The organism is Hoylesella nanceiensis DSM 19126 = JCM 15639, assembly GCF_000379965.1.
In the GTDB taxonomy this organism is placed as follows: Bacteria; Bacteroidota; Bacteroidia; order Bacteroidales; family Bacteroidaceae; genus Prevotella; species Prevotella nanceiensis.
The window spans coordinates 1-57,671 of sequence record NZ_KB904331.1 but is presented as its reverse complement, the minus strand read 5'-3'; the positions used below and the strand labels follow the sequence as shown (position 1 = coordinate 57,671).

General features: G+C 37.3%; 47 protein-coding genes (1 of these 47 running past the window's edge). 29 read left to right on the top strand and 18 right to left on the bottom strand.

The window, feature by feature from the left end; translation table 11 throughout:
* Window positions 1-2: a 2-nt sliver of a DNA-3-methyladenine glycosylase I gene (locus A3GM_RS0106295; protein ID WP_018362541.1), read on the bottom strand. The gene continues 583 nt to the left of window position 1, outside the view; only 2 of the gene's 585 nt are visible here; the start codon is cut by the window's left edge — 2 of its three bases fall inside, at window positions 1-2; its stop codon lies off the left edge, out of view.
* 407 nt (window positions 3-409) lie between these two features.
* Between A3GM_RS0106295 and A3GM_RS0106290 the strand changes: the two genes are divergently transcribed.
* The 4 genes from A3GM_RS0106290 (at window position 410) to A3GM_RS0106275 (ending at window position 6,624) form a co-directional block, all read left to right on the top strand.
* Window positions 410-973 (top strand): LemA family protein, encoded by a 564-nt coding sequence (locus A3GM_RS0106290; protein WP_025830112.1) that lies wholly within the window; start codon window positions 410-412, stop codon window positions 971-973.
* Window positions 974-978: 5 nt separating this feature from the next.
* Entirely contained in the window at window positions 979-1,974 is a 996-nt protein-coding gene (locus A3GM_RS0106285) for a M48 family metallopeptidase (RefSeq protein WP_025830111.1), read from the top strand.
* A gap of 3 nt (window positions 1,975-1,977) precedes the next feature.
* Complete coding sequence (locus A3GM_RS0106280) at window positions 1,978-2,655, top strand: GDSL-type esterase/lipase family protein (protein ID WP_025830110.1); 678 nt, start codon at window positions 1,978-1,980, stop codon at window positions 2,653-2,655.
* Window positions 2,656-2,847: 192 nt separating this feature from the next.
* On the top strand, window positions 2,848-6,624 hold the full coding sequence (locus A3GM_RS0106275) for an endo-beta-N-acetylglucosaminidase (protein WP_018362537.1): 3,777 nt from the start codon (window positions 2,848-2,850) through the stop codon (window positions 6,622-6,624).
* Window positions 6,625-6,996: 372 nt separating this feature from the next.
* Here A3GM_RS0106275 and A3GM_RS11280 read toward each other — a convergent pair whose 3' ends face one another.
* A complete protein-coding gene (locus A3GM_RS11280; RefSeq protein ID WP_018362536.1) occupies window positions 6,997-7,713 on the bottom strand; it encodes a hypothetical protein in 717 nt (238 codons plus the stop codon).
* A gap of 622 nt (window positions 7,714-8,335) precedes the next feature.
* Here A3GM_RS11280 and A3GM_RS0106260 point away from each other — a divergent pair.
* Window positions 8,336-8,938 carry a riboflavin synthase gene (locus A3GM_RS0106260; protein WP_018362534.1) on the top strand — a complete coding sequence of 201 codons (603 nt, stop codon included), beginning with the start codon at window positions 8,336-8,338 and terminating at the stop codon, window positions 8,936-8,938.
* Between the two features lie 211 nt (window positions 8,939-9,149).
* Window positions 9,150-10,331: an MFS transporter gene (locus A3GM_RS0106255; RefSeq protein ID WP_018362533.1), complete on the top strand. Its 1,182-nt coding sequence runs from the start codon at window positions 9,150-9,152 to the stop codon at window positions 10,329-10,331.
* 78 nt (window positions 10,332-10,409) lie between these two features.
* Here the strand turns inward: A3GM_RS0106255 and A3GM_RS0106250 are convergent, their stop codons facing one another.
* On the bottom strand, window positions 10,410-12,614 hold the full coding sequence (locus A3GM_RS0106250) for a S9 family peptidase (protein ID WP_018362532.1): 2,205 nt from the start codon (window positions 12,612-12,614) through the stop codon (window positions 10,410-10,412).
* A 193-nt stretch (window positions 12,615-12,807) separates the two neighbouring features.
* Here A3GM_RS0106250 and mnmL point away from each other — a divergent pair, with 193 nt between their 5' ends.
* A complete protein-coding gene (mnmL, locus tag A3GM_RS0106245; RefSeq protein WP_018362531.1) occupies window positions 12,808-13,725 on the top strand; it encodes a tRNA modification radical SAM protein MnmL/YtqA in 918 nt (305 codons plus the stop codon).
* A gap of 24 nt (window positions 13,726-13,749) precedes the next feature.
* On the opposite strand, the gene A3GM_RS0106240 is transcribed toward mnmL, so the two are convergent.
* Window positions 13,750-14,550, bottom strand: a complete 801-nt coding sequence (locus A3GM_RS0106240) for a gliding motility protein GldB-related protein (RefSeq protein WP_025830108.1) — start codon at window positions 14,548-14,550, stop codon at window positions 13,750-13,752.
* 390 nt (window positions 14,551-14,940) lie between these two features.
* On the opposite strand from A3GM_RS0106240, the gene A3GM_RS0106235 reads away from it, so the two are divergent.
* Window positions 14,941-16,404, top strand: a complete 1,464-nt coding sequence (locus A3GM_RS0106235) for an SLC13 family permease (protein WP_018362529.1) — start codon at window positions 14,941-14,943, stop codon at window positions 16,402-16,404.
* A 357-nt stretch (window positions 16,405-16,761) separates the two neighbouring features.
* Here the strand turns inward: A3GM_RS0106235 and trmD are convergent, their stop codons facing one another.
* Window positions 16,762-17,436, bottom strand: a complete 675-nt coding sequence (gene trmD, locus A3GM_RS0106230; protein ID WP_018362528.1) for a tRNA (guanosine(37)-N1)-methyltransferase TrmD — start codon at window positions 17,434-17,436, stop codon at window positions 16,762-16,764.
* A 371-nt stretch (window positions 17,437-17,807) separates the two neighbouring features.
* Between trmD and A3GM_RS0106225 the strand changes: the two genes are divergently transcribed.
* Window positions 17,808-18,545, top strand: coding sequence for a nucleoside-specific channel-forming Tsx family protein (locus A3GM_RS0106225; protein ID WP_018362527.1), 738 nt, complete (start codon window positions 17,808-17,810; stop codon window positions 18,543-18,545).
* A gap of 177 nt (window positions 18,546-18,722) precedes the next feature.
* The gene (gene ligA / locus A3GM_RS0106220; protein ID WP_018362526.1) at window positions 18,723-20,723 is read left to right on the top strand and encodes an NAD-dependent DNA ligase LigA; all 2,001 of its coding nucleotides are present in this window, start codon (window positions 18,723-18,725) and stop codon (window positions 20,721-20,723) included.
* 95 nt (window positions 20,724-20,818) lie between these two features.
* On the opposite strand, the gene coaW is transcribed toward ligA, so the two are convergent.
* Window positions 20,819-21,655 (bottom strand): type II pantothenate kinase, encoded by an 837-nt coding sequence (coaW, locus tag A3GM_RS0106215; RefSeq protein WP_018362525.1) that lies wholly within the window; start codon window positions 21,653-21,655, stop codon window positions 20,819-20,821.
* Window positions 21,656-22,295: 640 nt separating this feature from the next.
* On the opposite strand from coaW, the gene A3GM_RS0106210 reads away from it, so the two are divergent.
* The 11 genes from A3GM_RS0106210 (at window position 22,296) to A3GM_RS0106160 (ending at window position 32,063) form a co-directional block, all read left to right on the top strand.
* On the top strand, window positions 22,296-23,198 hold the full coding sequence (locus A3GM_RS0106210; RefSeq protein ID WP_018362523.1) for a glucosaminidase domain-containing protein: 903 nt from the start codon (window positions 22,296-22,298) through the stop codon (window positions 23,196-23,198).
* A 26-nt stretch (window positions 23,199-23,224) separates the two neighbouring features.
* Window positions 23,225-23,731 carry a DMP19 family protein gene (locus A3GM_RS0106205; protein WP_018362522.1) on the top strand — a complete coding sequence of 169 codons (507 nt, stop codon included), beginning with the start codon at window positions 23,225-23,227 and terminating at the stop codon, window positions 23,729-23,731.
* A 54-nt stretch (window positions 23,732-23,785) separates the two neighbouring features.
* Window positions 23,786-24,265, top strand: coding sequence for an SsrA-binding protein SmpB (gene smpB / locus A3GM_RS0106200; protein ID WP_018362521.1), 480 nt, complete (start codon window positions 23,786-23,788; stop codon window positions 24,263-24,265).
* 142 nt (window positions 24,266-24,407) lie between these two features.
* Window positions 24,408-25,268 carry a type I methionyl aminopeptidase gene (gene map / locus A3GM_RS0106195; protein WP_018362520.1) on the top strand — a complete coding sequence of 287 codons (861 nt, stop codon included), beginning with the start codon at window positions 24,408-24,410 and terminating at the stop codon, window positions 25,266-25,268.
* Window positions 25,269-25,282: 14 nt separating this feature from the next.
* Window positions 25,283-26,314 (top strand): tRNA (adenosine(37)-N6)-threonylcarbamoyltransferase complex transferase subunit TsaD, encoded by a 1,032-nt coding sequence (tsaD, locus tag A3GM_RS0106190; RefSeq protein ID WP_018362519.1) that lies wholly within the window; start codon window positions 25,283-25,285, stop codon window positions 26,312-26,314.
* Entirely contained in the window at window positions 26,314-26,829 is a 516-nt protein-coding gene (locus tag A3GM_RS0106185) for a CinA family protein (RefSeq protein ID WP_018362518.1), read from the top strand. Before tsaD ends, A3GM_RS0106185 begins: the two co-directional genes overlap by 1 nt.
* Before the next feature lie 160 nt (window positions 26,830-26,989).
* On the top strand, window positions 26,990-27,253 hold the full coding sequence (gene rpmB, locus A3GM_RS0106180; protein WP_009228801.1) for a 50S ribosomal protein L28: 264 nt from the start codon (window positions 26,990-26,992) through the stop codon (window positions 27,251-27,253).
* A 6-nt stretch (window positions 27,254-27,259) separates the two neighbouring features.
* Window positions 27,260-27,448 (top strand): 50S ribosomal protein L33, encoded by a 189-nt coding sequence (gene rpmG / locus A3GM_RS0106175; RefSeq protein ID WP_009228800.1) that lies wholly within the window; start codon window positions 27,260-27,262, stop codon window positions 27,446-27,448.
* A gap of 34 nt (window positions 27,449-27,482) precedes the next feature.
* Window positions 27,483-27,641 carry a DUF4295 domain-containing protein gene (locus A3GM_RS11400; protein ID WP_009228799.1) on the top strand — a complete coding sequence of 53 codons (159 nt, stop codon included), beginning with the start codon at window positions 27,483-27,485 and terminating at the stop codon, window positions 27,639-27,641.
* 565 nt (window positions 27,642-28,206) lie between these two features.
* Entirely contained in the window at window positions 28,207-30,798 is a 2,592-nt protein-coding gene (gyrA, locus tag A3GM_RS0106165) for a DNA gyrase subunit A (protein WP_018362517.1), read from the top strand.
* A gap of 47 nt (window positions 30,799-30,845) precedes the next feature.
* Window positions 30,846-32,063, top strand: a complete 1,218-nt coding sequence (locus A3GM_RS0106160; RefSeq protein ID WP_025830104.1) for a tetratricopeptide repeat protein — start codon at window positions 30,846-30,848, stop codon at window positions 32,061-32,063.
* A gap of 602 nt (window positions 32,064-32,665) precedes the next feature.
* On the opposite strand, the gene A3GM_RS0106155 is transcribed toward A3GM_RS0106160, so the two are convergent.
* Window positions 32,666-33,031: a DUF2023 family protein gene (locus tag A3GM_RS0106155; RefSeq protein ID WP_018362514.1), complete on the bottom strand. Its 366-nt coding sequence runs from the start codon at window positions 33,029-33,031 to the stop codon at window positions 32,666-32,668.
* A 44-nt stretch (window positions 33,032-33,075) separates the two neighbouring features.
* Window positions 33,076-33,570 (bottom strand): flavodoxin FldA, encoded by a 495-nt coding sequence (gene fldA, locus A3GM_RS0106150; RefSeq protein ID WP_018362513.1) that lies wholly within the window; start codon window positions 33,568-33,570, stop codon window positions 33,076-33,078.
* Between the two features lie 517 nt (window positions 33,571-34,087).
* On the opposite strand from fldA, the gene A3GM_RS0106145 reads away from it, so the two are divergent.
* The 8 genes from A3GM_RS0106145 (at window position 34,088) to A3GM_RS0106110 (ending at window position 46,355) form a co-directional block, all read left to right on the top strand.
* Window positions 34,088-34,669 carry an FKBP-type peptidyl-prolyl cis-trans isomerase gene (locus A3GM_RS0106145; protein ID WP_018362512.1) on the top strand — a complete coding sequence of 194 codons (582 nt, stop codon included), beginning with the start codon at window positions 34,088-34,090 and terminating at the stop codon, window positions 34,667-34,669.
* Between the two features lie 166 nt (window positions 34,670-34,835).
* The gene (gene aroC, locus A3GM_RS0106140; RefSeq protein WP_018362511.1) at window positions 34,836-35,915 is read left to right on the top strand and encodes a chorismate synthase; all 1,080 of its coding nucleotides are present in this window, start codon (window positions 34,836-34,838) and stop codon (window positions 35,913-35,915) included.
* Window positions 35,916-36,199: 284 nt separating this feature from the next.
* On the top strand, window positions 36,200-37,750 hold the full coding sequence (locus A3GM_RS0106135; protein ID WP_018362510.1) for a S8 family serine peptidase: 1,551 nt from the start codon (window positions 36,200-36,202) through the stop codon (window positions 37,748-37,750).
* A 54-nt stretch (window positions 37,751-37,804) separates the two neighbouring features.
* The gene (locus tag A3GM_RS0106130; protein WP_018362509.1) at window positions 37,805-40,090 is read left to right on the top strand and encodes a S9 family peptidase; all 2,286 of its coding nucleotides are present in this window, start codon (window positions 37,805-37,807) and stop codon (window positions 40,088-40,090) included.
* A gap of 8 nt (window positions 40,091-40,098) precedes the next feature.
* Entirely contained in the window at window positions 40,099-43,413 is a 3,315-nt protein-coding gene (locus A3GM_RS0106125; RefSeq protein ID WP_018362508.1) for a SusC/RagA family TonB-linked outer membrane protein, read from the top strand.
* A gap of 10 nt (window positions 43,414-43,423) precedes the next feature.
* Window positions 43,424-44,827, top strand: coding sequence for a RagB/SusD family nutrient uptake outer membrane protein (locus A3GM_RS0106120; RefSeq protein WP_018362507.1), 1,404 nt, complete (start codon window positions 43,424-43,426; stop codon window positions 44,825-44,827).
* 14 nt (window positions 44,828-44,841) lie between these two features.
* On the top strand, window positions 44,842-45,060 hold the full coding sequence (locus A3GM_RS0106115; protein WP_018362506.1) for a hypothetical protein: 219 nt from the start codon (window positions 44,842-44,844) through the stop codon (window positions 45,058-45,060).
* An 8-nt stretch (window positions 45,061-45,068) separates the two neighbouring features.
* Window positions 45,069-46,355: a hypothetical protein gene (locus tag A3GM_RS0106110; RefSeq protein ID WP_018362505.1), complete on the top strand. Its 1,287-nt coding sequence runs from the start codon at window positions 45,069-45,071 to the stop codon at window positions 46,353-46,355.
* 402 nt (window positions 46,356-46,757) lie between these two features.
* Here A3GM_RS0106110 and rpmA read toward each other — a convergent pair whose 3' ends face one another.
* The 10 genes from rpmA to A3GM_RS11035 form a co-directional block, all read right to left on the bottom strand.
* Complete coding sequence (rpmA, locus tag A3GM_RS0106105) at window positions 46,758-47,027, bottom strand: 50S ribosomal protein L27 (RefSeq protein ID WP_018362504.1); 270 nt, start codon at window positions 47,025-47,027, stop codon at window positions 46,758-46,760.
* Between the two features lie 19 nt (window positions 47,028-47,046).
* Entirely contained in the window at window positions 47,047-47,364 is a 318-nt protein-coding gene (gene rplU / locus A3GM_RS0106100) for a 50S ribosomal protein L21 (RefSeq protein ID WP_018362503.1), read from the bottom strand.
* A 1,062-nt stretch (window positions 47,365-48,426) separates the two neighbouring features.
* Window positions 48,427-50,961: an ATP-dependent Clp protease ATP-binding subunit gene (locus A3GM_RS0106095; RefSeq protein WP_018362500.1), complete on the bottom strand. Its 2,535-nt coding sequence runs from the start codon at window positions 50,959-50,961 to the stop codon at window positions 48,427-48,429.
* 664 nt (window positions 50,962-51,625) lie between these two features.
* Entirely contained in the window at window positions 51,626-52,411 is a 786-nt protein-coding gene (locus tag A3GM_RS0106090) for a DUF481 domain-containing protein (RefSeq protein ID WP_025830097.1), read from the bottom strand.
* A gap of 116 nt (window positions 52,412-52,527) precedes the next feature.
* On the bottom strand, window positions 52,528-52,917 hold the full coding sequence (locus A3GM_RS0106085) for a hypothetical protein (RefSeq protein WP_018362498.1): 390 nt from the start codon (window positions 52,915-52,917) through the stop codon (window positions 52,528-52,530).
* 172 nt (window positions 52,918-53,089) lie between these two features.
* Window positions 53,090-53,776 carry a tetratricopeptide repeat protein gene (locus A3GM_RS11040; protein ID WP_018362497.1) on the bottom strand — a complete coding sequence of 229 codons (687 nt, stop codon included), beginning with the start codon at window positions 53,774-53,776 and terminating at the stop codon, window positions 53,090-53,092.
* 4 nt (window positions 53,777-53,780) lie between these two features.
* The gene (locus A3GM_RS0106075) at window positions 53,781-55,052 is read right to left on the bottom strand and encodes a M64 family metallopeptidase (RefSeq protein ID WP_018362496.1); all 1,272 of its coding nucleotides are present in this window, start codon (window positions 55,050-55,052) and stop codon (window positions 53,781-53,783) included.
* A gap of 455 nt (window positions 55,053-55,507) precedes the next feature.
* A complete protein-coding gene (locus tag A3GM_RS0106070; protein ID WP_018362495.1) occupies window positions 55,508-56,506 on the bottom strand; it encodes an NADP-dependent oxidoreductase in 999 nt (332 codons plus the stop codon).
* 9 nt (window positions 56,507-56,515) lie between these two features.
* On the bottom strand, window positions 56,516-56,692 hold the full coding sequence (locus A3GM_RS11890) for an alpha/beta fold hydrolase (RefSeq protein ID WP_422723605.1): 177 nt from the start codon (window positions 56,690-56,692) through the stop codon (window positions 56,516-56,518).
* An 82-nt stretch (window positions 56,693-56,774) separates the two neighbouring features.
* The gene (locus tag A3GM_RS11035) at window positions 56,775-57,053 is read right to left on the bottom strand and encodes a winged helix-turn-helix transcriptional regulator (RefSeq protein WP_018362494.1); all 279 of its coding nucleotides are present in this window, start codon (window positions 57,051-57,053) and stop codon (window positions 56,775-56,777) included.
* Window positions 57,054-57,671: the final 618 nt, after the last annotated feature.

Sequence of the window (57,671 nt, the reverse complement as noted above, 5' to 3'; positions counted from 1 at the left end):
ATATACTTATGCTCTTCCTATTTAAAAGCTATGCAATTGGGCTGTAAACTCAATGCTATTGCACTGCAAAAGTAATGTAATTACAAGCTAAAAACATTGCTTTTGCCACTTAATTTCAAATTGTTTTCATTTCAATCGTTTCTTTGTTCTAATTGATGTTGTTATTCATTTCAATTCGTTTTCTTTATACGTACAAAAAAATAGAACTTCTCTTTTTTAACAAAAAAACAATAAAATATTATCGTATATAGCGTTAATTTCCTATTTTTGTAAAGAATGTGCGGTGACAATCGTGCGTTATTTTGCCACAAAGGGTGTCTTATAGTAAAGAATGGCATTTAATTTGCAGGGCAATAATAAAGAAACTGAGAAAAAATTAAGTAGAATATTAATCAAAAAAATAATTATTATGTCAACAACAGTAATAGTTTTAGCAGTAGTTGTAGTTATTGCAATCTATTTTATTAGTGTCTATAACAGATTAGTTGGATTAAGAAATAATCGTGAAAATGCCTTCTCGAATATTTCAGTTCAATTGAAACAGCGTTATGATATGATTCCTCAATTGGTGGCAACTGTGAAAGGTTATGCTGATCATGAAAAGGAATTGTTACAGAAAGTGACTGAAGCAAGAGCTGCAGCAATGGGTGCAAACACCATAAACGATACCATTGCAGCCGACAATCAGTTGTCAAGTGCATTGGCAGGACTAAGAGTTTCGCTCGAAGCTTATCCCGATTTGAAAGCAAATACCAATTTCAATAACTTGCAAATGGAAATTGCTGATATGGAAAACAAGCTTTCTGCAACTCGTAGATTCTTCAATTCAACCACTAAAGAGCTAAATACTGCGATCCAATCGTTCCCTGCAAACCTCATAGCAGGAATGTTTGGCTTTACCACTCAACCAATGTTTGAGATCCCAGTAGAGCAACAAGCAGCAATGGAAAAGGCTCCTGAAATTAAATTTTAGATTGAATGCAATACGTAGGAGTACAATCGCAAATAAGAAAAAACAATCGACTTACAATTCTTTTGTTATTAATGTTCCCTGTGATAATATTGGGAACGATATGGGTTTTCTTAGTTGCCGTGAACTATTTTGACGGTGGTTATTATCTAGAAGATGGAACGATGGCACACGAAGTCAATTTTGCTTCGGTCAATGCCTATTTCCTTCATATTCTACCTTATGTGCTCGGAGCGGTGGGTTTGTGGTTTGTTATAGCCTATTATGGTAATGCTTCTATGATTATGGCAGCCACAAAAGCCCAGCCTTTAAAGCGTTCTGACAATCCAAAGGTGTATAATATCGTTGAAAACCTATGCATGTCGATTGGAATGGATATGCCTCAAGTGAACATTGTGAATGATCCTCAGCTCAATGCGTTTGCTAGTGGCATTAATAAAAAGACGTATGCGGTTACATTAACCACAGGAATTATAGACCGATTGAATGATGAAGAGCTGGCAGGAGTTATTGCTCATGAGTTAACCCACATTCGAAATCACGACACAAAGCTGCTTATTACAAGTATTGTTTTCGTGGGAATTGTTTCTACAATCATGACCATGCTGCTTAGAATGCTTTATTATAGCTTTATGTCAGGTGGCAGTAGACGAAGTAAAAAAGAAGGAGGTGGCTCGGTTGTGCTCATCATTCTGATTGGAGTAGTATTGGCTGCAGTAGCTTATTTCTTTACTCTCTTGACCCGATTCGCCATTTCTCGTAAGCGAGAGTATATGGCAGATGCAGGAGGAGCAGAGATAACAGGTAACCCTTTGGCGTTAGCTTCTGCCTTAAGGAAGATATCTGGCGACCCAGGACTTGATGCAGTGAATCGCGCAGACATTGCTCAAATGTTTATAATGTATCCTGATGAGATGGAACCAGGACTACTTGGAGCAGTTGATTCGCTATTTAGTACACACCCAGATGTGAAGAAACGAATCGCTATTCTAGAACAATTCTAAAGAATGAGAAATATTTTTATAGTCTTTCTGCTTATCTGTGGAAGTCTATTTTCAATAGTAAAAGCACAAAAAGTGACATATCAGTCTACCAAACATTATCGAGAAAGGGTGGATAAGTTTGCTCAAATGCGTCCTGTTGACAGCTTAGATGTTGTGATGTTGGGCAATAGCTTAACCGAAATGGCAGGCGATTGGAATGTCCTTTTAAAAGCTAAAAGAGTGCGAAATAGAGGTATTTCGGGCGATGATGCAACGGGCATGATCAATCGTTTACAGCAAATTACACCAGGAAAGCCTAAGGCTATCTTCCTAATGGTGGGCATCAACGATTTAAGTCACGATTTAACTCCCAATCAAGTGTATGACCTTTGCGTGAAAGTGATTAGCAAAATCACCAAAGATACACCCAAAACAAAGCTTTATGTGCAGAGTCTTTTGCCCATTTATGAGGCTTCGGGGCGTTGGAAAACACTCGAAGGCAAAACCAATGACATTCCTCGTATCAACGAATTGCTAAAGACTTATTGCGAAAAGAACAATATATCGTATATCAACTTGTTTGATAAATTTGTGCGACACGGCACCAATGAGATGCGAAAAGAGCTTACTTCAGATGGCTTACACCTGAGTCCTTTCGGGTATAAGATATGGAGTTTTGAGCTAAGAAAATATTTTAAATAAGAAGAAATCAAAGAGATTTGTAGGAAATACACTGCAAATCTCTTTTTGTTTTTACCGCCTAATGTTGATATTCGTTAAATAAATGTAACTTAATTACGCAACTTTTATTTTTGATTTGTTAATATATAAAGCCCTTTTGACAAACTACTTAGAAGGAACAAGAAGAATTTTACTAATCAAACAATAATTTATATGAAAACAAAAGCCATATTAACAGCATTGGCATTGTCGTGTTCTTCATTTACAATGATGGCACAACGAACCCCAACTCATCCGTTAGATATCTCTACAATGGATTTCTATCAGTGGTTCGAAGGATTTAAATCGTGGACTCCTGGACAGCCTTTAGCAGGCGTTTCTGCTACAGATGACGAGTTTTATATATCACGAGTGAAACCCAAAAAGCGTATAGAAGATGCCGAAAACTATAAGGCTAATAGCCTCGCAGATAAGCAACGCAAGCTTTGTATGTGGGTTCCTTTAGACGATCCATCGGTGAAATGGAAAGCATTTCCACGTTATTCGCTCGAAGGAGACAATTTTAGTATGTGGTCATATCTTGACATTCATGGCAATTGGTCGGCTCCTTGGGCTCGTGTTTCTGCTGGTTTATCAGACGTTGCAGCAAAGAATGGTGTTGCAGTTGGTTGCGTATTAGGAGTGCCTGAAACAACAACTATTAGCTTTTATGATCAACCTAACTTCTTTAATAACCACTTTAAGGTTCTTTATGGCTTAACAGAAGCAGATTCAAATGGAAACTTTCTTTGGACAAGAAAGCTCATTCAATTCATGAAATATTATGGAATCAATGGCTTAGGTATTAACTCTGAGTTCTTTTCTGATTATGATACGATGACTCATCTCTTAAACTTTTTTGCTGATTGTCATGCAAAAGCAAAAGAAGAAGGATGGGAATTTCAAATCCATTGGTATGATCTTATGACTCGTTCAGGTGAGAAAAGCTTTAAAAACTCATTGAATAGCCAGAATTCTAGCATTCTTGGACCAGATAATAACAAGAAAGTTGACATGTTCTTCCTTAACTATAATTGGGGAAGTGCAGGTTTAGCAAGTTCTGTAAGGATGGCAAAACAATTGCCAAGAAACTCTTATGACATCTTTGCAGGATTTGATATTCAAAAGAATGCACTTAATAATTATAGCTGGAAGGCGCTTTCTACTCAGCCAGTTTCAATCGGTTTTTGGGGTGCACACGCACAAAGTCTGCTCCATCAGAGCGCAACTGACGAAGGAACAGAAGACATTGCAATTCAAAGAGCATATCAAAAGAAACTCGAATTGGTGTTTAGTGGAGGTAATCGCAATCCTGCTTTCACACCAGAGCTAAGTAGTGGAACCTCATTATCAAACACAGCATTAAAGAAGTTCCATGGACTTGCATCGTATTTAACAGCTAAATCAACTATAAGCGATGTGCCTTTCGTTTCTCGTTTCAATCTTGGAAACGGCTTAAAGTTCCACAATGAGGGTAAAGTTACATTCAATCACAAGTGGTACAACTTAAATACTCAAGACCTAATGCCTACTTGGCGTTGGTGGATTACAGACCAAAACGATGCAGTAGACGAAACTTCTATCTCATCATTCGTAAATACTAATCTCACATTTGATGAGGCTTACTTTGGTGGTTCATGCTTAAATGTATCGGGAAAGAGTGCTTTCTCAAGATTAAAGCTATTCAAAACGCTACTTAAAGTACAGCCTAATTACACCTTATCAATTACTTATAAGAAGACAGGCGACATCGAACCACATGCTAAATTGTTTGTGGCTTTAAAGGGAGATCTAACTCATTATAAAGAAGTTGCATTGCCTTCAAACACGGCTTCTTTATCTTCTTGGGTGATATACACCGCTACAATGGAGCAACTTGGAGTGCCTGCAGATAGCGAAGTGGCAATGATTGGATTGGTATTTAACGACACTCCAGAGAATTATAATATGTATGTAGGAGAAATTGCCCTACGAAATCCAGCGCAAACCTTTAATACTGTCACTCCAACAATTAAGGATGTAGAGATTATTAGAGGTCGTTATAATGCCTTTGACTTTAAGATTCGCTATGCAAGTGCACCCGATAACAGTGCAACAAAGGTGTATAATGACGATGTAGATACATGGTATTATGAGATTTACATGCAGCCATTGAACGAGAATCCACAACTTCTTACTGCCACAACATCATGGGCTGCTTATGTAGTTGATGCTCCTTTGAAGCCCGAAGACGAAGTAAGAAAGGTGCGTTTAGGTGTTAGAGCCATTGCACCTGACGGCAAAGCGACAACCGATATCGTTTGGACTGATTATAAAGAGATACCTTATAACCAAATGATTAGCGACATTGTGGTTGATAAAAAGGTCGTAAAACCAAACGAAAAGTTCAAGATTGTGATGGTTGATAAGAGAGCTCCTGCAGCGCAAAATATATCAATTGTTAATCCAAGAAATGGAGAAGTTATTGCGCAATCAAGTAACTCTCGAGTTTGTGAAGCGCAAATTTCTCAAGTTGGTTTGTATGACCTTTTATTGACAGATGCCAACGGAAACCAAACAACTACACGAGGAATGGTTCAGATAACACCAGAAACAACAGGCTCTGTACCTGTTATTGAAAAGGTGATGGCAGACAAAACACAAGTTAAAACCAATGAATCTGTAACCTTATCTTATGTTGGAAAAGAGGGAGAAGGCAAGGTTTCAAGAGCTTTAATTGTGAAAGACCCTGAGATGTTGTACATTCCTGGTGACATACAAGTGGGCAAAACCTATTCTTATGCATTGTGGTTTAAAGTGGAGAAGTTTGGACACGACAAGCAAGGAACTAACCTTATCAATAAAAACACAATACATGATTCATGGCCACACAATAACTGGGGAGACCTATGGGTAACTATTCGTCCTGAAATGCCAGGTCACTTAGCTAATGAGATCTCATTTAATACAATGGGATGGGAGCGACATGATAGTCCAAATGAGGCGATGATGTCTAAAGGTTATCAAGTTACTCCTGGTGTTTGGACCCATGTTGTGGTGACACACGATAGCAATAACAATCAAAAGTTATACTTTAATGGTAAAAAAGTGGCAGAAACAACTTTCACAGCAAGTAGCAGACGTGACGAATCTACAGATTATCGAATACATAAAAATCGCACAGCTCACATCTTTATTGGTGGCGGTGGCGTTTATAAAGCTGGCTTAAATGGATATGTAGACGAAGTTCAAGTGTGGGATAAAGCCCTTAGTGACGAAGAAGTTTTGCAGGCTATGCAAGGCTATTCAAAAGAAAATGTACCTCAAAATCTAAAGGGTTATTATACATTTGAAGAGAAAGATAAAGATGGTTTCTTCTACAATTGGGGCTCTGCAGGCAAAGATGAGAAAGCTATAATCGTGACTATGGAAGGTAGTGGCGGTGAAGATACCAGTAAAGCAAAATACCAAGCGCATGATTCTAATAACGATTTCTTGGGCTATCCTGGTATAGTTGGTAGCTTAGATGTAACAACTAAAGCTAATTGGAACGTAGAAGGAGCAGCCATTACACCACAAAATAAAACTGCAAATGCTACCTTCTCTCAACCAGGAACATACAAAGCAGAGCTAACATTGCAGAACCGTTGGGGAGAAGCAACCATGCAGTTAGAAGATAATATCGAAGTGTCTGGTTTGCCAAACGATGTCAATTCAATCGAGGCAGGTACACTTTTAGTTGATATTTCAAAAACTTCTACATCAAGCATCTTGCGTTTACACTTTGCACAAGCAGGCACTTATCAAGTTCAACTCATCAATAGTGCAGGCGCAATGTTGTTCCAACGCAACGTTAATGTATCTTCTGATGCCAGCGAAGCAATTGCTTTTGAAGGCGAAACAGGCGTTTATGTCCTTAGAATATTAAAAGAAGGAAAGCCTTATAAGATATTGAAACTAGTGAAGAAGTAATTTATCTAAGTATCGAGAACGCTAAATTTGAAAACAAGTTGATGATGGGGGAGAGCCTTAATGGTTCTCCCTTTTCTTATATATTTATTCTTGTTTCATCTCCTTTTAAATTCTCTTCGAGGCGAAATGTTTTGCTCTTGTTTTCTTAAAAGGTAGAGTGTTCTTTTTAATATGAAACAACAATGGATGCAAATGCTATGCAGTTAGTCCTTAAAAGCAGTGCTTTTGCAGTGTAAAAACATAGCTTTTACTCACTAATATCAATGTTATTGCAAGACAGAAAGAACGAGGGTGAGTGGTGAAGAGAAAAGAAAAAGGACTTATTTTTTACACAACAAAGGGGTAAAAGATAAGTCCTTTATTATTTCTATATTAGAATTCGTATCCTACTTTAAATCCAAGTGCACCAGTTGTGTAGCTATACTTGGTGTGCTTAACATCAATACCTTGAGACAAGTAAGCAAGACCTACATAGAAAGCAGAGCTGCCTCTTGTTGCAAATCTACATCCAACCATTGGAGAAAAATAAAGTCCATTTGCATCACCAACACTGTAACCCAGTTTTAAATCTAGGAAAGGTGCGATACTTCTTGTGGTGAAATTGAATCGAGCATTAGCAAAGAAAGGAAGTAAAATGGTTGAACCCTTGCCAGTGTAGATACTCATTCCGAGACCACCACCTAAGTAAACATAGGGATTAAACTGATAACCTATACTTCCAGTGAACTCTACTCGGTCGTGACCATAGTCGCCAACACCAAATGCAAAGCCTCCATCTACAAATGCATTAAAGCCTCCATTGCTACCAGAACGATAGCTTCTGCGTGGCGCATAATATCTTCCTGGACGACGTTGAGCAAGTGCATCGGTCTCAGTTGCAGTAGAACTGATAGGCGAAAGCTCGTTCATTTCAGTAGAATTGTTCAAATTGCTGTTTTCTGTTAGATACTCATTAGTAACCAAAGCCACGTTATAAGCATTGTTAGTTGCGTTGCTTGTGTTAAGAGCTAAATCGCCTTTGAAAGTACTTTGAGCGTTTACCGACACTGCAAATGCAATGCTTGCAGCTGTAAAGAATAGTTTTTTCATAATTGTGTGTGTATTATAGCACCCCATTTGTGGTGCTGGTTAACGATAATGCGAATAATAGAACAATGCAATAGATGGTAACTTGCATTCTCTACATACGTTTTCTTATTTATCCCAATACAACTCTTCTCTTTTAAAGAGTGTGTTTTTTCGTTGCTCATTCTCCCTAAATGGGCAATTAATGTGTTTTATAGTTACAATAATGGTGCAAATTTAAACGAAGAAAACCAATGCACCAACAGAATTGCAGTTTAATAATGTTAAGTAAAGTTGGTAAGTATAACACAGCCCCAAGATGCACTTTAACATTCAAATCTTTGTAAGTTTAAGTAAAATCTATTATCTTTGCAGGCACAAAGAACAACACATTTGGGGTTGTGTCGGTTTGATTGGGATACTCATCAAATTATTTCAGAAAACCGAGATTGTTTCTTTTGTTAATGGCGGGCCATATAAATCTCTTTTAAAAGAGGCTAAGCTGCAAAGCCGGTGGATTACAAAGACGGAGAACACTCAAATCTTTTTTAGCTCGGAGTTTCATCACATCATCGAGCAACCCCTTTCAAATAGAGGCAGGAAACATTTTCCCTGCCTTTTTATATATATCAAAAAGGAAAATAATATGTTCTCGGGAATTATTGAAGAAATGGCAACTGTCGTAGCAATAGAACACGACAAAGAGAATATTCATTTTACACTTGAATGTTCGTTCACCAACGAATTGAAGATAGACCAAAGCGTTGCGCACAACGGAGTGTGCTTAACTGTTGTTGAATTAGATGGCAACCGCTATACAGTTACAGCAATGAAAGAAACCATAATACGTAGTAATTTGGGGTTATGGAACGTTGGCGACAAGGTAAATGTAGAACGTTCGATGCAGATGAATGGTAGACTTGATGGCCATATTGTGCAAGGTCATGTGGATACTACAGCGATTTGCAGTGCGATAGAAGATGCAAATGGTTCTACTTATTTTACCTTTAGCTATGAATTTGACAAAGAACAGGCTTCGAGAGGCTATTTCACTGTAGATAAAGGATCGGTTACTGTTAATGGAGTTTCATTGACAGTGGTGTCGCCTACACGTGATTCTTTTAAAGTAGCTATCATTCCTTACACAAAAGAACATACCAACTTTTGTGCTATTGAATTAGGAAGTGTTGTGAACTTAGAATTCGATATTATCGGAAAATATATTGCTCGCATGAACAGTTTGGCATAATTTGCCATTATAACTCAGAAGTATCAAAAGATGAACTGTGCTGTTTTCTTTTGATACTTCTTTCTTTTTGAACTTGTATAGCTTTCTTTTTAGATAAAGATAAAAGGCATACAGACGACACGATATCGTGTAAACACACGAAATATAATAACAAGGATAAATAAAGAAGAATATTGTAGAAATATAATATCGAAAGAAAAAGAAACTAAAAATGAAACAAACACTGGTTCCCAATAAAGGAATTTCAACATCGTTATTATGGATTATGGCGATAATCTCGGGCGTAACAGTTGCCAATCTGTATTTTAATCAGCCCGTATTGAATATGATCAGTACCGAATTGGGTATTTCATCGCTCACCGCCAACTGGCTTCCTATCATCACACAACTGGGCTATGCCGTTGGACTTTTATTCATAATACCTCTTGGTGACTTAGTGCAAGTAAGAAAAATTCTTACCGTAAACTTCACACTTCTTGCCATATCGCTTCTTGCAACCGCATTAACAAGCAATATCTATACATTGCTTTTCACCTCATTTATAATAGGTGCAGGGTCGGTTATGCCTCATATCTTTATCCCAATGGCCTCACAATACTCAACTCCTGAGCGCAAAACGCAAAATGTGGGCATACTTCTTGGGGGCTTGTTAACAGGTATTTTGGCCTCAAGAGTGGTGAGTGGAATAATGGGAGAGCACTTTGGTTGGCGTGCAATTTATTATGTTGCAACCGTGTTAATGGCAGTTTGTCTTGTAGTTATTTTGAAAATGCTCCCTGCTTCGCCGTCTACTTTCCAAGGAAGCTATGCTTCTTTAATGAAGTCGATGTTTGGTTTGGTGAAGAATAACAAGATATTGCAAAACGTTTCTTTGCGTGCTGCTCTTTGTTTTGGCTGCTTTCAAGGAATGTGGGCTGTGCTTGTGTTTAAAATGAGTGGTGAACCTTTTTACGCAAGTAATGATACTATTGGCTTATTGGGGCTTTGTGGTATGATGGGAGCACTCACTGCAACATCTATTGGAGGTTATATTAACAAATTTGGAGTGCGTACCTTTCATCTAATAGGTTGTGGAGTGCTTATCGCTTCGTGGTTAGTGATGTATTTTTTTCAAAACTCTTATTGGGGAATGATCATTGGAATTATCTCAATTGATGGGGGAATGCAGTGTATTCAGCTAAGTAATCAAAGTAAAGCACTATCTCTTGTGCCTCAAGCAACAAACAGAGTGAATACCATTTTCATGACAACCTTCTTCTTAGGCGCCTCTTTAGGAACCTTTATAGCAGGATTTTGTTGGGATAAATGGGCATGGGAAGGTGTAGCTTTCTCGGGTATTATCATGACGTTGCTATCCGTTTTACTGACGTTCTCGATGAAAGAGAAAGTTTAAAATAAAAAGAGAATAAAGCAAGGACGCTCAATGGCAATCCAAACTTTATTCTCTTTTGTTTTATTATTGTAGTCTTCTTTATTTCAACTCATTGATAAAGAAGTTTGAAATTTGTCTAAGTAGGTGGTTACGAGTGTTTCCTCCGTAGATAGAATGGTTTCTATTGGTGTAGTAAAGCTCTTTAAAGTCTTTGTCTGCTTGCACCAATGCTTCTGAATATTCATAGGCATTTTGTACATGAACATTATCATCTGCGGTGCCATGGCATAGCAATAATGCGCCTTCTAACTGATTTACACGACTAATAGGATTATCTTTATAACCATCTGGGTTCTCTTTTGGAGTTCTCATATATCTCTCTGTGTAGATAGTGTCATAGAACTTCCAATCGGTTGGAGCTGCAACTGCAACGCCAGCTTTAAACATTTTGCGACCTTCGCTCATGCTCATTAAAGTATTAAAGCCTCCAAAACTCCATCCCCAAATGCCAATTTTGTCTTTATCTACATACGATTGTTTTCCTAACCACAATGCGGTTTCAACTTGATCTTTTGCTTCTAATTTTCCTAATTGTAAGTAAGTAGCCTTTTCAAAGGCAGCCTCTCTACCGCCAGTACCACGTCCGTCTACACAAACCACAATGATATCGTTTTGCGCAAGGTATGCATCAAAGGCTCCACCTTGACCCATTGAGCCTGCATTCCATGAGTTAATGACTTGTTGACTGCCTGGTCCGCTGTATTGAAAGAGTACAACAGGATATCGTTTTGCAGGGTTAAAGTTAAGTGGTTTCATCATCCAACCATCTAATTGAATACCTTCTGAGGTGGTAAATGTAAAGGCTTCACGTTTTGCCCAATCATAGTTTGCAATCTTATTCTTTAGCTTTTCGTTATTAATAGGGGTAGATAGCACCTTACCTTGATTGTCTCTGATAGTGAAAATAAAAGGAGTGTTATAGTTACTCCATGTATTTAAGAAGTATTTAAAGTCGCCAGAGAAGCGTGCTTGGTTCCATCCTTCTTGCTTAGTGAGCTCTTCTACCGATCCATTCTTCTTGCTAACGAATACCTTTCTGTCGTGAGGTGTGGGCAAAGCTGCTTGATAATACACTTCACCTGTTGCATCGTTGATTCCGTAAACATCAGTAATAACGGTGTTGTTATTGCCTATCTTGCGGATAAGTTGGCCATTTCGAGAGTAAAGATACAAGTTCATTGCTCCCTCTTTGTCGTTAGGAATCAATATATTGTTAGGAGTTATCAATATATTTCCAATGGCTTCTTCTTTAATATACTTAGGAGATGTTTCCTTTATAAGTAGCTGTGTTACAGTACTTCGAGGATTAACAGAATATAAACACAATTCGTCTTGATGGCGATTCATGGTGAATGCAATTACTTGGTTTGCATCGTTTGTAGCCTTTAAGCGTGGAATATAGCTGTCGGCAGATAGTGGGAGTTGCATCTTTTGGGTTCTTTTAGCCTTTATATCGAAGCTCCATAGCGACACAATTGCATTATCAAAGCCTGCTTTAGGATATTTATAAGAATCTAACCCAGGGTAGTCTGCATAAGAGTTGAATGTAGGGTGGGAACCTTTAAACATCTGAATAGAATACTCTTTCACTGCCTTTTCGTCGTATTTCACCCACACAAGCATTGAAGCATCTGCACTAAACACAAGTGCTTTGTTGTGACTGAACTCCTCTTCGTTTACCCAATCGGGGATACCATTAATGATTTCGTTTGGCTTTCCGTCTGTTGTTACAGCACTTTCTGCATTGTCATATAATAGTTTTACTAAGAAAATGTTGTTGTTTCTCACAAAAGCTACGAGGTTTCCGTCGGGTGACCATGTTGGAACTTGTTGCTTATCGCCATCTGAAAGCTTTTCTAATTTAGTAGAAGCAATGGTATATATATAATAAGTTGCTTTGAATGAGCGACGGTAGATGTGTTCTGTTTTGGTTTGAATGAGCATTCTTTTGCCATCAGGAGACATTATATAGCCGTCAAATCCATCGATTTTTTCACCTATAGTCTTTGAAATATCGAACAAAACAGCTGTTGTTTGTCCTGTTTTAAACGAGCATTGTAAAACTTGTTGGCCGTCACTACTGATGCGAGTAAATTGGTCTGTGCCTGCAATAGGATTCATTCCTTGCATCATTTCAGCTGCGAAATCACCATTCGTAATCGACTTTATAGTGATTTTATCACCTGCATTGGCAACGCTAAACATCATTGTGAATGCAGTAAGAAGGGTCCAAATCTTTCTCATTGTGTATCTTTTAGTATGTTCTTTGCCACAAAGTTAAGTAAATTTGTTTACTTTTGCAAAGGCTATTACCAATGGTTTTGCTCGCACTGTCATAGAATTCATAGGAATAATGTTATTTTCTTGGTTTATAAGTGCACATCAACCCAATGGAGAGTAATGGGCTATTTATTTTTAATAAGATTCGATTTTTCAAATGAATACATCTTTTTTATATAATGATTTTGGGTCTTGGATGAAGCAACAGTTTCCTTTTAAGGTTCAAAAAATATCCATTGATGCTGGCTTTTCTTGTCCAAATAGAGACGGAACCATTGCTCGTGGAGGCTGTACTTATTGTGATAATAGGACGTTTAATCCCTCTTATTGTCATAAAAGAGATTCTGTTACGGAACAATTAGAGGCTGGAAAACGCTTTTTTGGAAAGAAATATCCTGAAATGAAGTATCTTGCATACTTCCAAGCCTACACAAATACTTATTCTCCAACATCTAAATTGAGAGCAATGTATGAAGAAGCATTAGCCGTTAGCGATGTTGTTGGATTGGTAATAGGTACCCGTCCCGATTGTGTTTCAGATGAATTGCTCGATTATTTACAAGAGTTGAACAAGAAAACGTTTGTATTAGTGGAGTATGGAATAGAGACAACGAACAATAAAACGTTAGAAAGAATCAACCGAGGACATTCGTTTGAGTGTAGTGTTGATGCGATAAAAAGGACGAAAGAGCGTGGAATATTAACAGGAGGGCATATCATTTTAGGGCTTCCTGGTGAGGATTCACAAGAGAGTATACAACAAGCTAAGATCATATCTCAACTTCCTTTAGACATACTTAAAATACATCAGATGCAGATTATCAGAGGAACTAAGTTGGCAAAGGAATGGAATGAGGAGCCTTTTCACCTTTATTCGCTTGATGAGTATATTGAACTCATTGCGCAATATATTCAGTATTTGAGAAAAGATCTTGTGTTAGAGCGATTTGTTAGTCAATCTCCTCCCGAGTATTTAGTGGGTCCTAAGTGGGGAATAAAGAACTATGAGTTTACCAATAAGCTTGTAAACTACTTGAAAAAACACAATATTAAGCAGGGAGATTTAGCAAAATAGCAAAATAAAAGGCATTATAGAGGCTTATAATAGCGTTCTATAATGCTTATATTGTAATAACTCTTTTATTGTTATTTCTGGGTGTTTTGCCATAAAACTACCAATCAATTGAACCTCTTTGGTCGTAAACATTTCTTTATTTAATATGGTATTGGTCACCCACATCACTGCTGCTGCATGCAATCCAGTTTCAATTAGATTGTCACTTTGCTCTTTTGAGCATGGGAAAAGACTCATTAAATAGAAGTGTAGACAATCTGCTGCGATATAACTTCTATTCATTGTCTCTCTTTGTGCAGCGGTATAAAATTTCTTATACAATGGATATTCACTTCCAAGGTATTTATCTAAGGAGATACCTATAGCGTTTCTGTTTACAATTATGCTTTGATTAAAGGCGCCAATTTGTGTATATATCTCTGGAATGTCAATGCCAGGAAGAAGCTTTTGCATTCTTTTAAAGGCAGAAGACAATTCTGAATTGATATCAGAAAAGTCGCTATATTGCTCTTCTATGTCTGCAATTACATGTTGAAGAAGCGTATCTTGATAGAATTTTAATAGCTTACTATTGATTCCTACTTCATCAATATCACCCAATTCCAAAACATCTTCAATCAAAGCACGGGTTTCTTGTGGATATTCTGTTCGCATATTCTGCAATGCAGAGAAGTCTCCTGTAGTGAGATAACGGCTCTCTAGCTGGTCAAAGCGCTTGGCTTCAACCAACAAATGTTTATCTTCTTTACTGCTGTCACCTACCTTTAGGTTACAAGAAGACAAACCAATAATGCATAATAGCAAAATATAGAGAAGATTTCTCACAACGATTTGATAAAGTAATTTATAACGATACAAAATTACAAAAATGCGATTTAAAAACCAAACACTAATCTAAAAAAAAGTAAATAAAATGCTTCTTTTTTACTTTCTGTTTTAAATTACCCAAAAGAATGGGCAAAAAACGGTCAGAAATAATATTCTTTAACAGATAGATAAGGATGCGAAAATAATTCTTTTATTATTCTTTTGGCGTTTTTAATATTATCTATTATCTTTGTGTGAGCCTAAACAATAGAATAATTAAAATTGTCTTTGCATTGCTGTTCGTCGGTTATTGCAGAGCGATTAAATTAACAATATAAATAAATTAATAATCAACCTAAATTCTAATTAAATCATTTATTAGAAACAAACCTTTTAAATTCTACAAGTATGTCAAACCAAGAACAAAACGTTTTATCGGGAAGTTTCAACTTAAAGAAGTGTATTCTCTTTGCAGTTGCAGTTCTCATTACTTTAATTTTGTGGAACCTTCCACTCGATTATTATGGCATTGAAGGTCTAACTGTTATTCAACGACGTGTTATTGCCATCTTTGCTTTCGCAACAATACTATGGATTACTGAAGCAATACCGTCGTGGGCCACTTCTGTTTCGGTAATAGGTATTATGCTTTTTACGATTTCTGATAATGCATTTAAATTCATGCGAGATGGTTTTGAGAAGCAAGAACTCATCAATCATGAAGATATTATGGCTACATTTGCCGACCCAATTATTATTCTTTTCTTAGGAGGTTTCATCCTTGCAATCGCTGCAAGCAAGGCAGGTCTTGATGTATTGCTGGCCAGAACCTTATTAAAACCATTTGGAAACAAATCGGAAAATGTGCTATTAGGATTCATTTTGATTACCGGAGTCTTCTCGATGTTCCTATCAAATACAGCAACTGCGATTATGACTCTTACGTTCTTGACTCCAGTTTTCAAAGCTCTTCCACCTGAAGGCAAAGGACGTATCGCCTTAACTCTAGGTATTCCGGTTGCAGCTAACATCGGTGGAATGGGTACTCCCATTGGAACTCCTCCCAATGCAATTGCTCTTAAGTATCTAAATGACGTGAATGGCCTTAATGCAGGAATTGGTTTTGGCGACTGGTTACTATTTATGATGCCTCTAACCATCGTGCTTTTATTGATAGGTTGGTATCTTCTTAAAACCTTTTTCCCTTTTAAACAAAAGACAATTGAATTGCATATCGAAGGTAAAGTGCAACGTAACTGGCGTTCAGTTGTTGTTTCTGTAACCTTTATTTGTACTGTTTTATTGTGGCTTCTCGACAAAGTAACAGGAATTGGTGCTAATACTGTGGCAATGTTGCCTATCACTGTGTTCGCAGTTACAGGCGTAGTGACAGCAAAAGACCTACAAAACATCAACTGGAGTGTTATCTGGATGGTTGCAGGTGGATTTACTTTAGGACTTGCTTTGAATGAATCTGGATTGGCAGAGAATGTTATTCAGAACATTACTTTCGATAAATGGCATCCTGTTGTTATTCTTGTTATCTCAGGACTTGTTTGCTACACACTTTCAAACTTCATTTCAAACACAGCTACAGCAGCTCTTTTAGTGCCAATCTTAGCAGTTGTTTGTAAGGGAATGGGCAACAGTCTTAATGCTATTGGTGGTGGAGCTACCATCTTAATTGGTGTTGCAATTGCCGCTTCTGCAGCGATGTGTTTACCAATTAGTACTCCTCCTAATGCCATTGCACATTCAACTGGCTTGGTAGATCAAAAACAAATGATGAAGATTGGTGGTGCAATGGGTGCACTAACAATGATTATTGGATATGTAGTTCTTTATTTAGTGGCTAAGATGCACATCATTTAATAAAGACATTTAACGATAGATGAAGAGATATTTTGCACCTTTTGGTGTGGGTATCTCTTCATTTTTTTTGTCCTTTTTCGTAGGGAATGAAGGGTAATAACAATGTAATTACATGATAAAAGCAGTGTTATTACACGCTAATTGCATTGCTTTTATCACCCAAAAACAATGCTTTTGGAACAGCATAGCACTTTAATAAAAGAAAAATAGAATAGGAGTTGAATAGAAATAGCTTCTTATTCTCCTTTGTTTTTGAGGGAATATATCCTAAAAAGCACCTTACTTGTGTTAGTAAGACGCTTTCTTTATCTTCAAATATCGTTTGAAATATATTCAAATTCGATTTGGGTTATATCCTTATTTTAGTAAGTTAGGACGCAAACGTTGGGTTCTTTCCTGTGCTTGTTCAAGCTCCCAGGCTTTTATTTTAGCCTCATTTCCGCTTAAAAGGATTTCAGGTACCTTCCAACCTTTATAATCTGCGGGACGAGTATATATCGGAGCAGACAACAAGTTGTCTTGAAAACTATCAGAAAGAGCACTTTGTTCGTCCCCAATAACACCAGGAACAATACGAATAACCGCATCTGCAATGATGGCAGCAGGTAGCTCTCCGCCTGTAAGAACAAAGTCGCCTACAGAAATTTCCTTTGTAATAAGATGCTCTCTGATACGTTGGTCGATACCTTTATAGTGTCCACAAAGAATGATAATGTTTTCTTTCATCGACAATTCGTTTGCCATTGGCTGGTTAAATTGCTCGCCATCAGGTGTTGTAAATATCACTTCATCATAGTGTCTTTCTGCTTTTAATGCCGAAATACATCTGTCGATAGGCTCGCAAGTCATCACCATTCCAGGGAAACCACCATAAGAATAGTCGTCTACCTTTCTGTGTTTATTGGTAGAATAATCACGAAGATTGTGCAAATGAATCTCTGCCAATCCTTTTTTTTGTGCTCTTGCAAGAATCGATTCTTGTGTAAATCCTGTGAGCATTTCAGGTAAAACGGTGATAATATCTATTCTCATAATGGGCACAAAGTTACAAAATGTTTTTTATTTGCACTTAATTAATAGCCCGTCTTCTTTGCAATAAAATGCAGAAAACAATAGGTTTAGATTGCTTTTAAGGTGTCAAAAGTAAGGAAAACGATCCCTCTTTTAGCTTAAAAAGGATCAGAAAAAGAATGAAAAAGGCTCTACGAAGCTTCATATATAATAATGTATAAGTAGAAAAAACTCTGCTTGGAGTGATAATAAATGTGAAATAAGATGTGAATTGCAAATCTTGATTAAGAACAAGAATATGGCCTAATTACGAATTTAACAACATGTTATGTAATGAATTCAATAAAAATGACTACTTTTGCGCATCATTATATCTTATCAATAATTAATTTATGAAAAAATTATTACTATCTGCTGCAATGCTTATAACAAGTATTTGCGCTGGAGCACAAAACGTTCAGTTACATTATGACTTAGGTCGTGCATTGTATAAAGACATCACCGACCGCCAAACTGTTACAACAACTATAGAGATGTTCAAGTTAGATAAGTGGGGAAGTACCTTCTTGTTTACTGATATGGACTATCATCGTGATGGTGTTAAGGGTGCTTATTGGGAAATTGCACGTGAGTTTAACCTTTCAAAAAACAAGCAATGGGCTGCTCATATCGAGTATAATGGTGGTTTAGGATCAAACAAAGACCTAACATATACTGCACGTTATCAACACGCTTTCTTAGCAGGTGGAGCTTGGAATTGGGTAAGTAGCGACTTTAAAAAGAACTTCTCAATCCAATTAATGTATAAATATTACTTCAAAGGTCAAGGACTTGCTCGTCCATTTAGCGGTTTCCAATTAACAGAAGTATGGGGACTTACCTTTGCAAACAACCTTTGTACATTCAATGGTTTCTGCGATTTATGGTATGATAAGAACGTAAATGGCAAGCTAATCTTAATTTCTGAGCCACAGTTCTGGTTCAACTTGAATACATTAAAAGGTATGAAAGATGTTAACTTGAGCCTTGGTACAGAGGTAGAGATCAGCAACAACTTCGTATATAACAACAAAGGAATGAACAATAAGTTCTATGCAATTCCAACAATTGCAGCAAAATGGACTTTCTAAGATAAATATTCGAGCTTAGTTCTTCATTCTTTGAAGAATTAAAAAAGAATTACTATTTTTGTAGATTCATGAGTAGGAGGGCAGAAATGCTTGTGGTTGAAAAACTATAAGGCATTCGTTCCACTTCTATTCATGAATTTTTCTTTTAAATAAACATAGCAATAGCACAATAATAGTATGGCAACTGAACAAGAAAGAATAATAGAACTGCGTAAAGAACTGCATCAACACAACTATAATTATTATGTGTTGAACGCCCCACAAATCGACGATTTTACCTTCGATGCATTGTTACATGAGCTACAAAGCTTAGAGAATGCACATCCAGAGATGTATGATGCCAACTCACCAACGCAACGAGTGGGAAGCGATTTGCAAGAGTCTTTCGAGCAAGTGGCGCATGTTTATCCCATGCTATCACTCTCGAATACTTATAATAAGCAAGAAGTTGCAGATTTTTACAACACCGTTTCAAAGTTATTGAATGGTGAAGAGTTCGAGATTTGTTGCGAGTTGAAATACGATGGTTTGTCTATTTCGTTGCGATATGAAGACGGAAAGCTTATGAGAGCGGTCACTCGAGGTGACGGAACACGTGGAGATGATGTCACAGCGAATGTAAAAACCATTAAAACCATACCCCTAGTGTTGCAAGGAAACGATTATCCTGCAGTCTTTGAGATGCGTGGAGAGGTGCTAATGCCCTGGAAAGTGTTTGACAAACTCAATGAAGAACGTCGCCAACAAGAAGAACCTTTATTTGCAAATCCACGCAATGCAGCCTCGGGAACACTTAAAAGTTTGAACCCAGCATTAGTTGCAAAGCGTTCATTAGATGCCTACTTATATTATTTATTGGGCGAAGATATCAACATAGATGGTCACTTTGAGCGTTTAGAAGCAGCCAAACGATGGGGCTTTAAGATAGGCGAAGGAATGAGAAAAGTGTCTTCTTTAGAAGATATATATGCCTTTATCGATTATTGGGACGTTGAAAGAAAGAACCTACCAGTGGCAACTGACGGCATAGTTCTTAAGGTTAATTCGCTCAAACAGCAACAAAGTATGGGCTTTACAGCAAAGAATCCACGTTGGGCTATTGCGTATAAGTTCAAAGCAGAGCGTGAGTTAACCAAGTTAGAGAGTGTCTCTTATCAAGTAGGACGTACGGGAACGGTCACTCCAGTGGCTAATATGGAACCCGTTTTACTTGCTGGAACGGTGGTGAAACGTGCCACATTAAATAACGAAGACTTTATTAAAAGCTTTGATTTGCATATTGGTGACTATGTATACGTAGAGAAAGGTGGAGAGATTATACCTAAGATTGTGGGTGTAGAACTAAGTAAACGCACCGCAGGAATGCAACCAATAGAATTTATTAAGACATGTCCTGAGTGCGGAACTCAGCTCGTTCGATATGAAGGACAGGCTGCTTATTACTGCCCAAATGATATGGGTTGCCCTCCACAAATAAAGGGAAAGATAGAACATTTCATTGCTCGTAAGGCCATGAACATTGATAGTTTAGGGCCTGAAACAATCGATTCGTATTATAACAAAGGATTGATTAAAGACGTTGCCGACTTATATTGTCTTACAATTGATGATATCAATGAAGGCGGAGCGCATCAGAAATCGGCTAAAAAGGTGATCGATGCCATCGAAAAATCGAAGCAAGTGCCCTTTGATAGAGTGTTGTTTGCTTTGGGAATACGCTTTGTTGGAGAAACATCGGCACGCTTATTGGCTCGTAAATTCAATGATATTAATTCTTTGCGCAATGCAACTGCGGCTCAACTGCTTGAAGTTGAGGGAGTGGGAGACATCATTGCGGCAAGCGTTGTGAGTTTCTTTGCCGATGAAAAGAATATTGCTTTGATAGAACGTTTAGAGAGTTACGGACTTCAAATGGCTATGCCAGTGATAGAAGAAGGTCCTAAAGGCAATGTGTTAGAAGGTAAAACTATAGTCATTAGTGGAGTCTTTACACACCATTCTCGTGACGAATACAAAGCGATGATAGAACAATTAGGCGGCAAGAACACAGGAAGTATCAGTGCAAAGACCAGCTTTGTACTTGCAGGAGACAACATGGGACCATCTAAATTGCAGAAAGCTGAGTCGCTTGGAGTGAAGATTTTAAGCGAAGATGAATTCTTAGAGATGATAAAGTAGAATGCTTTTCATTCTGAATGAGATAGAATGAATTAGATAAAAAGAAAAGAGCTATTGGTGAATGGATTTGCCAATAGCTCTTATTTTATTGTTATTTATTTTTCAATTGCTAGTTCGGGAGCTTGTAATGCCGCACCTATTGCAGTGCAAAACTCGCTGTGTTTAGGAATGTGGAAACGCACATTGTAGAGCTTTTCCATTGAGGTGTAAACCTCTTTGCATTGAGGTAGCAATGTAAGATTGCCGATTAAGACATAATCTTTAATGCCACTGCCAAGACTTGAGAGTATAGTACTACTGCCAATGGCTTGAATTACCATCCAAGTGATGCCCAAAGCAATGTCTTCTCTACTTGCATTACTCTTTGTTTTACCGAACAATGAGGCGGTAGCACTTTTAGGTAAGCCAGGCAAAGCGTGTGGACTAATGTCGCCAATCAATACGTTTACGTTCGAAATATCACCCTCGGCAGCCAGTAAACTAATTTGTTTAATGTCGTCAGTCTTGAGCATAACCCTTGCAAGACCTTGTAAAGTCCCGCCTCCAATGCCTATACCTCCAATGTGTCTGATGCCTTCTTTGTCGCATTGAACAAGCGAAGTACCTGTTCCCATGCTTACAACTATCATGCTATCGATGTTGGTTTGATATTTAGCTCCTAATCCGTCGGCAATAAACTCCTCCGCCTTTGTGGTAGGAAGTCCGTATATTGGGTTGTCGATATATGCCGATCCAACGCCAGTGAGCATGACTCTTGCCACGTCGGTAAGCTTTATCTTGTTGTCGTGAAGATACTTTCCAAAGGCTCCGTATAATGAAGTTACAGGGTCGGTGGCCTTTATTCGTATCGGAGAAATGACCTTTCCATCTTTATTGATACCAACAATTTTGGTGGTACTAATACCAACATCTATTCCAATTATGATACTCATTGTGTGTTGATGCTATGATTATTATTTCGAATTATTTTTCTTTTAATGATTGAAAATCAGCTGTATTTGAGCCGATACGCTTGCAAAATTAATAAAAAATATGTGCCTTTATAACTTTGTTTCGATAAAAATGCATTTTGATGGTTTTATATGTGCAATTTTAAGGTTCATCTTTTTGTTTTTAATCTCAATGTAATTAGCTTGTAAAAGCATTGTTTTTAGGGTGTAAACTCAATGCTATTTAAATGTAAAAGTGATGCTTTTGAAAGCGTGAAGGCGCAAAGCCCTACGGCAAGAGGGAGTAGATAAAGAGAGCGAAGAAAGGCAATTATTGACATCTTTCACTTGATTTTTAACTCTAAACGAAAGGAAAGAAATTTTAAAACCATAGTAGCAACGCCACAATTCAAAAAATATCATTAACTTTGCACAGAATAGAAGTATTATAAATGTTCTTCTTTTGAAATGGTGTTAGAACTATCTTTTAAAGAGAAAATTATTCTCGAATAATAGAAATGAAATGATAGTGTAACGCAACGCACCAATAGATGGAGTGGAAAAGACTCTGAAACGACCCTGAAGAACAAAATAATTATAAGAGATAACGTTATCGATGAAAAGAAAAATAACGAATATTTTAATGCTCATTGCATTGATGCTTTGTCCTATCAATTTGTTAGGTCAGGCCAAATGGAATGTAACTTATCAAACATATATCGACCAATATAAGGATATTGCTATAGAAGAAATGTTGCGATACAACATTCCTGCGAGTATAACTCTTGCGCAAGGACTCTTTGAAAGTGCTGCAGGTCAGAGTCGATTAGCTCTCTATAGCAACAATCACTTTGGTATTAAATGTCACGATTGGACAGGAAGAAGTGTGCGACATGATGATGATGAGTTACAAGAATGTTTTAGAGCGTATGATAATGTGCGTCAAAGTTATGAAGACCACAGTAAGTTTTTGGTGAATAAACCACGCTATCGCAGCTTGTTTTCATTGCCCAGAACCGATTATAAAGGGTGGGCAAGAGGCTTAAAAGCTGCTGGTTATGCCACCAATCCACAATATGCTAATAAACTTATCGAGATAATTGAACTGTATAAGCTTTACCAATACGACACAGCTAACAGCTTCGATAGGTTTATGGTGAAGCGTACTACAGTGGATAAGCCTACTGTTAAGGGTGGAACTCTTCATCCGATATACGCTTATAACGATAACTATTATTTGCGAGTACGTGCTGGAGACACCTTTAAGAGTATTGCTGCAGAGGTGCATATCTCTGCTCGTAAGTTGGCAAAATATAACGAAAGAGATAAACACGACCCACTTATAGAGGGCGAAGTGATATATCTTAAGAAGAAAAAGAGCAAAGCTGAGAAGCAATTTAAAGACCGTCCACACATTGTTAAACCTGGAGAAAGTATGTATTCGATAGCTCAACAATATGGAATAAAGGTCGAAAGTCTTTATATCAAGAATCATCTCTTGCCCGATTACGATATCAAGGTAGACGATAGATTACGTGTTTATTAATATCATCACATAAAAGAAGAAAACAAATGGTGAATGTAGTTGTAAAAGAACAAAATCTTATTAGTGCAGCAAACGAAGGCATGGACGCCTTTATTGAAGTGTTTGTAGATGCAATAAAAAATGCCATAGGAGGCGAACTAACTGCTACCAATATGGCAGAATTGAATGCTTCGCAAATAACTCTCTTAGCTTATCACACTTTAAGAGAAGAGGTTATGGACGGAGGATTTATACAACTTATTCATAATGGATATGGAGGCTTTATCTTCTTAAATCCCTTTTCGGCAATGATGCGTCGTTGGGGCTTAGGCGATTTGTGCTCGCTTATCAATAAATGTCATAAGAGTTATAAAAAACATCGTGATGTTTTAGAGGCAGAATGTAGCGATGAAGAGTTTATGGCACTATTTGAAAAATATCCAGAGTTCGACGATTTTGATGATAAATTTGTAGAGCACGAAGAATATTGGACAGCTAAAATGGCAGAATATGTAGACGAACATATTGCCGAATTTGCTGTTGTCGAATCTTAGAAAAACATTGCAGCACAGCAAATAAATGCTGATGAATAAAACAAAAACTGCATTATGGCAAACGAAAAGAAAAACTCAGATAAAAAGAGTTCAATACAAATAAAAAACAGAAAAGCATCTTTCGATTATTTCTTTATCGATACCTTCACCGCTGGAATAGTGCTTACAGGTACAGAGATAAAGTCTATTCGACAAGGAAAGGCATCTTTAGTAGATACTTTCTGCTATATTCATGATGGCGAAATATGGGTGAAAGGAATGAACATTACCCCTTATTTCTATGGTTCTTTTACCAATCATGAGGCTAAAAGAGATCGAAAGCTGTTGTTAAAGAAAAGAGAAATACGCCGATTGGAAGAGGAAACGAAATCAGTGGGTGTAACAATTGTTCCTACATTGTTGTTTATTGACCAGAATGGACGTGCGAAAGTGAACATCGCTTTGGCACGAGGAAAGAAAGAATACGATAAACGTCAAACTCTAAAAGAAAAAGAAGATCGTCGTGAAATGGATAGAGCCATTAAGCGATATTAATGTTGTCGTATCTTTTCTGTCGTAAAACACGAAAAAGAACAATGCAATATAAGTATGCAAAGTGAATGATTTTACAGAAAAAATACTAACTTTGTGGTGAAATTCATCGCTGGTTATACCAGTAATATTAATAAAGAGAAACATGAAGTCTATAAAAAGAAGATGGACTCTCTTGCCGGGAAAGGATATAACCGAGCTTGACAAGAAGGTGATGTATTGGGAAAATAAAGGTAAAGAAGTTCCTACTCGTGACTTAATTAAAACTCCCGAACAGATAGAAGGTATTAAACGAGCTGGTGTTATCAATACTGGTGTGTTGGACGAAGTGGCTAAACACATCAAAGCAGGTATGAACACACTCGAAATAGATAAGATATGCTACGACTATTGCACTGCTCATGGCGCAACTCCAGCATGCTTAAACTATGAAGGATACCCCAAAAGCGTTTGTACAAGCATTAATGAAGTGGTGTGTCATGGTATTCCAAAAGAAGAAGATGTGTTGGAAGAAGGAGACATTATCAATGTCGATTTCACAACTATTCTCGATGGTTATTATGCAGATGCATCACGCATGTTTATAATAGGTAAAACAACTCCTGAAAAAGAGCAGTTGGTTAGGGTGGCAAAAGAATGCTTAGAAATAGGCGCAGAGGCTGCAAAACCATATTGTTTCGTGGGAGATATTGGTTATGCAATAGAGCAACATGCTAATAAATATAATTATGGTGTGGTGCGAGATCTATGTGGTCATGGTGTAGGTTTGAAGTTTCATGAGAAGCCAGACATTACACATTATGGCAAAAAGGGTACAGGAATGCTTCTTGTTCCTGGTATGGTGTTCACCATCGAGCCTATGATTAACATGGGAACATGGCAGGTATTCTTAGATTCAGAAGATCCATTTGGATGGGAAATTATCTCTGGCGACGAATTACCTTCAGCTCAATGGGAACATACTTTTGTGATGACTGAACATGGAGTAGAAATCCTTACCTATTAAATAATAATACTATAATGAAAGAAAAAGATATTTATATATTAGGTATAGAAAGTAGTTGTGACGACACTTCGGCTGCGGTTTTGCGTAATGATGTGCTTTTAAGTAATGTAACATCTTCGCAAGACGTTCATAAAGCCTATGGTGGTGTGGTGCCAGAGCTTGCTTCTCGTGCTCATCAACAAAACATAGTGCCTGTGGTTGATCATGCTTTAAAGAAAGCAGGAATAACAAAAGAACAGCTAAGTGCAATTGCTTTTACTCGTGGTCCTGGTTTAATGGGATCGCTTTTGGTAGGAGTTAGCTTTGCAAAAGGATTGTCGCAAGCTCTTGGAATACCTTTGATTGATGTGAATCACCTACAAGGTCACGTTATGGCTCACTTCATAAAAGAACCAGATAATGATAATGCTATTCCTCCATTGCCTTTCCTTTGCTTATTAGTAAGTGGTGGAAACTCTCAAATCGTGAAGGTAAACGCTTATAATAATATGGAGGTGTTGGGTCAAACCATAGACGATGCTGCTGGTGAAGCGATTGACAAATGCTCGAAAGTGATGGGCTTAGGCTATCCAGGAGGTCCCATTATTGACCGTTTAGCACGTCAAGGTAATCCTCATGCATATAAGTTTGCAGAGCCCAATATACCAGGATTTGATTATAGTTTCTCAGGTCTTAAAACCTCATTCTTATATAATATGCGTAAATGGATTGCAGAAAATCCAAACTTTATCGAGGAAAATAAAGAAGATATTGCAGCCAGTTTAGAATTTACCATTGTAGATATCTTGATGAAAAAGCTAAAGGCTGCAGTGAAAGAAACAGGCATTAAGCATGTGGCTGTAGCTGGTGGAGTGTCTGCCAACAATGGATTACGCAACGCATTCAAAGAACATGCAGAGAAATATGGTTGGACCATTTATATTCCTAAGTTTGGTTATACAACCGATAACGCTGCAATGATTGGAATAACAGGTTATTACAAGTATTTAGATGGTGCATTCTGCACAATAGATAAACCCGCATTTAGTAAAGTAACATTCGAATAATGGAATTAGAAAGCAAAGTTTTAAGTAAGCAGATACAAGAGTATCTTTACAATTATGATGGCACACAACGTTCTTTAGGAACTGCAGAAAGTTGTACAGGAGGTAGAGTAGCAGAGACAATTATGTCGGTTCCTGGCTCTTCTAATTATTATAAAGGAAGCGTAATTGCTTACTCAAACGAAGTAAAAGAAAATATATTAGGAGTTGATCCACAACTCATTGAAGAAAAAACAGCTGTTAGTGAAGAAGTAGCTGTTGCTATGGTGAAAGGTGCTTGCAAAGCTCTTAATGTTACATACTCTATCGTAACAACTGGTATTGCAGGTCCTGCAGGCGCTTTACCTAATGCTCCTGTAGGAACAATATGGATTGCTTACGGAACAGCTGATAAGGTTCGCACATTCAAAATCGAAGAAGATAATGGTCGAGATTTGAATATTGCAGCAGCAACTCAAAAGGCTTTACAACTTTTCCTCGACTTTCTTAAAGAGGAAATAGTGCTTGATGAAGAGTAATTTAGAGTAAATGATTGAGCGAAATACTTCTTTAAAAGAAAAAAAAACTTAATTAGGAACTTTAGAAGGTGTATTCTTTTGTATATTCGATAAATATTTGTAATTTTGCAAACTGTTTGGAATAAGTATCAAAAAACGAATACAAAATTTAAAGATAGCAATGTCTAAGATTTGTCAAATCACGGGAAAGAAAGCCCAAATAGGCTGCAACGTATCTCACTCAAAGCACCGCACAAAGCGTAGTTTTGACGTGAATCTCTTCAAGAAGAAATTCTACTATGTTGAAGAGGCATGTTGGATTAGCCTTAAGATCAGTGCAGCTGGTCTTCGTCTCATAAATAAAGTTGGTCTCGATGCAGCCTTAAGACAAGCCGTTTCAAAAGGTTATTGTGACTGGAAAGACATAAAAGTTATAGGAGAATAATCAATTATGGCAAAGAAAGCAAAAGGTAATAGAGTACAAGTGATACTCGAATGCACTGAGATTAAGAGTAGTGGATTGCCTGGAACAAGCCGTTATGTTACGACTAAGAATCGTAAGAACACTCCAGAGCGTCTCGAAATGAAGAAGTATAATCCTATTTTGAGAAGAATGACTCTTCACAAAGAGATTAAATAAGAAGTTATTCTAACTCAATTAAATATTTAGAATTATGGCAAAGAAAGCGGTCGCATCTCTCCATGAAGGTTCAACGGACGGACGCGCATATTCAAAAGTAATCAAAATGGTGAAGAGTCCTAAGACAGGTGCTTATGTTTTTGATGAAAAAATGGTAGCAAACGAAGCTGTTAAAGACTTCTTCAAAAACTAAATGATAGAACTCTTTTAATAAAAAGTAGGCTAAATTATAGTGATATATAGTTTAGTCTACTTTTTGTTGTTTGTAGCTTCTGTCTTTATTTGTATATTTGTAGCTTTGAAAGGGGAGGATTTACTTTTCAAAGCCTTTTTATTTGTGTCTAATGGCGTAGAATAATCATTTAAGCTTATTCCACCTTTCTTTGTATTAGAATCTTCTTGTATGATGTAAGTGGTAGATATAGATTTTATTTGTTTTATGGAGTGCTTATTAAATAAGGTGTATCGAAGTTCCTTTGTTGTTTTTCTTGTTTTGTTTTTAGGATAAAATGGGCAGGTTAGGAGGACTTAATAATAAGGTGTAAGAGTACCGTTTGTGTAATTATTTCAGTGATGTTATCTTTTAACGACAAAGTTTCTCTTTCCTTATTGTTTTTTAGTTGGATTTGCTTTTATATCTCGAAAAAAAATAGTAATTTAGCACCAATAAAATAAAAGCAAATCGCCTTAAATCGAAAATAAAGGGCATTGTAGGCGATTTTTCAAAAAGAAATAACTTCTAATTATACATATTAGCAATGGATGAAAATCAAACGATAGATCAAGATAGAATTATCAAGATTAATATCGAAGAAGAAATGAAATCTTCTTACATCGACTATTCGATGTCTGTGATTGTTGCTCGTGCTCTACCTGATGTGCGAGATGGTTTTAAACCCGTTCATCGTCGTATCTTATATGGTATGCGTGATATCGGTAATACCAGTAGCAATCCTTATAAAAAGTGTGCTCGTGTAGTTGGAGAGGTACTTGGTAAGTATCACCCACACGGCGATTCATCAGTGTATGGAGCCTTAGTTCGCCTCGCACAAGACTGGAATATGCGTTATACTCTAGTTGATGGACAAGGTAACTTCGGTAGTGTTGATGGTGACTCTGCAGCTGCTATGCGTTACACAGAGTGTCGTTTAGAGAAGATTGGTGAGTATGTAATGGACGACTTGGATAAAGACACTGTAGATATGGTGCCTAACTTCGATGAAACATTACTTGAACCAACTGTAATGCCTACAAAAATTCCAAACCTATTAGTTAATGGTGGAAACGGTATTGCGGTGGGTATGGCAACCAATATGCCTACACATAACTTGTCGGAGGTGATTGATGGTTGTTGTGCTTACATCGATAATGAAGAGATAAACACTGAAGAATTGATGCAATATATACAAGCTCCTGACTTCCCAACAGGTGGTTACATCTACGGTTTGCAAGGAGTTAAGGACGCATATGAAACAGGTCGTGGCCGAGTTGTTATGCGTGCGAAAGCTGAAATAGAAAGTGATGAGAACCAAGATAAGATCATTATCACTGAAATTCCTTACGGAGTTAACAAGCAACAGCTTATTGAATATATCGCAGATCTAGTTAAAGAAGGAAAACTTGAAGGTATTTCAAATGCCAATGACGAGTCTGGTCGCCAGGGAATGCGTATTGTTATTGATGTAAAACGTGATGCAAACGCTAATGTTCTTTTGAATAAACTGTTCAAAATGACAGCTCTTCAAAGTTCATTCTCTGTGAATAACATCGCCTTAGTGAAAGGTCGTCCACGCTTATTGACATTGAAAGACTGCATTAAGTACTTCGTAGAACATCGCCACGATGTAACAATTCGTCGTACAAAGTTCGAACTTAAGAAAGCAGAAGAGCGTGCACACATTCTAGAAGGAATGATTATCGCAAGTGATAACATTGACGAAGTGGTGCAAATCATAAAGGCAAGTCGCACACCAGCACTCGCTAGAACAAATCTTGAGCAACGTTTTAACCTTGATGAGCTACAATCTCAAGCAATTGTTGATATGCGCTTGTCTCAAATCACAGGTTTGAAAGTTGAAGAACTACATGCTCAATTCGACGAACTTCAACAAAGAATTGCTTATTTAACAAGCATTCTTACCGATGATAACCTTTGCAAGAAGGTGATGAAAGATGAGCTAAACGAATTGAAAGAAAAGTTCGGTGACGAGAGAAGAACAAAGATTATTCCTGCAGAACATGAGTTCAATGCAGAGGATTTCTATCCAAATGACCCAGTAGTGATAACAGTTAGTCACCTAGGTTACATCAAACGTACACCACTTTCTGAGTTCCGTGAGCAAGCAAGAGGTGGAGTTGGCTCTAAGGGAGTGCGTCATCGTGAACAAGATTTCACTGAGTTTATCTACCCAGCGACCATGCATCAGACCATGTTATTCTTCACTAAGAAGGGTCGTTGCTATTGGTTGAAGTGCTATAATATCCCTGAAGGCACCAAAGACTCAAAGGGTAGAGCTATTCAAAACCTATTAAATATCGAGCCAGATGATGGTTTGAATGCAATACTTCGATTGAGAGGACTTGATGATGAAGAGTTTGTTAACTCACACAATGTGGTATTTGCTACTAAGAATGGTACAATAAAGAAGACCAGTCTTGAAGCTTATTCCCGTCCAAGAGCAAACGGTGTCATTGCAATTAATATTGCAGAAGGAGACGAAGTGGTTGATGTTCGCCTAACAAATGGTAAGAACGAAATCATTATGGCAAACAAAAACGGACGTGCAGTGCGCTTTAATGAAGAGACAGTACGTGCTATGGGTAGAACAGCAACAGGTGTTCGAGGTATGAAACTTGATGGAGATGATGATCAAGTGGTAGGTATGATTGTTGTAAATGATGCCGAAACCGAGAACGTAATGGTTGTAAGTGAAACCGGATATGGTAAGCGTTCGTCTGTAGAAGACTACCGAGTAACCAACAGAGGTGGTAAAGGTGTGAAGACATTAAATATCACTGAGAAGACAGGACGTGTGGTTGCAATCAAGAATGTCAACGATGATAACGACCTTATGATTATCAATAAGAGCGGTATAACCATTCGTTTGGCAGTTTCTGAGGTGCGAGTTATGGGTAGAGCAACACAAGGTGTTCGCCTAATTAACCTATCAAAGAAGAACGATGTCATTGCAAGTGTTTGTAAAGTGATGAGCTCAGAACTTGAAGCAGCAGCTGAAGAAGAGAGTCGTTCAGAGTTCGATAAGGCACAAGAAGAACTAGATAACACCACAACATCAAACGAAACTTCAGCAGAAACAACTCTTGAAAACACCCAAGAGACTTCTGAATAAAGTGAAGATAGAGATGAAATACAAAACAATTAAAAAATAGAATCACTATGAAAAAATTAATGTTTATGGCTTTAATGGCAGCTTCTGCCACTACAGTCTTTGCACAAGAAGATGCTTTAAAAAACATCTTGAAATCTAATTCGTATGATGCAGCCGCACAGTTGGTTAAATCTAACGAAGCAACTTTTAATGCCGAGCAAAAGGCAAAGGCTTATAATAAGCTTGTAGAACTATCACTTGCAAAGGTTGATAAGGAACAACAAATTATGACAGCCAATGCAACTGCAGAGCAATTAAAACAAGATAACATTCAACCTTACGATACTTTAGGTTATTATGTTGCTCTTTACAACGCTCTAGATAATGCTCTTATCGTGGATAAATACGATCAAATGCCAAATGAAAAGGGAAAAGTTAAACCTAAATTCCACAAGGCAAACCAAGATCGTTTATATCCATTGCGTCCTTATATCATTAGCGCTGGACAAGAAGCAATGAAGAAGAACGATGCAAAAGAAGCATACAAAAACTTCAAGATGTATGTAGAAACAGCAGAAGCTCCATTGTTTGTAGAAGTAGATAGAACTAAAAATCCAGACCAATACTTAGGAGAAATCGCACGTGTTGCTGCAGTTTATGCTTTCCAAGAAAAGGATTTACCATCAGCTAACAAGTATGTTGACATCGCAATGAAGGATCCTGAAGCTAAAAAAGATGCTCTTGGACTTAAGCTTTACTTAATGCAACAAGACTTAAAGACCAAAGAAGACTCTCTATCTTACGTAGAGAAACTAAAGACTTTATATGCAGATGATTCAAACAACGAGCAAATCTTTGCTAATCTTGCAGCAATGTATGGTAGCTTAGGTATGAAGAATGAACAAGCAAAGATGATTGATGCACGTCTTGCAGCTAACTCTGGAGACTTCATGGCACTAGCTATGAGAGGTCAAGAAAGCATGAATGCAGGTAATGATGACGCAGCAATCAACGACTTCAAGAAGGCTCTTGAAACAAAGAAAGATGATTCTCTTGTTCTAACATATCTTGGTTTCACTTTAAACCGTAAGGCAGCTAACATCAATGGCAATAATGCTGAGCAAAAGAAACTATACGAAGAATCAGTTAAGTATCTTGAGATTGCTCGTGATGTAGACCCATCTTGCGAACGTGCAAACTGGAAATATCCTTTGTATCAAGCATATTATTCATTGTATGGTGCAAACGATTCTCGCACAAAAGAACTAGAAGCATTGGTTAAGTAATCGATTGCTTTAGAGAAAATACAATTATCATAAATGGTAGAAGCAACTCAAACCGCTTCTACCATTTTTTGTTTTTAGGAGAGAACAAATGTCTCCTTTTTTTCTTATATCAATAGAACCAATCTACTGTTAGAGCGAAGGTTGTATTATAAATACCAATCACTATAAACAATCAGATTGAACTTTTTAAAACCCATTCTTTTCTCTTTTATTAGTAAAGCCAATCCTTATCCAGTATGTCCACTTGTATTATATTTCCAACGACTAGACTCCTTATAATCTCTTATTATTGTAAAGCTATAACAGATGTATTATAAAGGATGTTCAGAAGTGCAGAACAAGAGATAATATTTCTTGTTTTACAATGGGGAATGAAGTTTATGTGGATACGAATAAAAGTAATCTTGTTCCTTAAATGTATTCCTTTTCTCATCTTTTCTCATCAAACCGCTAGGGGGATAAAAAGCAAAAGGCGGACTTCACAGCCAGCCTAATACATATTATACAAAAACATTATGAATACTTTATTTAGCGAACAAGATCTAAAAGTATATCCTATTATTAAATAATTAAGCGGTTTCACAACCTGCGTTTATCTCCTTTTATTGTGCTTTGGTGCAAGTATCGCATTTACGTTTGCAATATCTTTCGCATTGAACTCGGATATCATATCCAAGTAAAGCACCTAAAATAAAATCTTCTTCAGGAGATAATTGGTTTAAAGGGCGATTAACCATCAGTTTGATAGCATTAATACATTCTTCTTTTCCAAAGAAAATATTGATATTTTTATTGCCAACGGGCTGTGTAACAAACGAAATATCTTGGTTTGCTAGTCGTGAGGTTGCAAACTCTTCGTATTGCTTTTTGCAAGTGAAGAGCACCATAGGACGTACACCTTTTTGGTATTCGTAGATGTGGTTTACCAGCACTTTAAGGTCGGCAGGCATCTTTGCAAGATCAGACATATCGTTATCAAACTGATGATTAATCACCTCTTTAATTTAAATCTTTAAAGACTTGCTTTGATATTTTCTAACCAAGCGTCGATACGTTCTTCAGTTTTGTCGTCTTCATTTACGTCATCAAGAGCCAAACCTACGAACTTTCCGTCTACAACAGCTTCAGAATCTTCAAATGTATAACCGTCTGTTGAAACTTCACCGATTATATTTGCGCCACCTTCTTTAACAACATTGTAAATCTCTGCCATAGCTCCACAGAATGTATCGCTATAACTTTCAGCGTCACCGCAACCAAACAAGGCAACAGTTTTACCAGAAAGGTCAGCACCTTTCAATACGTCTAAACCGTCATACCAGTCGTCTTGCAATTCGCCTGCACCCCATGTTGAAGTTCCAAGCAAAAGATTTTCGTTTGCAGCAACTACGTCTGCTGTTAAGTTTGTTACTTCTAAAGCTTCTACACCTAGCTTACTTGCAATTTGTTCAGCTATGCTTTGGCAGGTTCCTGTTGATGAACCATAAACAACTACTGTTGATTTCATATCCTTATAATTTTAATTTACTATTTCGTTATGTTGATGTTGCAAAGATATACACATTTTTTTGATTCGCCAATACCTAAAAGTAGGGTTTTTAGTAAAATACCTACAAATGATTAGGGACAATGTTCATTCGTTTTATTCTATCCCTAAAAAGAATGATATAGCTATTTTTCTTCCTTAAAATATGATAATCGAGAAGTTATTTTTATGTGTTTCCTATAGATTAATACCTACTTGTTGTGATGTATAAGTGATGAATGATGAGGATTAGAAGACATCAGCTCGAAATGATGTTGATGACCTTTATATATAATAGGTAGAGAGTCCGCCAAACAAAAGCAGTGCAATTGTGATGTAAAAGCAATGCAATTAATAGGCAAAAAGACTGCTATTGCAAGCTAAAAGCAATACTATTAAAATGTAGAAGGAATGAGGTCCTAAATAAAAATGTATTTTTATACGGCTACCTACATTCTTTTTCGTAACTTTGCATAATTCAATTATAAATTAAAACAAAATGGAAAACAATAAAGATAGATATATAGCTGTTAGTTATAAGTTATATACAGTAGACGGAGACCAAGTTTCTTTGGTAGAAGAAGCACCAGCAGATAAGCCTTTTTCTTTCTTAAGTGGATTTGGTTTAACCATCGATGCATTTGAAAGAGAAGTGGCAGGACTAAACGAAGGTGATACATTTAACTTCACATTATTGCCTTCTGAGGCTTATGGTGAGCACCTTGCAGACCGTGTTTTAGACTTAGAAAAAGAGATTTTTACAGTAAATGGTCACTTTGATCACGACAATATTTTTGTTGATGCCATTGTTCCTCTACAAAATGAAGATGGACATCGCTTCAATGGTCGTGTGCTTGAGATTACCGACGATATTGTAAAGATGGACTTAAATCACCCTCTTGCAGGTAAAACTCTAAACTTCAAGGGTTCTATTGTTGAAGCTCGTGAGGCTACAAAAGAAGAGATCCAAGAAATGATTAATCGCATTTCAGGTGACGATAGCTGCAGTGGTGGATGCTGTGGAGGCGGTTGTGGACATCACGATCACGACCATGAGCACAGCTGTGGATGTGGTCATTAATTATTAAACGATAATGAAAGGTAAGTGAAAGAATAAGATGTGGTGCATTGTTTGTGCTCATCTGTTTTTTCACTTATTTTCTTTTAAGAATCAAAGGCAAGTGTTTACGAACTGGCTTTGTTGCTTTTGATAAGGTGTTTACAATATTGGGATAGATAAAGAACAGATGGCAAGCAATAGTTTTGGTAGTCTTTTTAGAATCACTTCGTTTGGAGAAAGTCACGGAGAGGTTATTGGTGGAGTGATTGATGGTATGCCTTCGTGCATTGATATCGATTTTGATTTTGTTCAAGAAGAACTTAATCGCCGCCGACCAGGGCAGAGTTCCCTATCTACTTCACGCAACGAAACAGATAGAGTGCAGTTCCTAAGTGGTATATTCGAAGGAAAATCAACAGGTGCGCCCATTGCTTTTATCGTTCCCAATAGCAATCAAAATAGTTCAGACTACGATTCTTTAAAAGATATTTTCCGTCCTTCACATGCCGATTACACCTACTTTCAGAAGTTTGGAATACGTGATTATCGAGGTGGCGGACGTTCTTCTGCTCGCATAACCATCGCTCGTGTAGTGGCTGGAGCATTGGCAAAACTTGCTTTAAAACAAATAGGTGTAAGCATACAAGCTTATGTTTCGCAAGTGGGAAAGGTGCGTTTAAGCCAACACTATTCACAGTTAAATCTCAACAACATTGAAACCAACTCTGTAAGATGCCCCGTTGAGCAAGTGGCTACAGAGATGCAACAGCTTATTAAAGCAACAAAAGCAAGTGGAAACAGCGTGGGTGGGGTGGTAACTTGCGTGGTAAAAGGATGTCCTATTGGGCTTGGTAATCCCGAATTTGCAAAACTTCATGCTCAATTAGGGGCGGCAATGCTGAGCATTAACGCCGCTAAGGGTTTTGAATATGGTGCAGGTTTCGATTCAGCAGCGGCTTATGGCAGTGAAATGAACGATGAATGGAGATGCGAAGCGGGTGAAATTGGCACCCGAACAAACAATAGTGGTGGCATACAAGGTGGTATAAGTAATGGAGAAGATATCTATTTTAGAGTAGCTTTTAAGCCTGTTGCAACTATACTTCAAGAGCAACAAACCATTGATAGTGAGGGGAATAATGTTGAGTTTACTGCAACTGGAAGACACGATCCATGTGTTGTGCCCCGTTCTGTGCCTATTGTTGAGGCAATGACGGCAATGGTTCTGCTCGATAATTACCTATTGAACAAAGCAACTCGAATGTAAATTTTGTATATTTTTTACGTTCAGGGTTTTATTTGTCCATCATACTCTTATCTCAAATCTATCTTTTCTACTTATATTTTAGCCTTAAAAGTCTTCTTAAAAGAGTAATGTAAAACCTATATTTTATATTACTTTGCTCTCTTTTCTACGAAAATACTATAATATTATAGTATTAATCAATAAAAAAATGTTATTTTTGCATAGCGGTAACTACTATCTTGTCAATAAGATAATACATGTAATACTGGTAAAAAACATTTTTTAGTTATAAAATCTTTTATTTTATGAGAAAAAAGAAACCTATTCTTCTTGCTCTGTTTTTAATGTCTTCTTTATTTAGTACACAGTCTTTTGCTCAGAAAAAGATTGCAAAAGTAGACCTAAGAGCAGGCTGGCACAAACAATATACAGACGAACACAAAGGCATTAACCTTGTTGCTGCATTGCAATATATGAAAGAACAAGGCATAAAGCCAAAGAAAGAAGTGGTTATTGGAATTCTCGATTCGGGAATAGACACAACTTCTGTGGTGTTGAAAGATGCCTTGTGGGTTAATAAAAAGGAAGTAAAAGACAGCAAAGACAACGACCGTAATGGTTATATAGATGATATTCACGGCTGGAACTTCTTAGGAAGTGCCGATGGAACATTTAATCTTTTAAGTGCAGGAACAGAAGAGTTTAGAGAGTTTAAACGCTTATATCCTCTCTATAAAAATGCCGATGCAACCAAAGAAGCAAATAATGAGGAGTTTCAATACTATCAAAAAATGCGTAAAAAGGCAGGTATCGATCGCTATTTGCGTTTTTACCAATTTGGAGTTGCAAAGAATAAAGCATTGCATTCGTTAGATGCGGCAGTGCAAAAGGCATACACCACACAACGAGATACCCTTAGTTTGGCTGCTGCTATGCAAACTTTGGCAGCTAACGAAGCAAACAAACAAAATATAGAAGCATTGCTTTCTGAAGTGATGAAGGCAGCAGAAGGAACTAAATGGAATGCTTTTGTGGCTCAACAAGATAGCTCTTTTGCTTTGACCAAAGCTCGAATTGATGGTATTGAGCACGACAAAGACAAACGTTTGTTGATGGGTGATGATCTTAAAAATGAGAAAGATATTTATTATGGCAATGCCATCTTAGGTTCTTCTGATGCAGATCACGGCACTTTTGTGGCTGGTATCATTGCAGGAAAGCCAGATGAAGCCCACCAAAACTATGGCGGTGTATTTCCAGAAGCGAAGTTGATGATTCTTCGTTGTGTTCCCGATGGTGACGAATATGATAAAGATATTGCAACAGCCATTAGATATGCGGTAGACAATGGTGCAAAGATTCTGAACCTAAGTCTTGGTAAATACACCTCGCCCGATGCTCAAATGGTGAGCAATGCTATTGCTTATGCGGCAAAGAAAGATGTTCTTGTTATTCAAGCAGCAGGTAACAATAGGTTAGATATCGACACAGTTGCTTATTATCCCACAGGAAGAGATGCTAAAGGTAAGGTCTTTGATAACTTTATTCGTGTGGGAGCATCTAACATGAGAGGCACTCTTTCTGCCTTATCTAATTATGGCGCAGAGAAAGTTGATTTCCTTGCGCCTGGCGAACGCATTGCTTCTGTGTTTATGAATGATAAATATGCCTTGTCACAAGGCACGAGTGTGGCTGCTCCTATCGTATCTGCTGTGGCTGCAATGCTAAAAAGTTGTTTCCCAAAACTAAAGGCAAAGACTATTAAGAAGATATTAAAAGATTCTGTAAACCCCGACACTGATGGTGTGATAGATGTGCTTGAGGCTGTTAAGTTGGCTCAAAAAAGAGGCAAATAATAATAGGATAGCACGGGTTTATTGGTTTATCTACAACATAAAATATCTACATAAATGAATTTAAAAGATATAAAGAAAAACTTTAATTACGCCTTGTCTATTGTGATATTCGGCTCTTTGGTGAATATCCCCACAACTATTTCTGCTCAAGAAAAGATAGATTGGGATTTGGTGAAGCGTGGAGAAGAGTCTTTTTTATCAGAGTTATATCAAAAACAGGCTGTTAATGTAACTTGGGTAGCGGGTAGTCATTGGTTATATTACCAGCAATCGACTCCAAAAGGTGTACAAGTGATCTTGCAAAATGCAGAGAACAGAGTGAAAAAGCCTTTATTTAAAGATGTTGATAACTTTGTGCAACAATATAAAAAGCTATTAGGCGATAGCTCTATAACACGAGATAACCTACGTTTATATAGTTTGCAAATGCACAATAACAATCCCAATGTGGTGTATTGGATAAAGGCTGGCAAAACATTTGCTTTCGACTTATCGTCTCAAAAGTTGTCTTTTGCAAAGAAAGAGCTAAAACATTCTTATTTAGAAAAACCTCAAAAGGAACTTACACGAACCACTCATACGACTGATTCTGCCTTTACAATGTTAGGCGATCAATATAATTTGTATCTTAGAGACAATCGTTCGGGGCAGCAAGTACAGCTCACTACTGATGGAAAAGAAAGTGCTTCGTATTGTATTCGCTCTGCTAAAAAAGCCATAAAAGAAGGCCATGCGGCTGGAATGTGGTGGAATCATATCTATATTTATTGTATGATTGATGATAGCGAAGTGAGTGATTTGTATCTTATTAATGCGCTATCGAAACCAAGACCATCGTTAAAAACCAAGAAAATGCCGCTTCCTAATGAAAAAGGGGTGCGCCAATATAAGGTGTTTTGGTGCAATGCCGATACTAAGAAGTGGGGCGTTTTACCCATAAATAAGTTTAAAGACGCTGTGTTGGATATCAATTATCAAATTCAAGATAATGGTATTCTATTCACAAGACGTAGCCGTGGGGTAGATACTCTTGAGCTTTGTCGACTCGATTTGCCCACAGGTAAGGCACAGATGCTTATTCAAGAGGTGGTAAAACCTCATTTAAATATCACGCTTTCAGGCTATAAAGTAATTCAAAAGACTGGCGATATCATTTGGTGGTCAGAGCGTTCGGGTCGTGGAAACTATTACTTATATAATAAAAACGGTCAACTTAAGAATCGAATAACACAAGGCGATGATCTCATTGCAGGATCAATCTTAGATGTTAACACGTCGAATAATACTATTATCTTTGCTGGTTATGGCAAAGAAAAGGCCTCAGACCCTTGTTACACCTATTATTATAAGGCGAATTTGAATGGAAAGCAACAAGAATTGTTGACTCATGGTGATGGAACTCACGAGTTGTCGTTCTCAGAAGATAAGCGTTTTGCTATTGATAGCTATTCAAGAATGGACCTTCCAACGGTGTATAATGTTGTATCCATAGCACAGCCCAAAAAGAATTTTGAAGTAATTAGACGCTCAGATGAGCCTCTTAAGGCTGTAGGTTGGCAACCTCCGAAGCTTATTTCATTGAAAGCGGCAGACAATAAAACCATGCTTTATGGCTTGATGTATCTTCCTTATAACTTAGATGTCAATAAAAAGTATCCTATTATATCTAATGTTTATCCAGGACCACAAGACGATCAGCTTCCACGTTCATTCACTTTAGATGATAATGGCAATCAAAGCTTGGCCAATATGGGTTTTATTGTGGTGAATATTCCGCCAAGAGGAAGCTCACCTTTGCGTGGAAAGGATTTCTATACTTATGGATATGGCAACCTAAGAGATTATCCTTTGGCTGATGATAAGCACAGTTTGGAGCAATTAGCAAGTGAATTTAGCTTTATAGACTTATCTCGTGTAGGCATATACGGCCACTCTGGTGGTGCATTTATGACGGTTGCGGCAATGTTAACCTATCCTTCTTTTTATAAAGTAGGCGTTGCTGCATCGGGAAATCACGATAACAACATTTATATTCAATGGTGGGGAGAAACCTTTCACGGCTTAAATGGAAAGATTCCAACGAACATTGAGCTGGCAAAGAACTTGCAAGGACGACTCCTTTTGATGCATGGTGACATGGACGATAATGTTCCTTATGCTTCAACTCTTCGTTTAGCAAATGCCTTTATCAAAGAAGGTAAGCGCTTTGATATGCTCATTTTGCCAGGAAAAGACCATAGTGTGTGGGGCAATTACTTTCAGAATAAGGTGAGATACTACTTTAAAGAACATCTTGTTTCACCTCAAAAAGAAGATATTAATATAATAAATCATCAATAATACATTTTATGAAAAGTATGAGAAAAGTACAACTTTTATTATGTATGCTGCTTATGATGGGAACTTTTGTGATGAGAGCACAAGACCAACGCAGCGCTGTTGATGTACTTGTAGACGTTATTGTCGTTGATAAACAAGGCGATGGACTTCCAGGAGCTACCGTAAAGGTAACAGGAAGACCCGTTGCTGTGGTATCAAACCTAGACGGTAAGGTATCTTTATGGGTACATCGTGGGGATAAGATCACTATTTCTTATCTCGGAATGCAACCTCGAGTCTTTACTATTAACAAACCTTTGACAGGTAAGATTACATTAGATGAAGAAGAAAACACACTCGAACAGGTCGTAGTGAATGGTTATCAACGTACAACCAAACGTAGAATAACAGGCTCTGTTTCAACAGTTACAGAGAAAGACCTACAAGGTAAGCCTCTAACCAACCTCGATATGATGCTTCAAGGTAAGGTTGCAGGTGTGGATATCAAAGCAACTTCGGGTCGACCAGGTGAGAGTGCGAAGATAAGAATACGTGGAACAAACACCATTACGGGTAATGCTGACCCACTATGGGTGGTTGATGGAGTGCCTTTACAACGTGATATTCCAACTATTGTCACTTCTCAAATAAAGTCAGGAGACTTCTCTGACATCTATTCTAAAGGTATTTCAGGTATCAATCCTAATGACATTGAAAGCGTAACAGTATTGAAAGATGCTTCAGCTGCAGCCATTTATGGTTCTCGTGCCGCTGGAGGTGTGATAGTTGTAACCACAAAACGTGGTGCAGAAGGAAAGATGCTATTGAACTATTCAACTAACTTTTCGTTAACAACAAGTCCTTCTCGCAGTGTAGATCTTATGAATTCACGTGAGAAATTGCAATGGGAACAAGAGTTATGGGACGAATTTTCACAAGCAAAGTTTGCTAAAAACGAGACTTATCCCGTCATTGGTGCAGTGGGAATGATACGTTCTGGATATGGAAAATATGCAGGTTTAACTCGTGAGCAACAAGATGCTGAGATCGAAAAACTAGGTGCAAACACCACAGACTGGTTTAAACAGCTATTTAGAAACTCTATTTCTCATAGCCATTATCTATCTATGTCGGGTGGAGGAAGCCGTAGTACATACTATGTTTCATTGGGTTATGAAAATAATAAGGGTTTGGTTAAACGCTCAAACTATAACCGTTACAACCTCAACTCAAAGTTAGACATTGCAGCTAACAAGCGAGTGAAGCTCGGTTTATCGTTAGATTTGTCATGGCAGAAGTCTAATGGCTCTGCATTAGGCGACAATCCTTTCCGCTATGCCTACTTTGCTAACCCCTATGAGAAGCCTTATAACGAAGATGGATCATACTCTTCAGATCTTACTTTCAAGAATTTTAGAGACATCAATGGTTTAGTCACCGTCAATAATCCACCTAATGGATATAACATTATGCGTGAGTTAGACCATACAGACAATGAGGCTACCAACTTGGGAGCCACTGCAATTGCTAATCTTTCAGTGAAGTTATTAGACAATCTTACATTTGAAGGACTTGCTTCTTATGGCTATGTAAGTAGTAATAATGAGAATATCAACGATAAAGATACTTATGCAGCGTGGTTAGATCGCCCTTTTGAAAATTCAAGTATAGTGTCAACACGTACTTATAGTTCTATTTTCCAAAGCGAAACACACAATAAGAACTATAACCTTCGTGCACAGTTGAATTATTTCCAAACCTTTAATAAGATACATTATCTTAGTGCTTTGCTTGGAAGTGAGATACGTGGACAATATGCAAAGGGTATTTTTGCAAAGCGATATGGCTACGATCGACTCTCAGGAAACAGCTCTATGCCTACATTCCCAGAGGGTTCACGCCTTACAGACTCTGATTTAAAACGTTATGCAGCTATCATTGACGCATTATCAGGACAGAATATAAGTGAAGAACGCTTTGCTTCTTTCTATCTATCTCTCGACTATGTGTTGAATAATAAATATATTGCGAGCTTCACAGCACGTACAGATGGATCGAATAACTTCGGTAGTAAGGAGCAATTTAACCCCACAGGATCTTTAGGTTTGTCGTGGAATGTGGATAGAGAGCATTTCATGGAGAAGCTAAAACCAGTGATTAGTAGTTTGTCTTTGCGTGCCGCTGTGGGCTATACAGGAAACATTAATAAGTCAGTTTATCCACAGTTGATTATGGATTATTACACAAGTTTCCGCAGAACAGATACAGATTACTACAGAATGGGTTGGATTAAGAACGCACCTAACTCACTTTTACGTTGGGAAAAGACAAGAGATATGAAATTCTCTGTTGATATGGGAATGTTTAACGAGCGTGTTCGTTTAGGATTAGAATTGTACACACGTCGCACATACGATGCAGTTTCAGACATCAAGGTACTTTCTACAACAGGATTCAGCACACAGTCGTTCAACACTTCAACACTAGATAACTCGGGATTAGAAGTCTCTTTATTTGCGAAAGTGTTGAAAACAAAAGACTGGAACATGTCTGTTAACGCTAACTTGTCGTACAACAGAAATAAATTGGTGAAATATACACCACCAAGTTCAGGACTTTCTAATGGAAAATACGAAGGTTATCCTTTGGGAAGTGTATTCTCTGGTCGTATTATTGGTGTAGACGAACAAACAGGTCTTTATGCTTATGAAAAGCGTAGTGATGTCAACTTCAATACAGTTGATGCTTACACCAATTCGAATAACTATTTATTCTATCTTGGAACATCTAACGCTCCAACCGTAGGAGGTTATTCAATCAACCTTTCTTATAAAGAATTTGGTTTGAATTTAGGCGGTAGCTTCTCGTTAGGAGCAAAGGTTTTAAATGACGTTAATCCGTTTACAACCTACAATAACCTAGAGGGAACACGCTTAGAAGTTGTGCCTTCGGTATTGAACGACTTGTATGTTAACCACCTAAACGTGCGTCGTGACGCAACAAATAGATGGACAGTAGCTAATCCAAGAACCGATGCTCGTCCACGAATTATCGATGCTTATGGTGAAAATCTAGGTCTTAGAGATTATGTTCCTGCTGGAGATAGAATCAATAGAGCAGCTCTTTTAGAAGACGTTTCATACTTTAAGTTGAACACCATCTCAATGACTTATGCATTTAGAGAGGCAGTTTTAAAGAAGATAGGAGTGAGTTCGCTTGGTCTTTCATTTACAATGAATAACCTATTCACCATCACTAACTATTCAGGAATAGACCCTGAGACTCCTGGAGCGGTGTATCCTTTGGCTCGAACATTTACTTTTGGACTTTCAGTAGGATTTTAATAATGATATTATGATAAAGAAATTAGTTTTTACAATCATAGCAGGTGCGACACTTCTCACATCTTGTGATAACTATCTAGATGTGAAACCATACGGAAGAACCATTCCAACTACACCTGAAGAGTTCTCTGCTCTCATTCATACACATCTGAATAATATAGACGAAGGCTCAACTAATTTGATTAATAACATCAGCCGTATGTCTAATTTTGATATGGCGGGAGGAGATGATTTCGAAGCTTCGCTCACTCAACAAGCAGGTCGTTCGCTTCCTATTTATTTGGGTTCGCTTCTCACAACCAGTGCTTATGAGCCTTATACCAATCTTTATAAGCTTATAAACGATTGTAATATTGTGATAGAAAACATGAAATCAGATGGCACAATCCTATCTAATGAAGTGCTTTCTACTGCTCATGCAATGCGTGGAGTGGCTTATTATCAGCTCATGCGTTTGTATTGCAAGGCTCCCGACAAAGATAGTTTGGATAAACAGCTTGGTGTTCCTCTTGTAACAACCTTTAATATGGAGGCACGTCCGATAAGAAGTACACTTCAAGAAACTATCAATCAAGTGGAGAGTGATTTGAAAGAGGCTATCAATCATCATAACACCAACACATTATATATCTTTACAGAGAATGTGTGCAAGGCGTATCTCACTCGTCTTTATTGGTGGACAGAGCAATGGGATAAGGCTCTTGCGCTTTCTAAAGAGTTGCAATCAACCTATCCACTCTTGTCAACTACAGAGTATAAGGATATGATAAGCAATCCAACCAGTAAGCCAGGCAACCATATTATTGCAGCTTATGCACGCTCAACAGAAAGCAACAACTCTATAAACTTGTCGCTATGGCGTTCGGCTCAATATCGTCCTGTAAGCAAGCGATTCATCAATTGCTTCCAAAATGGTGAAGAAGCAACCGACGTTCGTTATGAATTAAGCTTAGATAAAGAGCGTAAATTGGTTAAACCTTTCTTCTGTGGAATGAGAGGAGCAGAACTAAAGCTTATCGAAGCAGAATGTTATGCACATTTAAATCAAACAGAAAATGCCTTAAAAGCATTGAATGAGTTGCGCAAAGCACGTATTTCTAATGCAACAGATTACACGCTTACAACATTGCCCGATGTGGTTTCTACAGAAAAAATCACAGTAGATGCGCAAGGAAAGGCATTGACAAAATTGATGGCAGCCATCTTAAACGAGCGTCGTAAGGAGTTTTTTGCAGAAGGAGATCGTATGTTTGAGCTCAAAAGAAATGGTGCTCCAGAGTATTATGTGTTATATAATGGCTTGCGTTATAATAACTTAAAGTATATGTACACATTCCCTCTACCTGAATCAGACATTCGTATAAATCCTCAAATCATACAGAACGAGGGTTATAAAGAGGTTATTTCTAACTAAAAGAAGGTTGAATTATGAAAAAAATAGCACAATATTTATTGTTGGCAATGATTGCTTTTGTTGGCGTGAATGTCTTTTCTGCTTGCGATAAAGCAGACGATATGCCACCAATAACAGACAACAACACAACTGGTAACAGATCTTATAGATTGCCAGACCCTACAGTTAATACTGCAACAGAAAAGCAAGAAGCTGATGCTATTACTGCGGAATATGAACAAGGAATTAAATAGAAAGATATATGAGAAGACATATTGCAAAATTATTATTCATGTTGGTTGGCTTGGTTGTTTGCTTCTCGTGCTCTGATAACGAGCAAGTGAGTAGCAATGTCATAGGAGTTACTACTCCGAAGTATAGCTTAACCAATAAAGTAGGAGCGTCTTTGAACGTTTCTATTAAGGCTTTGAAGCCCGTAGATGCAGATGTTGACGTGCCAGTTGTGTTCAATGGAGCAGAAGAGGGCGTTGATTTTAGTGCATCAGAAAAGGTCTTTCATTTGAAGAAAGGTGAGACAGAAGCGCAGATAACCATTACACGTTTGCGAGTAGAGCGTACAAAAAATATGTTGATGGTTCTGCAAACTCCTTCTAATGCACGCTTAGGTATCATGAGTTATTCGCAGATTGACCTTGTAGGAGCAAATGTTTATAGCTTTGAAACCTCTTCTGATGTGTTGACTTTAAAGAAGTCTTATAACATAGAATTGCGCTCAGATGTAGGTGCTCGTTTCTCTTTTAACGATACAACTCGTATTAGTTTGGAGGTAGATGCAGCGAGTACTGCAGTTGAAGGTGAGCACTTTAAATTTGAAAATGGTGCTAAGCAAGCTGTGTTTGCACCAGGAAGCAGTACGGGTACAGTGACTCTTGAATTCTTAAAGCTTGAGGCAGGTAAAGATAATATCATCTTAAAGGTTGCAGATAGCGAAGGAATGATTGCAGGAAGTAATCCAAGTATTTCTATAAAGATTGTTGGTGCTACATCATTCAGCGGTACATGGGCATTTAAAGAGGTGTCTAACTATCAGTGGTTACGTGATAATATTGGTGGAGATTCTAAGGTGTTGTTCGACGGAACAGCTGCAAACGATTACTTCACTTTCACTGCTTCGGGTAAGAACTACACCTTTACTCCTCACTTTACAGGTGGTCTTCAAAACTATTTCACTGCTGCAGGCACTGCAACAGAAGATGGAAAGAGTCGTGAATACTTCCAAGAATTGGCGTCAGGGCGTCCTCCACGCTACGAATTGAGTATGTTTAAGTTCGATAATATCAATGCTGCTTTCTCTGCAACAGATAAAGATCTTAAGGCTATTCGTGTGGGATTCCGCCTTATCCTTGATAGTAAAACAAAGCAAGAGCTATTGGAAATGACTATCAACGATTATGCTCCAACAGAAAATACTAAAGTTATGGACTGGGGAGAAACATGGAAGGGTACTTATGAAACACTTCGTGCTAGTGGTGATACACCTGTTATGAGGTCGGCTCCAATACGTATTTACTTCACAAAGGTGCCATAAGAAAGAGCATCTTATAACGCTATATTGAAGACATTTCATCTCGGTGGAATGTCTTCTTTTTGTATAGTTCAATCGAAGTAGGTGGGAGGTGGATTGTAATAAGGCTACTTTTGCTATTTAAAAGCAATCGTTTTAAGGTGTAAAAGCAATGTTATTGCGATGTATTATCAATGCTTTTATCAATGAAGAAAAAGGTTCTTTTAAGGCAAAGGCATGCTTGTATTAAGCGGAATGTAGAGTGGGGTGTAGAGGCTTATATTGATATTATGAGTATCATTGTATCATTTAGTGGTATATAAGGCCTCTTATCGCAACGAAACCCCTAAATGCAATAAATCCTAGGAATAGTAATCTACTCCTAGGATTTATTGTTGTTTGTTTGGAATAAGTTTTATTTATAAATTAAGCTTCAGCTTCTGCGTGAGGAATTACTGATACATAACTCTTATCTTTGCGACCCTTACGGAAGTTAACAACTCCGTCTACAAGTGCGAAAAGAGTATCATCTTTACCAATACCTACATTTAAGCCTGGGTTATGTTTTGTACCACGTTGACGTACAATGATGTTACCTGCGATAACATTTTGACCACCCCATACTTTAACGCCTAATCTTTGTGAAGCTGATTCACGGCCGTTCTTAGAACTACCAACACCTTTTTTATGTGCCATTCTTAAATCCTCCTGTTTTTTAAGCGATAACTTGTTTAACTTCTACTTGAGTGAATTGTGCACGGTGACCATTCTTTTTACGATAGTCTTTGCGACGTTTCATCTTGAAAACGATGACTTTGTCACCCTTTACAAGTGGATTCACTACTTCAACTACAACTTTTGCTCCGCTTACAGTGGGAGTTCCTACTGTGACAGCACCTTCTTTGTCTACAAGAAGAACTTTGTCGAATTCAACAGTTGCGCCTGTTTCTACGCCTTGAATGTGGTGAACATAGAGCTTTTTGCCCTCTTCTACCTTGAACTGTTGACCTTTAATTTCTACAATTGCGTACATTATTATAATAATATAAACATTATTTCCGCAAGGCGAATAACACCTTTGTTATTACTTATACGAGCCTATACGGACTAAATCGGCGCAAAGTTACTAAATTTTCTATACCTAACGCTTCATTAATAGTTTTAACTTCTGTATTTTATAATAGATTAACTAAGTTGTGAGAATACTCTCTTAAATAAGTCTTTATTTGTGAAAATATATTTCGTTTTATGTCTTTGGGAGATTTTTCTTATGTTTGCTGGAGTAGATCTGCTATTAAATATTCTCAAAATAGAATGATTTTAATTCGCTAATGCATGAAAAAAGTGGGAGGACTCTTAAAAAAAGAAGGGTGGATAATTGAAGGAATATATTTAAATTTTATTGTAGTAAGGAATTATGTACTAGTATTTTGTGTCTTTATTACATTGTATATAAGAGGAAAAGTATTGACATAAAAAAGCGATGGCCTTCACAGGTAACCGCTCCAAATCTTCAATAGGTATTAGTCTCTTTAAGGTAAAAAGATTGTTTTCAGGATAACGAATGCAAAGATAAGGCTTTTTTCTGAATAACCAAATATTTTCTTCGCTTTTTTTTGCAAAAACTTAAAATATTTTCTCGCTCTTGTTTAGTAGTGTTAATATATTTCTTTTAATTCGGATTTTTAATAAATAAAAGTATATATATGTTTAAATATATTTCATTTATTTTACTTTTGGGATATAATAAAAACACATCAATACATAAATTAGAATGTATTGATGTGTTGAATGGTGTGTTTATGGATATAAAGACTTGAGAATTATTCTTTAAAATGTATTTTAATTATTACAAGTTTGCTGCCACCTATTTATATATATGGTACAACTTGTTCTTAAAAGCATCGCTATTGCATTGCAAAAGCGTTGTATTTACCTTGTAATAGCATAGAGTTTGCACTTTAAAAGCATTGTTATTATTTTTAGATGGCATTTCACCTATTATAATATAGCATTATGCTCTTTTCTTGTTCGTGCACCTTTTAAGTCTATTTCGCTTAGTCTTTACAACTTATTTGACTTGCAAAAAGAAGGCTTATTTAAAGGTAAGCTCTTCTTTATTAGGTACTTTTCCTACCGAGATGGTGTCTCCAAGCTTGATAGTATCAGACAAGATAAGCTCAGAAATGCCATTCTCAATATAGGTTTGAATAGCTCTTTTTAGTGGACGAGCGCCAAACTGAACATCATAACCCTTTTTAGCAACGAACTCTTTAGCTTTATCTGATATTTCAATTTGATAGCCAATTTGTTCAATTCGCTTTGTTAACGAAGCAAGTTCGATATCGGTAATCTTTAGAATTGCGTCAAGGTCGAGTTGATCGAACATCACAATTTCGTCGAGGCGGTTTAAGAATTCAGGAGCGAATTGTTTGCTTAAGCTCTTTTGAATAATTCCTCTTGCGTATTCTTTGTCACTTTCGTTGATATCACTTCCAAACGAACCTCCAGCGTTGAAGCCTACACCTCGTCCGAAATCTTTAAGTTGTCGAGTACCAGCATTTGAGGTCATGATGATGATTGTATTGCGAAAATCGACAATTCTACCATTTCCATCAGTCAAACGACCTTCGTCTAACACTTGCAATAGCATATTGAATACATTGCCATGAGCCTTTTCTATTTCGTCGAGTAGTATGATAGAGTAGGGCTTTCTGCGCACTTTTTCGGTTAATTGTCCACCTTCTTCGTATCCAACATAGCCTGGAGGAGCACCAATTAAGCGTGAAGTGTTAAAGCCTTCGCTATATTCACTCATGTCAATTCTTATCAAAGCATCGTCAGAACCGAACATAATTTGAGCTAATTTTTTAGCTAAATGCGTTTTACCAATACCCGTTGGACCTAAGAACATGAATACACCGATAGGGTGATTAGGGTCTTTTAAGCCTACACGATTGCGTTGAATGGCTTTCACCACCTTGTCGATTGCGTTGTCTTGTGCGATAACTGTTTTCTTAAGAGTGTCGCTCATAGCTTTAAGTCTACTGCCTTCCGCTTCTGCGATGCGCTCAACAGGAACACCAGTCATTATAGATACCGTTTCGCTAACTTCCTTTTCGGTTACGATATCAATGTCTTTGTGTTCACCTTTAGTCCAAGCTGCATTCAACTCGTCGAGTTCTTTTTCTAAAGCGCATACCTTATCTCTATAATTGGCAGCGAGTTCATAGTTCTGATTCTTAACAGCTGCGCTTTTCTTAGCATTTGCTTCTTTTATTTCTTTTTCCTTTTCTTCAACCTCTTTGGGTACCTTTAGGTTGCGCAAGTGCACTTTCGAGCCCACTTCGTCCATCACGTCAATAGCTTTATCAGGGAAAAAGCGATCGTTAATATATCGTTCTGACAGATTGACGCATGCTTTTAAGGCATCATCAGTGTATTGAACATGGTGATGTTGCTCGTATCTATCCTTTATGTTAGATAGAATTTGCAGTGTTTCTTGTGCTGTTGTTTGTTCAATGATGATCTTTTGGAAACGTCGTTCCAATGCTCCATCTTTCTCAATGCTGTTTCTATATTCATCAAGAGTGGTGGCTCCGATACATTGAATACCTCCTCTTGCCAACTCTGGTTTCATGATATTGGCTGCATCCATACTGCCTGGAGTGCCTCCCGCACCAATAATTGTGTGTATTTCGTCGATAAATACAATTATTTCGGGGTGTTCTTTCAATTCTTTGAGCAAGGCTTTTATACGGTCTTCGAATTGTCCTCGGTACTTCGTTCCTGCCACGATAGACGCCATATCGAGTGCTACAATCTTTTTATTGAAGAGCACTGGAGATGTTTTTCGTTGCACAATAAGTTGCGCAAGGTTTTCAACAATGGCACTTTTGCCCACACCTGGCTCACCTATAAGTATAGGATTGTTTTTCTTTCTACGGCAAAGAATCTCTGCAAGGCGTAGTATTTCACGCTCTCTTCCTACCACAGGATCAAGTAATCCCTCACTTGCCGCCTTGGTTAAGTCGGTAGAAAAGTTGTCGAGTATAGGTGTTTTACTTTTTGTTTGTTCTGTTTTTGTGGCAGTATTACTTGCACTTTCACGATGAGAAGAGCTAAAATCGCTGCCTTCAGATAGTTCTTCTTCCTCGTCTCCCGATAGCTCTAGGCCATCGGTTTGTGGTTTAGTACTGGGATATAGAAATTCTTTTGTATTATCGTAATTCATGTTGTTCGATTCTAAAACAATTTTTGCGTTGTTTAAATAGCTATCGTGTAAGATGGCTAAGAGGACATGTTGAATATCAACTATTTGCAAATGCAGAAGGCGTGCTTCAACAATTGCAAGCTTTAAGACATTGTTTGCTTTGTCGTTGAGTGCAATATCTGTGGTGAAAAGCGTGTTAGAGCTGTTCTCGTTTTGTATTTTTTCTTCGAGTTGTGCTCTGACATCGTCTTTATTTATACGCATTTCTGCAAATAAGTTGTTGATATATTGGTTGTTATCCTTTATTATTCCTAGCAGCAAATGTTCTGGACCGATCGATCCACTAGCAAGCCTTAGGGCTTCTGCTCTGCTGAAAGCAAGGATCTCAGATACTCTTGGTGAGAATTGATTGGTCATTATTGTCTACCTTTCTTTTATATATATTATGTGTAATTGTTTGCAAACTCTGTGCCAATTACTTGAAAAGGGTGCCGTTTTCTGCTGGATAATGCCATCAAAATACCATTTCATAGGTGTTGATGGCACACTTGTTTAATGATACTTAACGAATGAAATGAGAGATATGGTTAATGTATTGAAATTAATTTCTGCTTTTATTCGTTATAAATGTTATTATTTACAAGGATAAAAGTTTAGGAGAAAATAAGAGAAATAGAGAAAATTGAAAATGAATTGGGAGTTAGTTAGTTTTTGGTATGATGTAACTCTTCTTAAAGTGTGATGGTATTTGATTGATTTTGAATTGCTTATAGCTCTTTTGGGATAAGAATAGATTTCTAATTACTAGCTCTTTTTCTTTCAAATGCAATCGAATTACTTAATAAATTCATTGCTTTTGCACTTCAAACTCAATGCTTTTATATGCTAAAACGACTGCTTTTGTTGACTAAAAGCAATGTTATAGTTTTGTAATGTCATTACTTTTAGTGGGGAAAAGATAATAACTTCTTTCTTTTAATGAGTCAGTTCGGGATAACTTTTTTTGCAATCTTGTACTTCCAAAGTGTTTGGAATTACTCTTTTTTTATAGATTTTATCCCGAACTGGCATATTCTTTTGTTTAGAAGGATAAACTCAATCCTGCTTCAACAGCTGAATACATCTTTCTAACAGGAACAATTGGAGCCGTGTCACATATGAAACGATAGGCAACATTAATACCCACCTTTGGTGTGATGTTGTATTTAAGGTCTACAGCTCCTCCTATTCGTGGCTTATTAAAGTTTTTATCGGGCTTGGCTTGATGAATAGCAGTAGTGGTTAGGTCCCAATGATCGTCTATATGATGCTTGAAACTGATAGACAAATGAGTCTTGATACTACGGCTATAAGCATATAAAGGACTGGAATTAGGAGTTGGATCTTCCCACTTTTCAAATTCGTAAAAAAGTCCAGCAGTTGCAAACATAAGGAATTTCTCTTTGTTTATTAACCGGTTGCGTGATTGAAGTCCGACAGAAACTTTATACTTCATGCCTCGGCTATCGGCCCATTGCGACTCTGCATAAGGATAAATTTCAAAGGCACGGTTTACTAAATAGCGATATTCGGTGTGTACATATCCTCCACTTACCATTACTTTTTTACCATAAGTAGAGATTTCTAATTTATTAATTAAATTAATGACACGCTGATGTTTTATTAATATATTGAGATTAGCTGTATTCTTAAACGTGAGAATATTCTCCTTTTCGGTTTTGAAATCTAACACAGGTAATAAAGAACCTTGTATTGTTTTTGTGCTATCTATATCCATTGTAAGGTTCTCAGAAAAGAGCATTTGTGAATATATCGAAAGATGCGACGATAAAATCAATAATAGTGATAGAATAATTTTCTTTACCATTGCTTTTTTATTTCTTTTAAATAGTGAATTTTGGTGTTTGTATGTTATAACATAATAAGATGTAAGAATGCAGAGTTCGGGCATTCCTACATCTTAATTTAATATTATCTTTATCTTTATTTATTAGTAAATTGAATCTTTTTGTTCAATTGATCAATCTTGGTCTTAAGCTTAGTTATCTTCTTTTCTAGCTTAGTCAACTCTGATTGACTCTTAGCCAAGTTCTTATTGATCTCTTTTGTTTCTTTAAGTTTCTTAATAGTACCCTTTGCTTCCTTTACGGTAGTTGAAGGATCTGATGTTGAGAAATCTGTTGTTGTTATATTTGCCTCAGTATTAACGCCAGCAGCCTTGCTCGTAAGAGCATTGTTCTCAAGCTTCTTTTTCTCAAGTTCGAGTTCTAGTGCATTCAGTTTAGCTGTTAAGTCGAGCACTTGTTGCTGTTCTTTTAGGTTCTTAATTGTCGCTACGTTTTGAGCAAAACCAGAAACTACAGATAATATCATTATCCCAATTAAAAATATTTTTTCATCCTTAATGCTAATTTTGAATTTATAAAATACTAAATAAACAATCTCTTTTATATGTTGTTTGAAGTTTGGTCGGCGCAAAGGTATATATTATCCTTGAATAAAAATAAAAAAATGAGTTTTTGTGAAACTTATTATTATTTCTTTTTTATTCTTCTTTCTTCTTTTCTGTATCCGACTGAGATTGTTTACTGCCTTCACTCTTGGGCGTTTGGGGTAAGGTGTCGGGTGTTATTTCTGTTGTAGATTTCAGCTTCTCTTGGCAACCCAAAATCATGTTGAGGGTTTGTTGCTCGTGAATATTGGGTAAGTTGTTGTCGTTATAGCTTTTAATAGATTGTTCGAAGGCATTGAGTGCCAACTGCCATTCTTCGTTAAAGAGATGGCAAAAGCCTATTCTATAATAGATATAACCTTTTTCTTTGTTGTCGGATAGGGGCAAGCCTTGCTCGAAATTGGTGAGCGCCTGCTTGTAGTTTTGCTCTTGAAAATGACTTTCTGCGTTGATAAAATAATACACCGCTTGCTCACGAGGGGCAAAAACGGTGAGCGATTGCAAAAGTGTGTCGAGTGTTTCGGTGGCTTTCTTAAAATCGTTGTCGTGATAATAGCACACAGCCATATATGCTTTAAATCGGGGATTTAAAACATATCTATTGTTGAGTTGTTCGAAAAAGAGTAGTGCCTCGTGATATTTTGTGCCTTGATAATAATCTATTGCCTTTGCTAAAAGTTCTTTGTCGTTGTTTTGTTGGCGTTTACTTTGTGCCAAAATGCAGGTGGGCAAGATTATGAACAAGAGGAGTGCAACAAGCAGTTTGCCTCTAATTATCATTTAATTACTTGGTGTAGAAATTAATAACATCGGTTAAAGCCTTGCGACAAACAGTGCAAAAATTAGGGATGTCGTTTGCTCTCATTCGGCAATTGCGTTCGCCTCGATACACACCTTTTAGCGAATAGCCTGCACCTTCGAATGCTCCGAGTGTGTATTTCTTATTGTTGAGCGGTGTAGGTATTGGTGTTTTGGGGTCTAATAGGTTCTTCCATTTCTTGTCGAACTGCACCAATGTAGTGATATTTGGTTCCCATGGCTCAATATCTAACGGATACATGTTGAGCTGTTCTTGCTCGTATGCATACTCATCTGCTAGTCCTGCAAAGCTATGTCCAAACTCATGAACCACCACTGGCAAGAAAGATTTGTGGTTACAGCTAGATAAATTGTAGAAATTAAGAATGCCACCGCCACCATATTCAGATGTGTTTACTAATATAATAATGTGCTCGTAGGGTAAACCTGCAAGCCATTGATGAATCTTTTTAACGTGAAGTGTGGTTAAATAGCGATCGCTATAAAAGGTGTCGAAGCTACTTTGTAGGGCAGTTTCTTTCCAAATGCCTTTTGAAGGAATACTTGTTCCACTCTCTTTAGAAGGAGATTTTACTGCGATGATATTGAACTTGCTTTGCAATTCTTTAAAAGGTTCGTGAGCGAACAAAGCTTCTGTGGCTCTTTTGGCATCGTTTATGAAGGCTGGCATCTCGCTTTCTGTATAGCCTTCTGCAAGATATGCAATTCGAATACATTTGCTGGTGTCGGCTGCTTGATGTATGGTTTCGAAAGGAGTGAGATCTTTAAATCCATCTTGACGAATGAGAATATCGTTGGGATTGATAGTATGTGTAAACGAAACGGTTTTCTCTCGTCGGTTATTTATCATATACACTTCTACATCTACAGCCTCTTTAGGCATTGGGATCAGTAGAACATTCTCGAAACTTCTATCTACCTTCAATGCTTCATCATAGGTGATCCATTCTTGAAACAAGGTAGAGAACGAGTTAAGATAAATAAGTTGCTTTGTATTGTGTAGGCGAACGGCTATTTGTGCATTGCCTTCTACAGGAATATTACTAAGATTTTGACGTTTACCAAACCAACGGGGCGACACTGTTAGCTGGTCTAATGCAATGCTTTGTTTATGTGCGTTTCCGCTGAATGTATAGGCAATGCGAAGGGTAGAGTCGTTAAATAATTTGTTAAACTCTTGTGCCTTAGATGTAATTGCACAGAAAATCAAAACGAGAAGTAATGTAATATGTCGCATTTTGTTTGATGTTGAATAGTTGTCGATTATTGTTTTACATCGAAAATGCTTATCGATGTTGTGTTTACAAACTTAATAAAAAAAACTGACATAGATTGTTTTTATTTGTGTTATATACACCTTACATCTTGTTTTGGGTGGAATTTAGAGGGGAAGGGAGTAGAATTTGTAATGTTTGGTAGGCTTGAGAAATTGGTAAAATGTTGTAGAATGAATAATATGTAAATACTTCTTCTTAAAAAAATAAAACGTCAAAGAGCCGTATCGAAACTCATTGTTAGAGTTAGATATGGCTCTTTTATATACTATTGAGGAAGAATCGTCTCTCAATGAAACTATGTTTCCTTTGATTTGAAGTTTTGAAATTTCTCCCCATAAGGAACTAATGGGGAAGAAAGAGTGATAAATAGGAGGAAAATGGAATCTATTTATAAATAAGGATTATATTCTTCTTATTATAGTTGGATAATAACCTTTCCTTGTGAGTGGTGTGAGGCTACATCGTTCAATGCTTCTTCGGCTTGTTCTAATGTGTAAATGTTACCTATTTCTGGGCGTATACTTCGGTTCGTAAGAATGGTTGCTGCTTTCTCTAGCTGCGCTCCATTGGCAGTTACAAAAATAAAATGATAATGTTGATTGCGTTTTTTTGCTAACTTTTCATTCTTCATTCCTGCAAATTTAAATAGCCATTGTTTCCATAGTGATAAGCCAAATGATTTGGCAAAGCTAGCATTAGGCATGCCTTTAAGTGAAACAAGGGTTGCTCCTTCTCGAAGAATAGAGAAAAGACGTGGAAGTTCTTTGTCTCCTAGAGAATCAATTGCTCCATCAATATCTTTCAAGTGTTCGGTATAGTCTTCTGTTTTGTAGTCAAAATACTGGCTAACACCAAGTTCTTTTGTGCGCTCTTTCGCTTTTGCTCCACCACTTGTTATTACATTTAACCCACGAGCTGTGGCTAAAGGAATAGCCATTGCGCCAAAACTGCCTGATCCTCCAGAAATAAATAGGCTACTATCAGATTTGAGATTTAGAATGTCAAGAGCTTGTTCGGCTGTTAATGCTGTAAGTGGAACAGCTGATGCTTCAACGTCGGAAAGATAATCGGGAGTTTTTGCAACTGCACTTGCGTCAATTGCAACGTATTCGGCAAAAGCTCCAATGCGATTAATTGGTAGGCGTGCAAAAACTCGGTCGCCTTTCTTAAACTTTTTGACTTTTGTTCCTATTTGTTCTACTACTCCTGACATTTCATTGCCAAGAGTTAAGGGGAATTGATATGGGACGACTAGTTTTACATCGCCATGAGCAATGAGTAGTTCTAGTGGGTTTACTGCGGCTGCCTTCACCTTTACCAATATATCGTGATCACCCACTTGGGGCATATCTACTTCTCGCAAGGTAACCTTCATTTCACCTTTCTTATATCCATCAATCTGTATTGCTTTCATATTGTTTTACTATTTTAGAAATTCTATTGCCTTTGAAACGAACTCTTCATGATATTGAAAAATGCCCCCATGTCCAGAGTTAGGATAAATTGTTAGTTGAGCATTGGGCAGTCTGTTTGCTAAATCATAAGAATTTGAAGTAGGCACCATTCTGTCATTATCGCCATTAACTACCCATACTGGTATCTTTCTTAGTCCTTTATTATTTTATTCATATTCTCTTGTGCCCATTCTACCAGAACTTTAAGTGGACCGAGTAGTGAAATACCTAGTTCGGTGAGGCTATATCAACCCTAGGTGGAACTTCAGGGTAGACTTTGCGGTTTATTAGTTTGTTGCTTTCCAAATTCTTTAAAGTTTGAGAGAGCATCTTTTGTGAGCAGTCGAGCATCTTCTCGTGAATTTCTGAATAGCGCATCTTCTTTTGATCAGAGCTACCGAGTATGCCTAACACTAACAATGTCCATTTATCTCCAAAGCGGGTGATAACCTGACGGATAGGACAAGCTAAATAACGAGGGTCTGTTTCTTTGCTAATTGTCTTCATAAATGCAAAGATAAACAATTCAAACGAAAAGTTATATACTTACTAATAGGAACTTAGTTAATGTTGTTTAGTGCCTTTGGAAGCAATGGGGTGAGGAAAGCTTAGAGGTTTAAGAGAAGTGATAATCTTAATCTCTTGAAAAATGAATGATATAGTTTGATACTTGTAATTAAGGATTCTCAGACTGTACATTTTTTTTATTTACTGTATGTTAAGAGGAGTTAGGTTACTCCCTATATATAATATAAATAGGTGAAATTGTTCTTTTGGTTGATTTTCCCGTTTGTGGAGTAAAAAAGTTGCTTTTTTTTTGAATTTTCTTTTTGAATTATTTGGATTGTGTTTTAAAAAGTTGTACTTTTGCATCCGCTTTCGAGAGTTATCTCGGTTAGCACTAAAGATAGAGTTCTTTGAATAGATTTACATAAACAGACAAGTTAGTACAAGAGTCTTGTTGTATTTTTACAACAGGGTATAAATACGAACCGTTAATTGATTACTTCAATAAAGGTTATAAAGGATAGTCGTTCTAAGTCAGAATATATTCTCCTTAATGGAGATTTAAATAAGAAATTTTACAATGTAGAGTTTGATCCTGGCTCAGGATGAACGCTAGCT

What these genes read in the sequence shown, in the direction of transcription:
- A3GM_RS0106290 (WP_025830112.1), top strand. Translation starts at nt 410, where the DNA reads ATGTCAACAACAGTAATAGTTTTAGCAGTAGTTGTAGTTATTGCAATC.
- A3GM_RS0106285 (WP_025830111.1), top strand. Translation starts at nt 979, where the DNA reads ATGCAATACGTAGGAGTACAATCGCAAATAAGAAAAAACAATCGACTT.
- A3GM_RS0106280 (WP_025830110.1), top strand. Translation starts at nt 1,978, where the DNA reads ATGAGAAATATTTTTATAGTCTTTCTGCTTATCTGTGGAAGTCTATTT.
- A3GM_RS0106275 (WP_018362537.1), top strand. Translation starts at nt 2,848, where the DNA reads ATGAAAACAAAAGCCATATTAACAGCATTGGCATTGTCGTGTTCTTCA.
- A3GM_RS11280 (WP_018362536.1), bottom strand. Translation starts at nt 7,713, where the DNA reads ATGAAAAAACTATTCTTTACAGCTGCAAGCATTGCATTTGCAGTGTCG.
- A3GM_RS0106260 (WP_018362534.1), top strand. Translation starts at nt 8,336, where the DNA reads ATGTTCTCGGGAATTATTGAAGAAATGGCAACTGTCGTAGCAATAGAA.
- A3GM_RS0106255 (WP_018362533.1), top strand. Translation starts at nt 9,150, where the DNA reads ATGAAACAAACACTGGTTCCCAATAAAGGAATTTCAACATCGTTATTA.
- A3GM_RS0106250 (WP_018362532.1), bottom strand. Translation starts at nt 12,614, where the DNA reads ATGAGAAAGATTTGGACCCTTCTTACTGCATTCACAATGATGTTTAGC.
- mnmL (WP_018362531.1), top strand. Translation starts at nt 12,808, where the DNA reads ATGAATACATCTTTTTTATATAATGATTTTGGGTCTTGGATGAAGCAA.
- A3GM_RS0106235 (WP_018362529.1), top strand. Translation starts at nt 14,941, where the DNA reads ATGTCAAACCAAGAACAAAACGTTTTATCGGGAAGTTTCAACTTAAAG.
- trmD (WP_018362528.1), bottom strand. Translation starts at nt 17,436, where the DNA reads ATGAGAATAGATATTATCACCGTTTTACCTGAAATGCTCACAGGATTT.
- A3GM_RS0106225 (WP_018362527.1), top strand. Translation starts at nt 17,808, where the DNA reads ATGAAAAAATTATTACTATCTGCTGCAATGCTTATAACAAGTATTTGC.
- ligA (WP_018362526.1), top strand. Translation starts at nt 18,723, where the DNA reads ATGGCAACTGAACAAGAAAGAATAATAGAACTGCGTAAAGAACTGCAT.
- coaW (WP_018362525.1), bottom strand. Translation starts at nt 21,655, where the DNA reads ATGAGTATCATAATTGGAATAGATGTTGGTATTAGTACCACCAAAATT.
- A3GM_RS0106210 (WP_018362523.1), top strand. Translation starts at nt 22,296, where the DNA reads ATGCTCATTGCATTGATGCTTTGTCCTATCAATTTGTTAGGTCAGGCC.
- A3GM_RS0106205 (WP_018362522.1), top strand. Translation starts at nt 23,225, where the DNA reads ATGGTGAATGTAGTTGTAAAAGAACAAAATCTTATTAGTGCAGCAAAC.
- smpB (WP_018362521.1), top strand. Translation starts at nt 23,786, where the DNA reads ATGGCAAACGAAAAGAAAAACTCAGATAAAAAGAGTTCAATACAAATA.
- map (WP_018362520.1), top strand. Translation starts at nt 24,408, where the DNA reads ATGAAGTCTATAAAAAGAAGATGGACTCTCTTGCCGGGAAAGGATATA.
- tsaD (WP_018362519.1), top strand. Translation starts at nt 25,283, where the DNA reads ATGAAAGAAAAAGATATTTATATATTAGGTATAGAAAGTAGTTGTGAC.
- A3GM_RS0106185 (WP_018362518.1), top strand. Translation starts at nt 26,314, where the DNA reads ATGGAATTAGAAAGCAAAGTTTTAAGTAAGCAGATACAAGAGTATCTT.
- rpmB (WP_009228801.1), top strand. Translation starts at nt 26,990, where the DNA reads ATGTCTAAGATTTGTCAAATCACGGGAAAGAAAGCCCAAATAGGCTGC.
- rpmG (WP_009228800.1), top strand. Translation starts at nt 27,260, where the DNA reads ATGGCAAAGAAAGCAAAAGGTAATAGAGTACAAGTGATACTCGAATGC.
- A3GM_RS11400 (WP_009228799.1), top strand. Translation starts at nt 27,483, where the DNA reads ATGGCAAAGAAAGCGGTCGCATCTCTCCATGAAGGTTCAACGGACGGA.
- gyrA (WP_018362517.1), top strand. Translation starts at nt 28,207, where the DNA reads ATGGATGAAAATCAAACGATAGATCAAGATAGAATTATCAAGATTAAT.
- A3GM_RS0106160 (WP_025830104.1), top strand. Translation starts at nt 30,846, where the DNA reads ATGAAAAAATTAATGTTTATGGCTTTAATGGCAGCTTCTGCCACTACA.
- A3GM_RS0106155 (WP_018362514.1), bottom strand. Translation starts at nt 33,031, where the DNA reads ATGTCTGATCTTGCAAAGATGCCTGCCGACCTTAAAGTGCTGGTAAAC.
- fldA (WP_018362513.1), bottom strand. Translation starts at nt 33,570, where the DNA reads ATGAAATCAACAGTAGTTGTTTATGGTTCATCAACAGGAACCTGCCAA.
- A3GM_RS0106145 (WP_018362512.1), top strand. Translation starts at nt 34,088, where the DNA reads ATGGAAAACAATAAAGATAGATATATAGCTGTTAGTTATAAGTTATAT.
- aroC (WP_018362511.1), top strand. Translation starts at nt 34,836, where the DNA reads ATGGCAAGCAATAGTTTTGGTAGTCTTTTTAGAATCACTTCGTTTGGA.
- A3GM_RS0106135 (WP_018362510.1), top strand. Translation starts at nt 36,200, where the DNA reads ATGAGAAAAAAGAAACCTATTCTTCTTGCTCTGTTTTTAATGTCTTCT.
- A3GM_RS0106130 (WP_018362509.1), top strand. Translation starts at nt 37,805, where the DNA reads ATGAATTTAAAAGATATAAAGAAAAACTTTAATTACGCCTTGTCTATT.
- A3GM_RS0106125 (WP_018362508.1), top strand. Translation starts at nt 40,099, where the DNA reads ATGAAAAGTATGAGAAAAGTACAACTTTTATTATGTATGCTGCTTATG.
- A3GM_RS0106120 (WP_018362507.1), top strand. Translation starts at nt 43,424, where the DNA reads ATGATAAAGAAATTAGTTTTTACAATCATAGCAGGTGCGACACTTCTC.
- A3GM_RS0106115 (WP_018362506.1), top strand. Translation starts at nt 44,842, where the DNA reads ATGAAAAAAATAGCACAATATTTATTGTTGGCAATGATTGCTTTTGTT.
- A3GM_RS0106110 (WP_018362505.1), top strand. Translation starts at nt 45,069, where the DNA reads ATGAGAAGACATATTGCAAAATTATTATTCATGTTGGTTGGCTTGGTT.
- rpmA (WP_018362504.1), bottom strand. Translation starts at nt 47,027, where the DNA reads ATGGCACATAAAAAAGGTGTTGGTAGTTCTAAGAACGGCCGTGAATCA.
- rplU (WP_018362503.1), bottom strand. Translation starts at nt 47,364, where the DNA reads ATGTACGCAATTGTAGAAATTAAAGGTCAACAGTTCAAGGTAGAAGAG.
- A3GM_RS0106095 (WP_018362500.1), bottom strand. Translation starts at nt 50,961, where the DNA reads ATGACCAATCAATTCTCACCAAGAGTATCTGAGATCCTTGCTTTCAGC.
- A3GM_RS0106090 (WP_025830097.1), bottom strand. Translation starts at nt 52,411, where the DNA reads ATGGTAAAGAAAATTATTCTATCACTATTATTGATTTTATCGTCGCAT.
- A3GM_RS0106085 (WP_018362498.1), bottom strand. Translation starts at nt 52,917, where the DNA reads ATGATATTATCTGTAGTTTCTGGTTTTGCTCAAAACGTAGCGACAATT.
- A3GM_RS11040 (WP_018362497.1), bottom strand. Translation starts at nt 53,776, where the DNA reads ATGATAATTAGAGGCAAACTGCTTGTTGCACTCCTCTTGTTCATAATC.
- A3GM_RS0106075 (WP_018362496.1), bottom strand. Translation starts at nt 55,052, where the DNA reads ATGCGACATATTACATTACTTCTCGTTTTGATTTTCTGTGCAATTACA.
- A3GM_RS0106070 (WP_018362495.1), bottom strand. Translation starts at nt 56,506, where the DNA reads ATGAAAGCAATACAGATTGATGGATATAAGAAAGGTGAAATGAAGGTT.
- A3GM_RS11035 (WP_018362494.1), bottom strand. Translation starts at nt 57,053, where the DNA reads ATGAAGACAATTAGCAAAGAAACAGACCCTCGTTATTTAGCTTGTCCT.